This window comes from Psychrobacter sp. APC 3279 (genome assembly GCF_030407795.1).
Classification (GTDB): domain Bacteria; phylum Pseudomonadota; class Gammaproteobacteria; order Pseudomonadales; family Moraxellaceae; genus Psychrobacter.
In genome coordinates, this window is record NZ_JASDCR010000001.1 from 1 (window position 1) to 57,671 (window position 57,671).

At 40.8% G+C, this 57,671-nt stretch carries 14 protein-coding genes and 1 pseudogene (1 of these 15 running past the window's edge); 4 read left to right on the plus strand and 11 right to left on the minus strand.

The genetic code is table 11. The features are described 5' to 3' along the window. Positions 1-663, minus strand: a pseudogene (locus tag QL898_RS00005) (transposase); the annotation flags it as partial. A 248-nt stretch (positions 664-911) separates the two neighbouring features. Between QL898_RS00005 and QL898_RS00010 the strand changes: the two are divergent. Further along, a complete protein-coding gene (locus QL898_RS00010) occupies positions 912-1,124 on the plus strand; it encodes a hypothetical protein (protein ID WP_290175359.1) in 213 nt (70 codons plus the stop codon). Between the two features lie 348 nt (positions 1,125-1,472). On the opposite strand, the gene QL898_RS00015 is transcribed toward QL898_RS00010, so the two are convergent. The 9 genes from QL898_RS00015 to QL898_RS00055 form a co-directional block, all read right to left on the minus strand. Beyond that, on the minus strand, positions 1,473-2,291 hold the full coding sequence (locus QL898_RS00015) for an efflux RND transporter periplasmic adaptor subunit (protein WP_290175361.1): 819 nt from the start codon (positions 2,289-2,291) through the stop codon (positions 1,473-1,475). Further along, positions 2,288-4,303: a hypothetical protein gene (locus tag QL898_RS00020; protein ID WP_290175362.1), complete on the minus strand. Its 2,016-nt coding sequence runs from the start codon at positions 4,301-4,303 to the stop codon at positions 2,288-2,290. Before QL898_RS00020 ends, QL898_RS00015 begins: the two co-directional genes overlap by 4 nt. Then, positions 4,296-6,491 carry a hypothetical protein gene (locus QL898_RS00025; RefSeq protein WP_290175364.1) on the minus strand — a complete coding sequence of 732 codons (2,196 nt, stop codon included), beginning with the start codon at positions 6,489-6,491 and terminating at the stop codon, positions 4,296-4,298. The genes QL898_RS00020 and QL898_RS00025 overlap by 8 nt, the downstream gene beginning before the upstream one ends. A 15-nt stretch (positions 6,492-6,506) precedes the next feature. After that, positions 6,507-8,339 (minus strand): efflux RND transporter periplasmic adaptor subunit, encoded by a 1,833-nt coding sequence (locus QL898_RS00030; protein ID WP_290175366.1) that lies wholly within the window; start codon positions 8,337-8,339, stop codon positions 6,507-6,509. Then, positions 8,332-9,738: a TolC family protein gene (locus tag QL898_RS00035; protein WP_290175368.1), complete on the minus strand. Its 1,407-nt coding sequence runs from the start codon at positions 9,736-9,738 to the stop codon at positions 8,332-8,334. The genes QL898_RS00030 and QL898_RS00035 overlap by 8 nt, the downstream gene beginning before the upstream one ends. A 659-nt stretch (positions 9,739-10,397) precedes the next feature. Beyond that, positions 10,398-48,026, minus strand: a complete 37,629-nt coding sequence (locus QL898_RS00040; RefSeq protein WP_290175369.1) for a tandem-95 repeat protein — start codon at positions 48,024-48,026, stop codon at positions 10,398-10,400. 424 nt (positions 48,027-48,450) lie between these two features. Then, entirely contained in the window at positions 48,451-51,654 is a 3,204-nt protein-coding gene (locus QL898_RS00045) for a tyrosine-type recombinase/integrase (RefSeq protein ID WP_290175370.1), read from the minus strand. Further along, positions 51,647-54,070: a hypothetical protein gene (locus tag QL898_RS00050; protein ID WP_290175371.1), complete on the minus strand. Its 2,424-nt coding sequence runs from the start codon at positions 54,068-54,070 to the stop codon at positions 51,647-51,649. The genes QL898_RS00045 and QL898_RS00050 overlap by 8 nt, the downstream gene beginning before the upstream one ends. Beyond that, positions 54,063-54,614: a hypothetical protein gene (locus tag QL898_RS00055; RefSeq protein ID WP_290175373.1), complete on the minus strand. Its 552-nt coding sequence runs from the start codon at positions 54,612-54,614 to the stop codon at positions 54,063-54,065. Before QL898_RS00055 ends, QL898_RS00050 begins: the two co-directional genes overlap by 8 nt. 576 nt (positions 54,615-55,190) lie before the next feature. Here QL898_RS00055 and QL898_RS00060 point away from each other — a divergent pair. The 3 genes from QL898_RS00060 to QL898_RS00070 all read left to right on the plus strand — a co-directional run bounded on the left by QL898_RS00060 (position 55,191) and on the right by QL898_RS00070 (position 57,351). Then, entirely contained in the window at positions 55,191-56,264 is a 1,074-nt protein-coding gene (locus tag QL898_RS00060; protein WP_290175374.1) for an HNH endonuclease domain-containing protein, read from the plus strand. A 23-nt stretch (positions 56,265-56,287) separates the two neighbouring features. Continuing rightward, a complete protein-coding gene (locus tag QL898_RS00065; protein ID WP_290175375.1) occupies positions 56,288-56,908 on the plus strand; it encodes a class I SAM-dependent methyltransferase in 621 nt (206 codons plus the stop codon). Between the two features lie 131 nt (positions 56,909-57,039). Next, entirely contained in the window at positions 57,040-57,351 is a 312-nt protein-coding gene (locus QL898_RS00070; RefSeq protein WP_201570191.1) for a DUF1244 domain-containing protein, read from the plus strand. A 75-nt stretch (positions 57,352-57,426) separates the two neighbouring features. Here the strand turns inward: QL898_RS00070 and QL898_RS00075 are convergent, their stop codons facing one another. Continuing rightward, a protein-coding gene (locus QL898_RS00075) for an SRPBCC family protein (protein WP_290175376.1) crosses the window boundary here: on the minus strand, positions 57,427-57,671 show its 3' portion. 199 nt of this gene lie beyond the right edge of the window; only the last 245 of its 444 coding nucleotides appear in the window; the start codon falls outside the window, past its right edge; its stop codon occupies positions 57,427-57,429.

Genomic DNA, 57,671 nt, shown 5'->3' on the forward strand with positions numbered 1-57,671 from the left:
CATCAAACTTCTGATCCAGCACGTTTGGATAAACCAGCTTGTTATGATCAGAGTCAGTGGTGACTTTAAAGCGCTTGTGACGACGGCATTTAATGCCGTATTCTTCTTTGATGCTTCTAACCATATACAGGCTAATGTTGTGGCCTTGTTTGCTTAGATGAGCATGCAATCGATCTACGCCATAACGTTCTTTCATTTCACTGTGAGCGGCTTTAACTAGTAGCTCGCACTGATTGCGGTGTACCTGCTGTTCGCTGATGTCACGACTTAGCCAATCGTAGTAGCTTGAGGGCTTAACGCTTAATACACGGCACATAGTAGTGGTGCTAAATATCTGACGATTGTCTTTGATAAAAGCGTACTTTACGGGCTGTTTTTCGCGAAGTACGCGGTCGCCTTTTTTAGAATCTCGCGCTCCTCTTCAGCCACTTTGAGCTGACGCTTGAGCTGCTTTATTTCTTGAAGAGCACTCATAAGGTCAGGATCATATTGTTCTGTGCCAATAAGCTTGCCTTGATTGGCTTTGTTCTGCCAGTTCGATAACGTTTGCATCGCTATGCCAAGTTGCTTGGCTGTGGCTGAAACATTACCGTTATTGTCTGCTATTTTCTTAACGGCTTCTGCTTTAAATTCGTCACTGTAGGTTCTTACTTTCTTGGTCATGGTAAACTCCAGTTAATACGCTTAGTTTACCAAGTTTAGTTGTACGGTTTCGTCAGCATAGCTCAGATATGTGCGGCTTTAGTTTGGTTGCCAACACAGAGTTCATTTATATAGTTAAAGGTAACGCCTATGATATAGGCAAAACTGAAATTGCAATGAAAGCATATTGTTTGCTATTGATTATAGGTAAGTACGTCACCTCACATAATTATAAGATTGATAAACTCAGTTCCGCTTCAGGTGGATTAATGATTTCTGATATTGATAAGATTGGATTACTACCAGATACTGTAGAAATACTACAACGAGCTGGTATGAATGAAGATCTCTTCAAAAGCATTAAATCGACTCTAATTGAGCGCCAAATCATGTTTGAAAACCCTATCACTCAGCACTTTGTACTGTCTGATTCAGGTATGGCCTTTTATGAAGAACTCACAGCAGACTTCATCACTGATTGAGAAGTATGTAGCAAGCAAGCTGCCGATAGCGCTTTGAATGCATCTTGGCCACTGGAAATATAAGCTTTTAAAAATTAGTACCAGTTTGGTAGAACTGAATAAGCCAATCAAATTTTCTATAATGAAATCATCATGAATCAAAAACTTATATGATATTGCAAGCATAAAAACGCCTCAAACAAACTAATGCTTGAGGTTAAAGCAGACTAGGCTTGTTACATTTCCTCAGATGATATTAATATCTAAATCAGTATTGTTTTACAATAAGTTAATCATAAGCTGGCTAGCTTTGGCTTATGTACTTAGAATATTACCTTTTAATGCTTTGCTATACCTAATGGCAAACGCTTAATACTTCACTGAGCACAATATACCGCTTGGTATTTTATTTCCTGGATTATTTATATAAGATATCATGCTAAAAGTACCGGAAGCCGCATCAACGGCTGAATCCTTAACAGCAATTTTCGCCTTTATTTGACGATTAAAAGGTGCCTCAGGAGAGATGGTTATAAGGCCACCTTTTTTAAATCGATTAAAATATTTGACTGGTGCAATGATTTGAACTTTTAATCTATCAGTCTGTGCAAGGGTCAGGATAGGATGCTCACCATCAGTAGGACTAACTATCGATCCAGCATCTAAGTACCTTGCTGTCACTACACCACTCAACGGGCTATTTATAGTACGCCGATTCAACTCTGATAGTGAAGTTTTATACTCATACTTTGCTAGGGTCTGACTTTCAATACTGGCATCTAGTTCAGACTCAGCGACTTTCAATTCGTTATTTGCATCATCTAAGGCCTGTGTAGACATAAATTTTGCATCGGATAAGATTTTCATTCTTTCCATTTTTTGCCTAGCAGCATTTACTCGATTTTGGGCAGCAATGATTTGAGCTTGAGTCTGTGAGCGATACTTTGCCGAGTTTGTAGAAGCTTGCTCAACGCTATTGTCTAGCCGTGCAAGCACTTGCCCCTTTTTAACGTAATTGCCCCGCTCTACTTGCACACTACTTAATCTGCCTACTACAGGACTGCGAATGTCTACAGTTTTTATGGGCTTTAACATGCACCCAAATCCTGAAGCTTGCGCAAATTGAGGAGTAAACAGAAGAAAAATAATAGCAGCAGTACTATTTCGAAACTTATCATTGTTGATCATTTTAACTTTCCAATAAACCCAATTTGTTTTTGACGAGTGCGGTCTTGTTTTAACGTATTCATTCTAATTTCATATTGTCTTTGCTGTGCACGATTTTGAGCAGTTTTCATTGCTCGTGAATATAGATATGTTCTCAATATCGGGAAAGATATGTTACTGCCTATGACTTGCCAAATATTTTTATGAGCAAATAACAATGTATCATTGAAACAAACAATCTCTTGGTAAGAACCTTGATTCCCTTGTCTAGCTGAGCGCCCAATCAGCTGTCTATCAATACGCTTAGAATCATGATGTTCCGTGAGAATAACGTGCAATCCCCCACTATTTTTAGCTGTCTCATCCAATTTGATATCTGTTCCACGTCCCGCCATATTGGTAGCTATTGTAATTGTTTTGCTTAATCCTGCTCGAGCAACAATATCGGCCTCTTGCTCATTTTGTCTTGCATTAAGAAGATGGATGGTTAATCCTTCGTTATTATTATTCTTATTGATAAAATCCAGTACTTTTTCTGAAGACTCTACACTACGTGTACCTATGAGTACTGGTTGACCATTTTTCGCCACTTTGACAGCTTCATCTGCCACAGACTTCCATTTATCATCCTGCGTTAAATGACAGTTTGTGCTCATTTTCTTTCTAAGGTTTTTTCTATTAGGGGGTATAATACATACCTTGAGCTCGTAGACGTTCCACATCTCGCGGCTTACTTCAGCAGCAGTTCCTGTCAATCCTGCCAAAAGTATGTACCGCTTAAAAAAACGCTGGAATGTAATTTGGGCGATAGTTTGTCTTGTATTAGAAATATCCAACCCTTCTTTAAGTTCAATCAACTGATGTAGACCTTGTTCCCAACTTCTATCTGGCATTGGTCTACCAGTCGCTTCATCAACGATAACTATTTTTTCTTCCGCGATAATATAATGTTCATCTAAGTGAAATAGATGCAATGCATTTAAAGCTTTTTTGAGGATTAACTTCTGCCAAGCTTTTGTATGCCACATAGGCCTTACACTTTCAGAAGGCAATGATATATTGCGCTCAAAATTCTTTAATAGCTCAATATCATTGTTCACTAAATCAACAATAAAATCTTTACTTTCTATTAATTTTCTTGCTTCATCTAAAGCCCATCGCAAGACAAGTTCTTCCATAATAGATTCAGATTCTTGCGAAATAATTAAAGGCGTGCTTGCTTCATCTATCAGCACGCTGTCTGCTTCATCCACAATGCAAAAATGTAATGCTGGAACGATATGCTGATCGCTATTACTTGAGATATTATGAATGAATTTATTCAAGCTCGCTTTTACTCTTGTTTCTCCATTCGTTATATTGAGCTCATCTTTTAAAACATCAAACACAAGCTCACTAGCACTGACATAGCATATTTGGAGAGCATACTGCTTTTGACGTTCTTCAATTTCCATCTCAGAAGAAATGGACCCACTAGAGATAGAAAAAAAATCAAACAGAGGCGTCATCTCTTCACAGTCTCTAGTAGCTAGGTATTCGTTTGTACTTAACACATGTACTGCTGCACCAGAAGCTGCCGCTATAGTAGCGGCTATGGCAGCGACTACAGTCTTGCCTTCACCTGTCTGCATCTCTGCAAGTTGCCCACTTAAGAGTACACGAGCGCCTAAGTACTGAACATCATGAGGATAAAAGCCGAATGTCCGATAGATAGCTTCACCCACACATGCTTGAGCTATATTTAATTGAGGCGTCATATCTTTGTTTATGATTAAGCTCTTTATTGCTAATTCAAAACATTGTCGTAGCTTGAAGTCGTCATAAGTCGCATATTGTTGCGTTAGTTTCCTAATAGCTTTAGCGCTTGAAGTAGCTTGTGATCGTCTATAACTTTTTACTGCATAAAATGACTGTAAATTAGAAAAAGTCCTAATGAGTTTATTAGGATGATTGGGATTGCTCTCCTCCCTTCCTCCTTCTGAAAGGACTAAAGGGTTTTGACGTAACTTGCGTAATAATACTGAATTAAACATTGAATTTCTTAAGGAAAAGTTGACGGCCTTTAATCATCCACTGCCAGCCTAAGGGCATATAGCCCATATCAAAACGAACGTAAACTCGATCGTTAAAGCCTAAAGGTTGCTCTTGTTTTAGAAGCTGATCTTGATTTACCAATAACTCTAAATCAAACACTCGATCTACTGATTTTTTGCCACTAGTATCACTAGGGTCTACAATAATATTACCACCTGCATTGATTCCCAAAGCAGCTGATGGAAGCTCAAATGCAGCTTTAGGAGTTCGACGTACAATTATTGCATCATAACTTTTCTCTAAGTCAGTAGTAGATTTGATTTCAATATTTTTTAAACGTTCTTGTACAAGGTTCATGACATCTTGCTCAACGACCATCCTGATAGTTTGAGTTTGCTTAGGTGCTACATATCCTAAAATATCGCCTTTCTTAACATACGTTCCAATCATTTTATCAATAGACTTTGGATACCACACCCCCTTACTAGGAGACAATACTTCTAAAGCATTTACCTCTTGTTTTAAGATCAATTCTTGTTTTCCCAATGCATCATACTTAGATTTTAGAGCGTAAAATCTTTGAATATCAGTAGATTGTGCTTGCCTCATCTTTAAAGTTAGTGCCAACATTTCTTGCTGAACGTTTTCAAATTGTTGTTTAAGTTCACGATTACTCAACAATACAATTCGTTCTGATTTATTGATATGGCTACTGGCTGATACATCGGCAGATTCTATCGTTCCATTAGTATTTGCTCTTATGATGTTGCTTTCAGGCAACCAAGCGATACCTTGTTGAACACTATAAAAGGGGAAAGGAACAACGGTCAGTAAAAGAATTATTAATATTAAAAAAAGATAAAAACGTTGTTTTGCTTGCACCCTTTTTTTAATAAGAGAGTTACCTTTATAGATGTGCTTAACTCCCTTATATATGGGCAAACCAAAAGACATCCAAGCAGATACAGCTGCCATAAGAATGCCAACAAAGAAATACTTTTGAGCGACGAACCATATCAACGTAAATATGATGAACACCCTATAAATTGGAGCGATAAAGCCATATACAAACAACCATAAACGCTCTTTGTCATAGCCCATAGGAGGCTTGGCATCCTTTGCGCCAAACATATAGCGATCTGATAGGTAAATCCAGTAATTTTTAGCCCTTTGTGATAAGTTGGGGATCTCAACTAAATCTGTCAAAACATAGTATCCATCGTAACGCATCAATGGATTGCCATTGACCAGTAGACTTGAAACACCTGCAATGAAAATAACATTAAAAGCAAAGGCTCTTACCAATCCTGACTCGACGTTTAACCACACAAATAAGGCGAGGGCTCCTAAAAACAACTCCGCCATTACACCCGTCGCCGCAACTAATGCTCTGACCCATTTAGAGGTAAATCGATAAGAATAGGTTGCGTCTACATAAGGCACTGGCATAAAAATGATTAGCATAAGCCCTATTTCGCGTACTACCCCGCCCCATGCCTTGACTGCCATTCCATGTGCCCATTCATGAACCGCTTTAACTATAGGATAGGTGCACCATAAAATAAACAAATTCGATGTGGATAAAATTCTATCGGACAGATTGGCAGTAAGTGCTTCCCAATGTGAGGTTACCAAAAACATAGCAGGTACAATAACCGCCAACCAGCAAACGAAAAAGGTCCAAGTATAAATGCGCAAGGCGGTCGCAGTTTGACGACTGAACCATTGATCTGGATACCATAGAGGTATTTTGATACTTATTGGATTTAAAAAAGATTGTTTAAATGCCTGAAATTTTTGTTTACGATATCGCTTCACAATTTCAGTAGAGTCTGCTGACATCTGGGTTTGTAGCATGTCATTGCTATATAACTGCCCTAGTAAACCCACTAGATCATTCTGACTGATGACTTCTGAGCTATCATTATAAAATCGCTGATTTTGCTGCAATTGTTGCTGCTCCAGACAGCTCTCTTCCCAGATAGCCTCTAGGTCCTTTCGGCCATTCATGAGCTTAATGATCATCCACGCTTCAGGAGTTAGTCTCAAAAACTTTTGAGTGGCTTGGTCATGTAAAAATATCCATGACCTACCTCGAAGGCGTCGAGGAAAGACATCTACGGCTTCTCTTAGTTTTGGTTTTACGTGTTTGACCAGATGCCAATGTTCTGAAAATAAGGTTTGCATAAGTAAGCGGCTATCCTACCAGATTGACCAAGCTTTCAGTCGTATCCAATCTATTAATGACTTAGTCCAGCTACTAATCAAATTGGTTTCACCCACTATAACTTTACCAACCCCTTGCATGCCTGGATTGATCTGGATAGGCGTCTTATTCAATCTTGCTTCGACTACAAAACCATTTTCTCCATCTTTAACTTCTGCAACTGCTGTCAATCTAGTAACAGTAAATTCATAAGTCTGCTCAGGTAAGCTGGTCAGTTTCATTTTCCCTGTTTGCCCTACCTTTAACTCACTCATATCTTTATCTGGTATATGCATAATTACCCGATAACTTGAGACATCTGCCACCTGAAAAAGCTCTGAACCGACTTCTACTGGTGTACCTACTTTTTGTTGCCAGTCTCCACTCACTACCACGCCTGAAATAGGAGATTTTATACTGGTTCGCGCGATTTTTTCATTAACCAAATCAAGCTTTGACTGGACTTGCTGTTTTTGGTTCACAGCAAGTCCACTAGCAGCCGCATCTAGCGCTGCCATAGATTGTCGAAACTGACCTTCAGCCTGCTCTAGCTGACTAGCCAGCTCCGCTGTTTCTATCTTGAGGTCCTTGTCTTCAAGCTTTGCTAATGTCTGACCGACTCTTACTGTATCACCAGGGCGAGCTAACACCTCAGTAATGTAGCCTTGTTGAGGCGTTGTAATGGTATAACGCTGTTCACCTTCTAAATATAATGGTGCATTGATAATTTTCTCAACAGGAATCAACGTTACTGCTAGTATCCATAGGATTAGTATAAAACCTAAAAACTTATACGCCAAATAGCCTTTTCCGACGAGCTTCTCTAACAAACCCGAGGATGTTCGATAGCTGTGAGCGACTAAATTTTGCTCAGACTGTTGCCATCGTCTAAAAACCGGTTCGATAAAATCAGCATTGGCTTGTAACATCGTTTTTAGGTTGTCATTCAAGGGGTCAGCATGATCGCTTTGCTGTACCACCAATACTGCCGATACATGACCACGGTAGTGCATCGGATATGCCCACCATAGTTTATTTTGTTGTACCTGACACTCGGTAATAGCAATGGAAGCAAGTTCAAGTGCAGCTTGCATCATTGGCGATCCTTTTACTGCCCAAGATACGTTAGCAGATACCCACCATTTAGGACTATAATTCTTTACTTTAAATAGGCTAAATCCTAAGCCATCATCTCCTAAATCAGTTGCCCATTGTTTGGTAAGGTTCACCCACTCTTGAGCCGCTGACTGAGCATCTGACTGAGACAATACATCACTCGTTATTTCAAGTAACCGCTTAGCACGCTCTCCTTCACCAAATTGACTGCGTATAAAGCCAAAGAATAACCATCCTAAGCTTAGCTGTAGTGTATCTAACATATGATCGTTAAATGGTGGTGCCACCACACAACCTATACACGCTATTCCTTCTGATGATTGTGTTACCAAACAGCTTATTAATACTAACTCATCTATACGTTGTACTTTGAGAGGTTGATCATTACTAATAATCTCAATGTGAGATTTCCACGCTTGCCGTAGTGTTGAATTTAGATCATCCAACGTACTTTCTACTTTCGTATCACTGCTACTCTCTTCCTCCAAAGGTACTTTGGATTTCAATGATGCTAATAATGCTGATGTTCTTTTAGGGCGTTGAGAGAATATTGATGCACTCATTGTCGACACATCAATGAAATCCAAACTACCTGCTTGCGGTAGTTTATGAGTCGCTACCGCTACAATATCTAGTCCTGAGACTTGAGTACGTTTGAGCCAATTTGATAAGAGATCTGGTAAAGGTACGGCTGATTCTTGATTACTATTCATTTATTTTCTCAAGCTCGCTACTATTTTCTACAGTTTGGCGCAATATGTCATCCATTTGAGTCAATTGATCCACTGTCAGTGTACCTGCCAATTGATTCAGCTTAATATAGTTACGCCAGCTGTTAGACCATGCTACTAGTCGATCTCTATTGACTTCATATATCTTTGATTGGGCATCCAATACATCGGCATTAATACGCATACCAACTTGATAACCCAGCATGTTTGCTAGCAATGCTGTCTCTGCTGATTCACTGGCTTTGTTTAGCCCTTGGTATTCAGCAATAGACGCTAATATTTGGTAAAAAGTTTGTTGCATCTCTATATTCAAACGCTCTTGAGATGCGCGTATAGTCTCAAAACGCTGATTTTGAGTTGCTAGCACTTTAGTCGTTTGGGCATTGCTAGTGTTCGTGTTGAATAAGCCAAACTGAACCTGCACGCCTGCGCTCCAGTCCCACTTACTATTGGTGTAATCCTCTTGCCCTTCACTAGACCAAGCACCTAGGTTACGGTTGTTTTCTACAACCAACTGCACTTTTGGATAGTGCTTATATTGCAATTTGTTTTTTTCGAGTGTAGCGATTTGATAATCAATAACAGACTGTTTCAATAAGCTATTTTGACTACCCATAGCAGCAAGCCATAAGGTAAGATCTTCTTCAGCAACATCTGGTAGTGCCTGAATACTTGATGCATACGCACTAGGCTCAATTTTAGCCCCGCTCAAGGTTGTAAGCTCTGCTTGTTTTGCTTGCATTTGCCATTTCAATGCGAATAGTTGCGCAGCAATGCGATCATGCTTAGCCTCGGCTTCACGTACATCAGTGATAGACACTGTCCCTACTTCAAAGCTTAGCTGTGCTTGTTTTCTTTGCTCATTGACAGCAACTTGCTGACCTTCCAAAAGAACCATCTCAGATTGTGTGGCAAGAATGTCTAAAAATAGTGAGACTATACGATTGGTCAGCTCATCATACGTTTGGTCAATAGCAAAATCAGTTGACTGTGCATTCAGATTCGCCTGTTCTATATTGATGTTCAAGATGGGATTGTATAAGCTTTGGGAGACACTAAATCCAACTTTTCCAGCATCATTGACGCGTCGATTGGATACTCTGGTATCAGAAAAGCTACCAGACCCTCTACCATAAGATTTGTCAATATTAGCAGAAACAGAGGGTAACCATTCTCTCTTAGCAATGTCTACTTCCGCTCCCGCCACTTCTTGTGCAGCTCTTTGCACTGCTAATTCAGGATTGCGCTGAACTGCTGCTTGTTGAAGCTGCGCTAGAGTGGGTGATGATTCGCCAGTAGAAGTATGTGCGGGCACTGCCATACAACAAGCCAGTAATAAGAGTATGGCCTTTGCCTGCGGTGATTTAGTTTTGACGTTCATAGTTATTCATACAACTTTTGTTGATGGCGACATTCTAATATAAATTAACTATTGGTTGCAGTAAATTTAATCCCTTATTCCTGGCACCTAGTAAAATCTATCAATCGGATCATAAATCTCCTGTAAAAAAAGTACCAAATCATTGGTTAGCTTTGTGAGCAAAGCTTGAATGCTTAGCAACGTCTTATGTAGAAGGTTTAATATATTCACTTAGATACGTGCCTAATATAGGATATATTTAATCAAAACGCACTTAATTAAATAACTAGAATAGGATTATTATCTTTCTTGCTAAAATAGCATTAATATCTAAAGTCGCTAAGTACTCTATTATTTGATCATAAGAGTCAGCAAAGGCCTTTTGATAAGTATCAGGTAAAGTCTAAGACCAAAACTCAATGTTCTCTTTCTAACCTTCTATAAAAGCAAGATTGATCTCTTGTGGCACATTATGTTATATATGCTTTTCCATGTTCTGCGCGTCACTATAGCTGGTCGGTTTGCCGTTCTTGGCATCCCATACGAATATTCCGTTAAAGCTCATGTGTTGTCCTTTATATGTTTATTTTACGTATCGTACTACTGGACAGCTTTGTTGTCTCAGAAAACAAACTCAAAGCTGCCGCATAGCGTCTTCAATGTTAAGCATTATCTTCGTTTTAAACGCGCCACTTCTTCTGTGCCTTTGACTCCATGTTCGTAAGCCAGTCGTCTGTGGCATCGAAGCCATCAACACGTACAGGCTGAGCTGCGACAGTGATGTCTATTTTACCTGATCGCTCATTACATACTGGCGCACTGGAATGAGGAGAGGTTTGCTTGTTCCTAACGTTCAGTACTGGAGTAGCTACTTTATTATTGATATCAGCCTCGTGTTGTACGCTTGATGAGGACAGCGTATTTGTGACGTAAGCGTTATTAACAATAGCAGACTCCCCTTGTAGTACCATGACCTTGATATCATAGCTACTCATAGCTTCACTACCGTTATTGATTTCGCGGCTTTTCGCTATCAGAGTTAGCGACATGTCACCACAGTAATGATTTGGAGTTTGAAGTGTCAACTTACTTAAATCCATGCCCGTCAAGTCCATAGTGATAGAATTACGGTATGGATTAGTAATGCTATACGTACCATCACTGATGGTCACGCCATAAGGCACAACGATTTGTAATGAATACGCTTCACTACCATCTTTATCGCTACTACTGATATTTATAAGCGGTAATGGTGTTGATACACCTGCTAGAGCATACAAGTGAGCACCTTGATCATCGATGCGCGCTGTCAACGTCTCTACTACTGATAGATTGTCTATCATAGCCATACGGCCCTTAAGCGCCTTATCTCCTAGTGCAACACCATCTAATACAATGCTAATCGTGGTGGTATGACCCGTACCCACGAAGTCATAGCTTAGATGCGTCCAGTCTAAGTTATCATGGCTAACCCCTTGATGACTGGCAAGTAACTTATCTCCTGCGTAGATTTCGATACGGCTGAGCTCATCAGCGCTAAGATCAAGCATAGCAGCATAATCGAAGCTTAAGGTATAGACCACATCCTCTATAGTCGCTATGTCCTTATGGATACCTAGCAATTGATGATATTTGGCCTGACCAGTGACGGCTCGACCATCATGTAGCATCAGCCAATGATCGCCTTGCGGTGACGCATTTAAACGAACCGTATTTCCAGCACCGGTCATCATCGTATCACCGCGACTAAAGAACTCAAAGCCTATCTTTTTACCAAATCTCGGATAACTACCCTGCCAGACATCGCCACCTGCCGCACCACTATTAAACCAGTAGCGCTTATCACTACCACGATGCCAGTTGATGACGTTTTCAAAATCGGTATGAACGACTTGGCGAGTTGGGATATCACGCTCCACCAGCTCAATGATTGGTTTATTCGCTACTGCATCTACTGATATTGGTAACATCAACGTCTGCGTGGCTGAAGCGCTGGTACTCAGCTCTGTGCTGGTAGCAACCACAGTAGCCACCATGTCGCCACTGAACCCAGATGGCGGCGTAAGCTGTAAGTTATCCAACTGCCATGTTGTAATATCAATAGGCGAGTCTGCTGTCACTGACCAGCTATGAGTGCCATCGCTCAAGTGCGTGCCGATAGGCAGACCTGCTAACGTCAATGTCAGCACCTCTGAACCATCCGTATCCATCAGAGCCGCTTGGATACTGCTTAGGGCAATAGGCTGATCTTCTTTATAAGTATTGACCACTTTATCCAGCGCAATATTGTCTATCATCGCGCCTCTACCGTGCGGGTGATTGACATCACTGTCTATGACAATACGTAGCATCTCGGCACGACCAGATCCAACAAAATCGACATCAACAGTATGCCAATCTAATGCGTCTCTAGCACTCGTGGCACTATATTGCTTAAGCAGTGTCGTACCCAGATAGACACTTATCCCTGTGTAGCGCTCATCAAATCCGTTGCGACCTGCATAGTCAAAGCTAAGCTGATACTCAGCGCCCTCTACCGTTTGGATCTCACGCTCTAAGCCTAACGTTTGGCTACTGTGTTTGGTCGCGTCATTTAGCTCTAGCCAACTGGTATTACTTACTCCAGTTGCCTCGCCATTGTCGCTCGCACTCACACGATGTCCGACATTCCATTTGTCAACCATGACATCGCCGTTATGCCATATCTCAAAGCCATCATTACCATAAGGCAACTTGCCTTGCTTAAATAGCTCTTTCCACTGCTGCCAGTATCTAGGGTTTTGCTTAATCAACTGCCAACCATCTAGCATGTCTTGTACCAATAAGGTGGAGCTGGTATTGTTATTAGCAATTCCCTCAAAGTCGGTGGCAAATACATTCGATGTCGACGGTTTCGGTGTGGCACTTAGTATAGGCGCATCCGTAAGCGCATCAATATCAATAGTTACCGTTCCCATTTGACTGTCTAACTGACCGTCATTCACAACGAAGCCTATAGCCGTATAGTGCTGCTGCTGATCACCGTAACCCGCTGCGGTGTAGCCTGCACCACCTGACTGATTATGTAATGGAACAAAGCGCAGTATTCCTGCATCGATGTCACGCTGGTCGAATATAGCGCCTGCTAGTACTGCACTCCAGCTTCCATCAGCCAATCGCTGCTGAATCGCACCTAAGTGTGGTAGCTCAACAATGCGTAACGTCAGACGGTCACCCTCTACATCGCTCATGGCAAAGTCTGACCAGTCAAATAGATAACTCGTGTCTTCAATACCAGTTACTAAGCTATCACTCGCTACTGGCGAATCATTCACTGGCGTAATGGCTAGTTCAATAACTTGCTCTGCTGATTGTAGCTCACCATCAGTCACGTAATAGCTAATACTGTCTGTGCCATGATAGTTCTCATCAGCGCGGTAGATATAGCTGCCATCTGCTTGTGCACTGACACTGCCATGACTTGGCTGTGCGGTGATGACGACTGTTAGGGCGTCACCGTCCACGTCGCTTGCTGTGAGCAGTGGGTTGATCACTAGATCGGTGTCTTCAGCGATGGTCAGCTGTTGACCGGTCAGCTCTGGTGCGTCATTCACTGGCGTAATCGTTAGATCAATGACCCGCTCGGCAGATTGTAATTCACCATCGGTGACGTAGTAGCTAATACTGTCTGTGCCATGATAGTTCTCATCAGCGCGGTAGATATAGCTGCCATCTGCTTGTGCGCTTAGGCTGCCATGACTTGGCTTTGCGGTGATGACGACTGTTAGGGCGTCACCGTCCACGTCGCTTGCTGTGAGCAGTGGGTTGATCACTAGATCGGTGTCTTCAGCGATGGTCAGCTGTTGACCGGTCAGCTCTGGTGCGTCATTCACTGGCGTAATCGTTAGATCAATGACCCGCTCGGCAGATTGTAATTCACCATCGGTGACGTAGTAGCTAATACTGTCTGTGCCATGATAGTTCTCATCAGCACGGTAGACATAGCTACCGTCATCTTGTTTATTAAGCGTGCCATGACTTGGCTGTGTGGTGATCACGACCGTTAGGGCATCACCGTCCACGTCGCTTGCTGTGAGCAGTGGGTTGATCACTAGGTTTGTGTCTTCAGCGATGGTCAACTGTTGACCGGTCAGCTCTGGCGCGTCATTCACAGGCGTAATCGTTAGATCAATTACCCGCTCGGCAGATTGTAGCTCGCCGTCAGTGACGTAGTAGCTGATACTGTCTGTACCATGATAGTTCTCATCAGCACGATAAATGTAGCTACCATCAGCCTGTTTAACTAAGGTGCCATGTTCGGGCTGCTTGGTAATGACAGTGGTTAAGTTATCACTATCGATATCACTAGCTGTCGCTAAAGGATTAATAATTAGTGCAGTATCTTCTGCAATAATCAGCTGCTGACCTATTAGCACTGGCGCATCATTCACTGGTGTGATCGTCAATTCAATCATACGCTCGGCAGATTGCAACTCGCCATCAGTGACGTAGTAGCTGATACTGTCTGTGCCATGATAGTTCTCATCAGCACGGTAGATATAGCTGCCATCTGCTTGTGCACTTAGACTGCCATGACTTGGCTGTGCGGTGATGACGACTGTTAGAGCGTCACCGTCCACGTCGCTTGCTGTGAGCAGTGGGTTGATCACTAGGTTTGTGTCTTCAGCGATGGTCAGCTGTTGACCGGTCAGCTCTGGTGCGTCATTGACTGGGGTGATGGTAATACGAACGGTCGCGGTGTTACTAATGGCTTCACCATCGTTTAGGACATAGCTAAAGCTGTCTTCACCATGATAGTCGTCATTTGGCGTGTAAGTGACACTACCATCATCGTTAATAGCAATAACACCATGCTGAGCGGTAGTGACGATCTGAGTCGTCAATAACGCACTATCTATATCGTTATCATTGCTTTGAACACTGATCGTCACTGCTTTGTCTTCATCAGTAGATGCGATATCATCCTGCGTCACTGGCGCATCGTTGACTGCGGATATGGTTAAGGTAGCCGTCGCCTCATTAGAGCTGACTTTGTCATCGGCTAAGGTATAGCTAAAGCTATCCATACCAAAGTAATCAGCCACCGGCGTATACACAAGCTCAAGCACACCAGCAGCATTAACTTGCTGTACTAAAGACCCATGTACTGGCGACTGGGTAATACTGATCGTCAGCGCATCGCCATCTTCATCACTACCTAAGGTGCTTAATGGAATAATGACACTGCCATCCTCTAGCAACGTCAGAGTGCTATCGGTGGCTAATGGTGGCTTGTTTGACGGTAATACAGTCAATAGTACCTGTACTGGCTCTGATATGTCTGCACCATCAGTGATGACGTAACTAAAGCTGCCAGCGCCTTCGTACTCCTCATCGAACAACAGTACATAGCTACCATCTTCTTGTAGCGTCAACGAGCCGTGTTCAGGTTGCTGGGTGATCAGCACACTGAGCGCATCGCCTTCTACATCTGTACCAGTTGCACTAAGTGATAGCGTGACCGCCTTACCAGCAACAACATCCTGTCCATCAATCAAGCCTTGTAGTACGTCCATATCAATGACAGGCGCGTCATTAACAGGATCAATCGTTAGCTCAACGCTCGCGATATTACTGACGTTGCCTTCACTATCGGTAAATTGATAACTAAAGCTGTCCGTACCGAAGTAGTTGGCATCTGGTGTATAGCTAAAGCTACCATCATCTGCTAGTGTCACGCTGCCATGCTGTGGCTGAGTAACCACTGATACTGTCTGAACGCCACTACTTAACAAGATATCATTGGCAAGGACACTGTCCGTCAATACCGTATCTTCTTCTAATACATAACTATCATTAGAGGCAATAGGATCGCTGCTTAATTTGATATCTCGGATCGTGATTTTGCTATCAGCATCTCCAAAACCAAGCAAATCAAAGCTCAGTAATACGTCCGTGCTAGCGCCATGAGTTACTTGGTCTTGATACCAGTTGGTAAGGTCGATGTAATAAGTAGAGGTACCATCCGCATTTAAGACTTTTTGTACACCACCTGCAACCTGCTCGCTGCCGTCAGCTTGAACGTTAAGTAAGCTATCGGTACGAGTTAGATCAGTAATTTTCGTTACTGCCTCGCCTGTTTTGGCGCTCAATAGTGCGGCTTCAAATGCATCGCCAGCTTGCTTAGTCGCCTTATTAAGATCACTGTCGGCTATAGTAAAGCTAAGTAGACGGTTGTCTGCATTTAGGCTAAAGGCTTGGCGCAGGCTAGTGTTAACATTATCAGACTCAACTAACGTGGCACTATGATTAACATTGTTAAAACGAATGTCACCTGAGAGGAGCCAGTTTTCGCCAGCATTGGCAAAATTGCTGTTGCTTAACTGCTCTAAGGTCGTTGGTGCTTGCCATGCTTTGGCTTGTAATACTCGCTCACCAGTGCGGGCTACTTGATCACTAGCATTACGCTGTAACCACAAGGCATCAAGCTCGCTTGGTAAACGGCGCTTGCCTGGGTCTAGTAGCTGAGTCATAACGTCGTCATCTAGCTTAGGCTCCATACCGAGGGCATGACCCATCTCGTGAATGAGCACGGTAAGTAAGTCAAGCTTACCTGCGGCTTCGCTACCCGCCACAGCATCCAATCCATGACTACTACCCTGCAAGAACTCTTCATTAAGATCAGGCGTACTGTCTACAAACCAGCCCCATCCTGCACCTGACGCATCAAGGGTGATTTGAGCCGCTTCTGTGATGGCAGCGACATTGGTATCAAGGTCTGCAATGTTAAACCGCAAACTATCAAGAACTTGCTGCGATGCCCCAGCCTGTAGCCAATAATCTTTCGCTACTGGTAATAGCTTAGTGATATCAGTTTGGTTGAGCGCTGTAGTTGAAGACCCCTCTAAGTCTACTAACTGATAGTTAAACGTATCAAAAACTCCTTTAATCTTACCCGACAAGATAGCATTCTGAACATCCTCAAGCATTTTTTGTCCACTAACTAATACATTTCCTTTATCATCCAACCAATCTTTAGGAGGTTTTATGCCACCAAAATCAGGCTGAATAATTTTATCTCTAAGAGCTGTATCGAATACTTCAACTGAATTTTTTGTATGAAATGAATATATAACTGAATCAATAGTATCTACGTTTCTACTCATAGCTAACACATCACGATACATCCCTTCTACTAGGTTAGTTGATGTCAATGAAACTGGGTAAGGCTTAACCTTAGGATCATCTAAATCAACAACAAACTTTCTGTCTTCGTTAGCCCATGTATACCTTTTTCTATCAATTACTTGAACTTTACCATTATCTAATTTTTTAATTCCTTCGTACATTCTATGATTTTTAACGTTTGCATAAGGAGATCGAGGGTGATCAAACACTACTCCATATTCAATATGACTATTCGATCTACCAAGATCATTATCAAATCTAGCTCCCCACACACCTCTTTCAAAAGATCCTGCTGAAGAATTTCGATATGTATCAGGTACAGCAAAAATTCCGCCTTTTTCGGGAGATTTACCAAACATTTCATCAATATTGTTATTAGTAGGTGTCCAGTTAACATAATCAGGTAAAGTATCTACTCTTGAAACATTTGTAGTTCTTGGTAGTATGTTTTTCGGTAATGGAGATTGATTACGTACTAAGTTAGGTAAATACTCATAAAAACAATTATCATTATGAACCCAAATTGCTTGCTCACCAATAAAATAAGTATGAAAACCTTCAACTTCTAAGTTGTAAACAGGTACCTTAATAGGTTTACGGTTTCCTGCCCATGATCTATTTTCATAGTTATTGAAAACTTCTTTTGAGTATTTCAAATCAAATTTGGTAGCTTTAGCATCTGAGATATAATAGTCGGATACGAATTTGTCAGAGTGAACTTTATATCCTTGATTATTGAAATTCACCATAAAATCGACTTCGCTCTCGTCGCTATAAATGGGATAAGTAATGCCTATACCTTTGGTATAACTGTCCCAAACTACATCGACTTCTAAAACTCTTAAATTATCTTCGTTTTCTATACTAGATAGCAATGTACCTATTTCAATCTTAGAGGCAGGAATCCAATCATTTAATGTCTGATCCCAAATTGGATGGTTAGGAGTCATGAATTCAAAATACCTTAGAGCATCTGGATCGCCGTACTCACTATCCTTTTGACAGCTTAATCTTATAATTTCGTCTTCACCTGAACAAAATGATCTAATCACGCGTTTGTATTCAGTTGGCGCATTATTACTGCCCCACTCAGGACGTGACAGCACCATATCACCTACTTTAATATCTTGGATCGGCACTAAGCCTTTATCAGTGTGAACTAAAGTTCCCGCTGGAAAACATTGTACATGCTTCGTTTCTAGCTTAAGTGCTTTAGGGTCGATAGCATCATCTATAAGTTTGTTGTATAGAGCATCTCCACTATAGCCAAGCTTAGCGAGCTCCTGTTCTTTGGATTTTAAACTCCATATCGGTCTATTTTTCTCTAACTGAGTAAATACTCGTTTATCAGCAATTGAAGCTCTTGCAGAGTTTACAAATGCATTACGAATATTAATCACGGCTATCGCTAAATCTTCTTTAGCCATGTTCGGATTGGTTTTAAGTATTTTATTCTTGATCGCTTCGATTTCTTTTGCTTGTTTTTCTATCCACTCTGTAGCGCCTTTAGAGGTAACGCTTCCAAACTTAGGTATCTCAATATACTCACCCGAGATTGCTGACTGAAATCTACCACCATCACCCAGTATCATACTTCTACCTGTGGTATCGGCTTTGGTATATAAATACTTAGCATCGACATCTGCTCGAATAGTCGGTTGTACTATTTTATAGTTAAGAGGATTACCCTCTGTCGGTGCTTTAGAGATGACTTTGGCACCAGAACCCAGTCTCGTTAACAAATGCAGTCCAGAACCAATCAGCATATCTAATGACACACTTTGAGCGAACCCTAGTTGATTGCCACCTGTTTTGCCATCTGAGATATTGTATATAAGCGACTGAGCAAATTGATCAGTAGCCGTAAATGCTAGAGACTCAGCCAACAATGCCCTGTAGCCAGCACCGTAACGTGCTTCAGCGAGAATACCAGCCTGACCGCCTATCGCTAGACTTCCTACAGTACCAAACGCATCAATAAATCCAGCTTGCACGAATTGCGAGTAGTCGATTTTGCCAGATTCAAAATCGTTAATGCGATCGCCCTGCCTGCCTACAAACCCTAGCGTTGCAAAGTCCCACGTATTGTATATCCCCGACTTTAGATAATACGTAAATGGATTGAAAGTACCCTCTGCGATTTGCTTAGCGACCTCCTCTTTAGAGATACCAAATCCAAGTGTATCACCAGAAGTATAGACATTATCTGTAGCGCCTTTACCATAATAAGGGTCAGTTACTAATTTGAAATACTCAGACGCTCCAGTTGCTTGTAAATGTGCTACTTGAGTGTTGGAGGCGTACCTTCCTATACCAAGTATCCAACCAAAATAATCGGTCTTATCGCTATCGCCTATACGAGTTCCTTCTATTTTTTGTGGTGCAACAGATTGTTCCTGAACATACTTTCCACTTGCTCCACGTATCACATCGAATGGTAAGCCCGTATTGCCGTCACGAGACAAGTAGCTAGCCTCTGCAATTTCAATGAGTTTAGCAGCATCCCATATAAATAGATTCTTGTTAAAGAAGGTTCCCCCTATTTCACCATTATCGTTATAAAAATGGTTATCCGTCCATACATTGCCGTATAGCATGCCATCTGCACCAATTTCTAAATCCCATACCATACCCGGTACTAGGAAACTACCTGGTGGTACTGCAATAGGCGTAGTAGAACCTAGAAAGACTGGTCCTTCTTTTTTATTGAATGGGTCTTTAACGATACCTAGTTTGCCGCCAAACTGCTTACCAGCACCGAAACCATCATCAAAATTCCAAAATGGTGCATCATTTACTCTAAAATCGTCGCCAACGATAGCGTATTCGTTGCTTACTCCTTTTTCATCCGTATACGTGATGACAACCACTCCAGAAGCGGATTGAATTCTTTGAATATACTGTCTTTGTAAAAAGGTTTTCTCTTCAAGTAATGATTGATTTTTGACTATTGCATCACCTTTTAATTTACCCTTGTCATCAGTGTTCAATGTGATAGTCGTCAAGCCGTTATATTTGTCCTTTTTGCTAGACAAAATGAACTCACCATTACCAGACCCTGAAGCAATGTATTGAGGTAGCTTACCTCTTGGCACACTACTTTCTGATAAGTCATCACCAGTAAGCTCCACAGCTTTACCAGAGTAATCACCTTTATTGTCTATATCGTTGAGATCTATAACATAGACATTACCTCCAAGCATGTTGAAACCTGAACCATATCGATTTGTAGAATTTGGAGAGGTTAATGCAAGATAACTACCATTATTAATGGCCATATCCCAATAACCGTTAGGAGGTGTGACACCTAAGTCTATGACTTGTTTTTCAGTCATAAAATCATAATCTAATTGATCAATGTTAATACGCATTAAACGACCAGCTGTACCTGAATGATAACCACCAGTAGAAACATATAACCAATCATTATCCACAACTAGTGAGGTCAAACCACTTTCAAAATTATCGGTTTGTATTTCATGAATAATTTCTAGTGTTTGAGTGTCTAACACTAAGATTTTATCTTTATTGTTTACAGCGTTAGGAGAGAGAATAAATGCTAATGTGCCATCATTAGTATAAACAATTTGATCAGAAACTATGCCTCTCATATATACGGCTTTCTTATCTAATTTATCGCCTAACTGGTATTCTTTAATAGTTTTGACAAGTTTAGTTGATGTTGTTACTCCTTGTTCATTCTTTTCATGATTGTATATGTGTATGGCATTATTCGTCGTGACAATGACTTCCTCTGCACCTAGTTTCCATGCTTGAACAGGATTGCTATCTATAGGTAAACCAATTAACTCATTACCGCCATCAGAGGATGCCTTAACTATGCGTTCTATGTATACAGAATGCATGGATAGTGAAACCCCTTGAGGCAGATCTATGGTGAGCGTTTGCTCATCTGAAGTAGATTTTGCAGTAACTTTAAATCCTTGCCAGATTAGCCCTCTATCTGGATCTATATCGTTACCAGTTGGATTTTCAATCTGGTTACCACGAGGCACTAGCCAAACTTTTACATCAAAGTTTTCAGCAGACTGCTCGTTTGGAATGACATCTTTTGCAGTAACACTAAGCTTCCTATCCTCTGAAAGATATTTCAACTTAGTAATTACTGGTGTGAATGACTGAGAAGAAGGAATATCAGGGAATGTGATTTCTGAATCTACGATATCAAATGCGTTAGATGGTAATACGCGTTTATAAGCCCCAGTAATTGTATAAGAAACAACTGTTGAAGACGTTGCCATCGAAGCAAAGATTCCAATCGCTGAAATACCTGCCATTGCTCCAGAAAGTCCTCCGCCTGCAAAGCGCATTGCAATACCTGCGGCAGCTCCTGCATGCCATATGGCAGAGTTAATATCAACTCCCTTAACTTCTACTTCACCAGTATCATACTGTTCTTGACTCTGACGATAACTAGTCATGTAAGTACCAGAGAAACCACTGCCTTTGTATGGCGGGCTTGCCGTCCGTGCCATACCATCAGCATCAATAAAGCCGTTATCGACTAGCCACCAAGTATCATGCTCAGTACCATCTACGTCACGGATAGTACCTTTTTTCCAGAACATGACTTCAGTACCAGCAACTAGCTCTTCAAGCTCCCCTGTTTCCGCATTGATAGCTTGTTTAGGTACTTTAATTGCTAACTGTAATGGTAGATCAGATTTATCGTCGCCAATATTTATCTCAAAAGCTGTCAGCGAGGTGATCACATCTGGAGCAGGAAGTGGCATCCCCACATCATCTAACGCCACCTCATTGATAGATACCTCAGTACCATCAGCAAGTGACCCAGGTGCTATCATCAACTGATTGCCATTGGTATCTTGCACTACTGTACCATCGCCTTGCGTGATGGTGGCCGTACCAGTGATTGGCTCTTTTATCTTGAGTAGCAGATCATACTGTCTACCATCGTTGATGACGGATACTTTAGCAGTACCAGTCTGCTTCGCATGTATCATACCGTCAGCGGTAATGGTCGCTATACTGTCATCACTGATATAATAAGTTGTACCCTTATCAGCAGCATCAATACGATTGCCATCGATATCCGTTACTTTTAGCTGCCTTTGTCCTTGCAATGGCAGTGTGACTGCTAATGGATAGACATCGACTTCGATATCGTCATAGCTATTTGGTATATAACCATCTAAGCTCACACTAAAGGCATTGACCCCTTCGATGCCGCGAGCGATGACCTTAACCACCGCTTGCCCTGCGCCCACTGCCTGCACATTACCTAACACATCAACAGAAATCACACTGTCATCACTAGACACAAAACGTACATAATCAGCAGGTAAGTAAACACCTGATTCATCTTCAAAGTCACCAGTGAGCTGTAGCCTATCGCCACTGCCTATACCTAGGCCTGTTATACGCTCAATATTGATCATAACTAAACGGGCATCACTGATATTAACCGTCAGCTCTATCGGTTGACTGGTACTAAAGCCATCATCAGCCTGTAGTGCTATTGTCGCCTTGCCTGTATAACCTGTCTCAGGTGTAAATACCAAAGTATTACCATCTGCAAGCAGCTTACCAGCCCCATGAGTACCACCTATCACTTGCCAGAAAACAGCATCGCCTTCTAGGTCTTGAGCGATATCATTAAGACTTGCCTGCGTACCCAAATCGACATGAGTACGATCAAATGCTTGGCGTTCCTCTTCACTAAGCACACCCACGGGCGCGCGATTGGCTTTAAAACCGTAATTGGCAAACAATATCTGCCGATCACTGGCATCAATATTACCATCACCATTGAAGTCTGCTGTAGCATTTGTTGCTGCAAAAGCGGCATCCCACCGTGCAGAGTCGAGACTGTCAACATTACCATCTTGGTTTATATCACCAGCAAGTTGGATACTTACTTTAGTAGTACCTTGCCCTGTCACTTCTAACTGCTTAAAGCCTGCTTGAGTTATCCGAATTAAAGACGTAGTAACCCCGTTAGCACCCGTTTTGCTACTTAATAATTGCGTTCCTGAACCAATGCTACTGATGGTACTACCTGTCGTATGAGTTACCGCAATGATAATACTGCCTGTCGCGCCTGCAACCTTTTGTGTGCTGGTAAGCTCAGACTCACGGATACCATAGCTCAGTGCGACTGCCTCATTGGTGAGATCACCGGTCCAAGTGTTAGTCGTGTCATCACTCCAGTCGATAGCCGCACCAAGATAGGCTGAAGCATCTGCGCCAAGCAGTTGCCCGTCATCGGTATAGCCATAGCGATCTCCTGCGTCACCTGTCATCAATGGACGAGCAATGATTAGGTTACCTTGCGCGTCATAACGGTAGACGATACTGGTTAGATCGTCTTGTGCATTCATACCAACGACACGCTCAATTCTACCTTCAGTATCGCGGATGAACTGCACGCGAGATTGATGACTGCTATCACCGACCAGTGCAATGCCACTATTTGTCACTAACCATTGGCTACCATCGGCAAAACGAATTTGCTCGATACTGCCTGTTTGGCTGACTTGATAGCTGTCCCCTTTTGTATTAGTCAATACAAAACTGGTGGGTATCCATGCCAGCCCAGTATCTGCATTGTATAAGCGATCGCCTTGCGTCGCTAACGTCACGCTACTTTGGCTATCGAGTGTACCAACTCGTAAACCCCAACCTTCACTCTCGTTAAATACTGGCTGATACTGTCCATCTGTCTGCTCGTCAAGCTGGAGCGTAAAGCGCAGGTTGCTAACGACACTGGCATCCAAGCCTGCTGCTGTATTGTCTATGACATTTGGTAGTTGCATCCATAATCTTGTACCGTCCCGCCAAGGCGCGGTCGCACCTAAGGCGTCCCTGTCTGCTTGATCATGAGTAAGATGAGTATCTAGTAGTGGTAGCGTCCAGTTGCCAAAGTCTTGAGTACCAGATTGGCGAATATCGGTATTCTCTAAGCTACGCAGTAAAGAAATAGTATGATTACCAAGCTGATAGATAGCATCCGAATGGGTAGTCGCTGCTACTTTATCTTGGCTATCGATCAACACGTTCGCAAGCTTAGTGCTCACGCGACCTGCCAGATCCCATGCGGTTAGTCGTAGCTGATAGACACCATTGACAAACTGAGCAGGGTCTAATGTCTTAAGCTCAATAGCATCGTTAAGATTCTCTGCGCGGTAATTTTGCTCTGATAATGTGAGCCAGTTCAAGCTTTGAGTGGCTTGACCGACACGCATTGGTGCAATTTCAAGTGTATACCCCATCATTTGCGCATCTTGTAAGATGGCAGCGATGGCAGTTGTGTTGTTGATAGTAATAGGCTGCGTAGAAGTATTTGCTGTACTTAGCACCTCAGACCACGTCAATGCCGGAGCGGTACTATCAGAAGAGTCTTTGACTCGAACCTGACTAATACTATTATGGCTAAAGCCATCAATATCGGTAGCCGTTACTTTTATCTCTATAAGGCCATGCATACTTGGCTTTAGTTTGAGACGACCAACGTTATCTAGCGTGACGTCTTGCCATACCTCAGGATTACTACCACCCAGTGCCTGCCCGCGCATCTGTACTTGGATGTCAGCTATCGCAGCATAGCTGTCTGCACGTACCGTTGCTGTGACTAATTGCCCTGGCATAATAGGCGTGCTTGGTGTTAGGTTAACTGTGATATCAGGACGGATGCTGGTCTTATCAGCCACCACTCTCAAGGTAAAAATGTAGGAAGCCGTATTGTGTCCATCATTTACCGTCGCGGTTACTTGATAATCGCCCACTTGTCCAGGGCCTGGTATCCATTCGATGACACCGCCCTGCTGATTGTAAGAGGCACCTTCAGGTAAGTTTGCAAAGCTGACCGTTAGATTGTTTGTTTGTGCCTCGCCATCGGCATCATAAATACTAATGCCTTGGCTTTGATTACTATCTTCACGGATGATGGGCAAACTAAACTCACTTCCCACTACTAACGCATGGTTACTGGCATTGATAGTCGGTGTTTTATTGACATCTAAGACGCGTACTTGTACCGTTTTTAGAACACGTATTTGTCCATCAGTCGCTGCAAAGGCGAACTCATAAGCCTCATCAGCTTGTACTGCATTATCAACCGTTTGCAGCGATGGCGTCCATTCAAAATAACCTGTGGTTGCATTAAACAGCACGCCATCAGGGGTATTATCATCATAGACAAGGCTATAACGGATTGCGTCATTATCGCCATCTTGCGCTAAGAGGTTAAAACTTAAGGTCTGACCTTCATAGACCAGTTGCATCGGCATAGACAATAGCACTGGTGACTGGTTGGTATTGGCAACCTTGATGGATATCTTTTGGCTCGCAACTGCCATACCATCTGACGCTGTGACCACCAGATCATATACTCCTGCATTTGTTTGTGCGGCAAACTTGCCTGGCAACCAAGAAAGTAGCAGTTTGCTTTGGCCATTACTCATAGGCTGCGTTGTCATGGTCATGCCTTTGGGCAGCCCTGACACATTCCAATGAGCTGCATCCAAATCATTATCTCGAGCAAATAGCTCAATGCCAAAGACTTGTCCTTCATGAGCATCAATACTGATAGTATCGGTATTTGCCGTAACTTGGCCTAGTAAATGCGCTTCTCCTGTTAAGACAGCGTCAAGTATTTCTGGAGACTGGTTCTCAGACTTAACGATAATGGTAATGTCTTTTGTAGCGACATTTGGTACCGGCGTGGTTCCTTCTGGTAAGGTATAGCCGGCATTCTCAGGTGGTAACCCACTATCAGATACTGCAAAGGTTAAGTTATATTTACCGATTTGTGCAGATGTCGGTGTCCATACCAATCTCGCCTTACCATATTGCGCTTCTTGAATGATTCTAGCGCCTGCAGGCAGGCTGTCTTTCATAAAGCTTAAGGCATCTTGATCTAAATCAGTCACCTCTATAGGGATAGATAGCTGCTGACCAGCTACTGCTACCACTTGTGAGGGTATATTAATGACTGGAGCTTCTGTCAGACTGGTCACAGTCACCACAAAAGAGGTATTGGTAATCATTGCCTGATTGGCATCGCCATCGCCATCATCTTGAGCGGTGAGCTGAATAGTATAGCTACCACGATCGCCTGTCGTAGGCGCAAAACGAATGACTCCTGATACTATGCGACCTTCTGTTAAAAGTGTCTCACCTGTTTGCTCATAAGTTGCAAAATCTGGCAAGCCATTTAACATCAAGGACAACGCATTACCTTCAACATCTAGCACACTGACAGGTACTTCAAGAATACTGTCTTTTGGTACGGTAATGCTATCAAGCTCACTGAATATCGGTGCTCGATTGGCATTATTTACAATAACAGGAACAGTCATCGTACTCACCGCCGGTATGCCAGTACCATCACCATCATCAGTGGCAGTTACAGTAATGTAGTAAGTACCCGCTTGTTCGTAGTTTGGTCTCCAACTAATCTCTAAAGTCTCCTCATCGAAGACCGCACCTTCTGGTAACCCTTCAACCTGATAAGTGACTGTGGAGGCTATATCAGAACCATCTTCACTGATGGCATCTGCGCCCTCACGCAGACGGATCTTGGGTGTGAAGTTTGGATTGTCAGGATCAAAGGCAAACGTACTGATACGTAATGGCTGTCCCTCAATGATCTGCCACGACTGTACAGGCTCAAATATAGGTGCAGCGTTAGCATTAGCAACATCTAAGCTAAGTGTTTGTGTTGCAACCGTAGTGACGGCGCGCGCGCCATCTGCAGGATGATAAGTCGCAATCAGACGAATAGGAACCTCGGTCAAGCCAGCTTGAGTAAAACCAGGTGTCCAACTGAGCCATCCTGTTTTGCCATCTAACTTGGCACCTGCTGGTAATACGCTAGCATAATACTCAAGCTCTACACGCGTACCATCTGCTTGATTGAGCCCACCTGGCATACTACCTGCAAGCTGAATACCAAAGGCTTCACCTTCACGCAGTTGCTGTGTCTCAATCATCTCAAATTTAGGTTTGGCGTAGCCCTGTACCACTTCAATATTAAAATCGTAATACTGAGTGTGTTTTCCATCAGTGGCAATAACCCTAATATTGTCATAGATCCCAGCTTGATCATAACTTGGTAACCAGCTTAATGTTTGAGTAGCGGCATCATACTGTGCGCCATTCGGCAAGTTTTTAAACGCTACCGTAACAGCATCACCGTCAGCATCCACTATATTGATTGGTAACTGTAACGACTGACCTTCTGTCAATCGGAGGTTACGGACTTGGCCAATCACGGGGGCATGATTACCGCCTTCTACGCTAATATTGAAGCGTTTTAAAGCAACACCCCCTCGGCTGTCAACAACACGCACTAGAATACTAGTGTCTGCCAAATCTAGAGCTGTCGGTGTCCAACGCAAAGTAACTTGGTTTTGATAGTTACCATCGGTATCTTCTACTACCTGCTCCTGCGTAGTAATAGTCATGCCTTTTGGCGCATCTACCAATGACCAAGCAAATACTTGACCATCCTTATCAAGACCCATAATACTAGCCTGCCAAGCTTCTCCTGCCGTAGCATTTAGCAGATCATCTGTGTCTGATAGTTGAGTGGCATCTACGTCTGTATCGTCTACCACAACTGCTTTTATGCTAGGAGGTAAATTGTCGTAAGGTAGGGCATAAACATGATGAGACAGCTGAGCTTTAACCAACTCACCTGCTGTTTGTGTCGTCGTAAAGTCAGACGCAGGTCTGATCGTAACTGTGATGTTTTTTAGAGTTTCACCTTGTGAAAGTCGACCACCCATGTCAGCTAGTGCTTGGGTGGCATCTATCACCCATAGTCCTTGCTGGGCACCGCCCAGTTTTTCTGCATCGCTAATAGAATCAGCGAAGTACTGACCTGGATCTAGCAGCAGCATTAGTGCATTTTTGATATCATCAACACCAGTATTAGTAATACTCACATCATAACTTACCGAACCTGTGAGTCGATCTGCTCGAGTATTTGTAAACTGAATATCGATCCGATTGCTAAAGTCACTTACAGCGGTAAATCCAACCACATAGACGCCATCTAGCCTAATCTGAGCACGGCTCAGGACATTGGACGATACTTCTAAACGCCACTGATCAGGGGTAAGATTAGGAACGGTCAAAATGACTGATTGCGATGCCGCATCCCACATCACTTGCTCAGGTAACAAAGACTGCTTACTACCATCGCTTACAGACACTAGTCTATAATTATTAGGATTGATAACACTACCAACGTCCTGTGTATCCTGCCCTGAATGTCCTAGCCACATGCCTTGATCAAACGTAACCGTGATCTGATTTAATGGTAGTGGCAATAGAGCACCATCATCGATAGATGACCGTACAACCTTTGGCGCTTTGATTGGCGCTATTTCATCAATAAAATTTGTCTGCGCTAGCAGGATTCTGCCATCACTTGTAGTCATCACTGCTTCAGAACGTGTACCGCCTTTTGCAATTTCAGTAATTTCTCGAGTTTTTAGATGCACTATCCATAGCGAGGCACTGTGAGACACATCTGCACTTTGCTCCAACTGACTGCCAGCAATAAGCAAACCTGCAAGCGCAGTGTTTGCCTGTCCAAAAGCAATATTGTCAATTTGACCTGAAAGTGTATATTCGATCTCTGCTCGGCCCTTGTAGCGACCTGACATTGGGAAGCTAACGATATCTGTTGTGCCATGCGTTGCTGAGGTTATCTCTTTGCCTGTCCAAGTGACACCCCATAGACGGCCATCAGGGCCAAAAGCCAAGTCTCTAACTTTATTATTAGAAAAATGTGACCATGCTTTTTTGTTGTCTTCTATAGTAATGTCTAATACTTCAACACCATCACCACTACTTACATAAATCTTACCTGTCGTAGGATCAATAGCTAGAGCGTGAGTTAATGGCTCATTTGAAGGCAGATTATAGTTTTCAATAATATCGCCTGTCTTAGCATCAATCAGCCATAGATCATTGCCTGTCATTACCCATAACTGACCCAACTTATCTACAGCCATATCTAAAATTGGACTGTCAATGCTAAACAGAGGTGAAGTATCGTAACCACCATCCTTGCCATCGAAACTATATACTTCGTTGCGCAGCTCGCCTGCACTGACTAACAACTGACCATTGGTCAGCTGCACCATTGCCGTAGCGCCGATATCAGCACTACTAGATGAGTAGCCTGACGCAAAACCTCTCAAAGCAAAGGGTGCCAATACTGACTGTAAGTCACTGGTCTGAGTAATTTCGCCTACTGGTGCTTGATTGGCAACATATCCTGGCATTCCCTTTTTAACAACCTCATATAAGGCGTTGTCTTGGTAGGCCCGGTCGTGTTTTGCTTGCGGCATCTGCTTGGTTTGTTCAAGTTGCTGTTGAATCCCTAGCTGCTCTAACAGGCTTGCTGTGCTGCCATCGTCAGGTAGTACCGCATTACTGATTGAAGCCGTTTCAGTATTACCTGCCAAATCAGTCGCCATTGTCAAGAACTCATAGCTACTGCCTACTTCTCCAGTAAATATAGCACTGCCTTCACTACCGACAGCTTGCTTTTTCCATATTCTAAAATCACCGCCGTCTTTTGCTACATATACGGTCACGTGCTTAACACCAGCACCTTCGTCAGTTGCTTGCCAGTTCACTTGGTAAGTTGGCAAGTCAGTACTACTAATACTTTTTGCGCTGATCGCACTGATAGGCGCTAGCTTATCCAACTTATAGCTCAGTGACTCACTATCAAAGGGTTCTATACCGTTGAAAAATATTCTAGCGCTAGCTGTTATGTCATCATTGTGCTCTGATTCCACACTATTAGTGACGGTATAACTGACATAGCCTTTATCATTGATTGATAACAGCTCTCTAACGTCATCTGTGATAACCAGTCCAGTCTCTGGGTCGATTGCCTGCAGTAGCCATGTTGCTACGCTACTCTCTGCATCAATGCCTGCACTAACCCTCAGCACGAACCCCTTGGTTGCTGTAAAGTCAAAATCACCTTGGAAACTTGCTTTATCTCCAGGCACACGAATATTAATATCGCCAATTTTGATATCTTTTATTCTGATACGATAAGGATCTAGGCTGTCATCCAATTCAGAGACAATTCTAATTTCGTTAACGACTTGTTCTGTTTGATTGTCGAAGTTGATGGTGAAAGGCAATGCAATATCAGCTGGCAAGTAGCTCACACCCTCTGCATTCGATAATGCTTTAGGACCTTTGACAGATAAAACACTTTGGTCATTTTGTTCAGAGATTTGTGATAAGTACTGGGTCAAGTTTAATGCTTGCGGCCCAATCGGTCTAAAATCCTCGTCTAACATACCAATATGACGCAAATACTCAAGCTCTGCTCTACCACCCGCATAGACATTGAAGTTTAAGAAATGTGTATCTGTACTAGCACCTAAATCAAATTGCTCAAAGTCAGGAGACACTGGTGCGGGCACAAAGACACCTTCACCTTTCGGATTCTCTCTAAAATCATAATAATCATAATCAATTACTTTGGCATCGGGGTCGCCTGACCATTTGGCCGTATCACCATACCACTGCTGAATCTTGGCAAAGAAACTTACCAAGTCGGCTTGAGATACAAACTCATCGCCCGCTTTTCCAACTAAAATCCCTGTTGCTAAGGTTGCATTTAAACTAACCACTTTAACGTCTTCACGGATTGGTGGGGCGTCGTCAATGGGACGCAATAGACCAGCATCTTCTAGCGCTGCCAGCCAGCTTTTTTCCCACTGATCTTTGTCAGAGGCTAATAACTGTAAAGTTTCACTAGCTTCGATATCAATCAATATCGCTTGTCTTATTTTGTCAGCATGTTTTATTTGATCGGCAATGAACTCTTCGCGCGTAATCGGAGTCGCACTACCAAAAATATTAAACCTAAATGGTAGTGATAGGCTCTCGTCTAAAGTAACGTGTACTTCTGGATCTTGACTTAAGAACTTTGCAGCTAGGCCTTCACTAATTTTATTAAGATCTTGGATACCACCATCCAGCAAGCCCTGCTCTTTCCAGTCAGGTCTAATCATATACATCTGATTGCGAAAGCCTTCAAAATCATAGGCCAGCCATTCGTTCAGTCCAGGATACGTTTTGATATTGAAGGTGCTACCTACGAATCCACCAGCCCCTACATCAAAAGCATATCCAGGAGCGAGGTTCAAACCATTAGTGTTTAAAGCACTGTCCAAAACAGCCCATGGTACATCTTTGCGCATGCTACCATCAGCTGGGGTTTCACCATACTGTTGGTTATTGGCAATATCAACATATCGACCATCTGGCTGTCCCCCAATATTAGAGGAGAATATGATGTAAGGTATAGGCAAACCTTCAAACAAGTTGTCACTATAACCCATCTCACTTGTCCCAACATCAAAGCGCACGTAAGGTGTGTCTACGTTGGTTAAGCTCTGTAAAGAGACGCTATAGTCATTCTTACCACCTGGCTCAATATCACGACTTCCGCCGATACCGATAGTGACGTCAGGCTCAATGAAGCGCTCAACCAAATAGCGATACGCTTCAGTGACGCTCTCGCCATTAGTGTTGATCACTTTAATATCGTACAATCCGTAAGGTACTTGCCGTAAGTCAAATATGGCACGGATATGGGTAGCATCAATGACTTGCCAGCGTTCTGGCTCAACTTCGAACACCCCTGGTCGTACAAGCTTCACTAAGGCACCAGCGGCAAACTGACTGCCTTTGATATCTACTGTCACCCAACGATGGTCATCAGTACCGCGGCCACCTTGATCCGGTGTGACTTCAGTAATAGACAATGGCATTGCTTCTGCTAGTAAGCTAACTTTAGGCTGCTCACCAGAGACGGCACGAGACTTGACCAAGATATAGTAATCACCTGCCTTAGAAGTGGGTATCATAACTTGTTGATTGGCTGACATTGCATCGGTATATGCCGCATCATAGTTATAACCACTTGGGATGTCGCCATAACGGACATAGACCTCATTGACCGCTTTATCATTATCAGATTTCAGTAAAACTCGTAGTGTCTCGCCATCTGATACATTTACTTTATATAACTTAGTATCATCACCATTTAGTGACAGCAATTCCTTAACACCTAACTCAATCTCTGGAACTGTCACCGCAACACTGGCTGCCGATGCATTGAAGTTGTTCGCTTCTCCGGGCGCAAATACCAGTCCATCGCTGGTATAACGAATACTACCTTCGTACACTTCATTGTAGGCATCAGGACGAACAATCACTCGCCAATTACCGTCTTTTACAGGTGGCATCGTAATTTTTACCAAATCACCTTTAGCGTTTTTGTAACTCTTTAAGGTAGCTGTATAGCTCTCTTTAGCAGTTAGACCATTCGTATGGTATACATGACCCAATAAAATATCATCTTTATCCCAAGCATTATCAGAGGACAGATAAATAGCATCCGCCCAGCTTCCATAGGCTCGATTATCAGACTGATTTTCTACTGAGTAAGTCACCTCAATCTCGTCACCAACTGCTACTGACGCCAGTACTGTCGTATCAGTCACTACTAAATCTGACGCATCAGGAATGGTAATTAATATAGGCTGTAACGCCGCACCATCATTATTGCCTTCGTTGTCAAACTCAACGACACGACCTGTATCAGCTACATTATGGTCTGCATCAGTTAATACAAAGACGTAATAAGCCCCATCATAGTCTATCGGCGCTTTAAGACTTAGACTGGCATCATAAGTACTGTCTTTATCTAGACCACCCTTGTGACTGACGTAGCCTAAATAAGTATCTTTTTGCGTGTCTAAGAAACGGTCTTTGGAGAGATAAATACGATCATTCCAACCATATTGATTGTCAGGTACAGCACCGCCTTTATTGATAACTTGATAATCTACTGAGAACTGCTGGCCTGCAATAACATTGGTTGGTGTGGCGACAGAGGTAACTTGCAAATCTGGTGGTGCAACAAAAGTAATCGGTAGATCAATGGCGGTAACATTATTACCCTCATCGCCGAACTCCTGAACAAAGCCCGTATTTCGGCTGCCATCGATAGTTTGTAGTCCTTGTCTAATGCTGCTCGTTGCATCTCCACCTTTATAAAACTCAGTATCAGCCTTTACAATTAACTTAAAATCGCCACCGATATTGGTCGGTAGTCTAAAGGTTGCTGAATTGGTATAACGCTCACCAGGCTTCAAATACCAGATATTACCATCGGCATCTCTATTGACGACTGAAGTTATTTTGGTTCGCGTATCTGTTTCAATTTTTTCGCCTCTATCGACTAGTGGGTGGTCAGATTTATCAAGATCATCGTCATTCGATAAATAAATACCATCTAACCAAAAGCCACTGCGAGTCTCTCGTGTACCTTGATTAATTACGGTCCATTTAACAGTGATTTCCTCACCAGCCTTAGGATTAGGCTTCGATACCTCTATCTTTTCTATAGCGAGATCAGGTTCACGATATTCAATATTAAGTGTGGCACGCTTAATGTTGTTATTATTTAGATCACCTTCAAATACTGATCCTGTTGTCGCATCTGGGTTATATTTCTTACCACCATATAATGAAAGTGCTTCTATGTTTGTGCTACCCATTGGTTTTTCTATTTGAGCACTTACTGCCGATGTCCTATACCCTATTCTGCCATCAGTGATAACGAATATATAATATTCACCATCAGCACCTACCGGTAGTGATGCTTTTACGTTAGCAGTATAACTTGCCCCATTCTTGAGACCAGCCATGTTTTTATGAGTATAAGTGGTTAAAACCTCATATTCACCCTGTATCATCTCAGGGTATTTACTGATAACCACAATATCTTGCCAATCTTTACTATCACTCCAAACATCAGCGCCATGGTTGGTAACTGTCCAAGATATATCAGTCAGCTCACCTGAAAAATTATCAGGTTGAGTGATAATTTTAGTGACTTGTAAATCTGAAGGCTGACTATTGACCTCAGTATCTGTCAATAGCTCGTTATTCGCTTTCGTAAGTTCTTGAATTGAATCTTTATAGCTTGCAGACGTATTGGTTCTCACAATAAGATACTTAGCATCTATTGATGGTGCCAATGTCACTGTTTGTGAGTTGGTATACTTCTCTAGATTACCCAGCCCTCGGCTTTGCTTATAGCTACCCAGTAACCACTTTTCTTTAGCAGTAGTTAAGTCTGTGCTATCGGATAACCATACCTCATCGACCCAATTATTAATTTGGTCAGCCATTTTTTCTTCGAACGCATCGGCAATATTTTGTACCGTATAGCTAAAGCTAAACTCACTACCTGCCTTGACCTGTTGATCAGCGGTCACTTCTATGATCTTTAGGTCAGGAGGCGTATATCCTAATACGTCTATTTTTCTAGACGAATAGTTATTGTTATCCAGCTCCGCTGGGTCATTTGGGTTGACGTTTGAGGCTAATGTATCTTCTAAAATAACATCGTACGTATCACTCCATACGGTGATATACCAAGTACCTGATAGAGTGCCCTCAGGGATAGTCGCACGAATATCACCTAAATAATCTTCACCAACTTTCAGATTACCTGTATGAGTAACTTTACCCAGTAAAATATCGCCACGGACAGAACGCGGGCGTGTTGGGTCTTTTGTTAGCCAAACTGTGTCTGTCCAACTATCTGTTTTAGCCTCTATTCCTTGCGTAGGCGCAGAGCCTTTATTACTAACTTTATATCGCACATCAATCGTTGAACCGTGTGCAACTTGATCTGGGGCGACTACTTCTTCAGTCACCAAGTCAGAAAAAGGTACCGCATTGACATGTAGCTTTTTAACAAGATGATTATTAACTTCATTAGGATACTCATCTAGTTTGTAAGTATCATCAGCAACTACAATGACATAAACATCACCGCGATATTGAATGGGTATATCAATATCTGTCGATTCAGAAGTATAGCTTTCTGTTGGTGCCAATGCAGACGGGTTACTGATACGACCGATCAAAGTATCGTCAGCACTTAATTTACCGTCCAATGATAAATAAACCGCATCTTGCCATTGCTTATTGGTCGATTTTGAACCTAAGTTACTTACGGTAAATTTAACAGCAGTTTTAGTACCTGCTGTTACCTCTTCTGGAACCACAGCATCTGTAACGCGTAAATCAGGGCGAGCGTATAAGCTTACCGCTAAAGCATCCTCTGACACTTTTTTATTATTTTGACTAAAGTTACCATGCTCGTAGATACTGTTATTTTTATTGGTAACAACCTCTAACCGCCAAACCCCTTGCATTTTTTGCGGTAGTCTAATTTGTTCCTGACGAGTATATGTTTTTCCAATTTCTAAGGGCTCTACATAGTTATATTGACCTAGTGATATGATGTTGGTTTCATCTGATGTAGATATAAGCCTTACTTCGTCTACCCATTGTCCTTGTGCAATAGCATTGCCTTGGTTTTTTACTTGCCATGACAGCTCAATTAAATCACCCTCTTTCGCTTCTGCAGGAAGAGAGATATTGCTAACAACCAAATCCGCTGACGGTGACAAGCTAATTGGTATGGAGACGGATGTAGTATTGTTCTTATCATGAGTAAACTCGAATACACCACCAGTCTTAATATGTAATGTATAGTCACCCTCTAACCCATTAGGAAGGACAACCTGAATCGTACTATTATATGTGTCACCAGCACTCAAGACGCCCAAGTGACTTAGGTATCCTAGATTCCATATTTTGCCACTACCATCAGGGTTCTCAGAAAGCCATACCTTATCTGTCCACTGATTTTTATCAGTGATACCAATTCCTTGATTACTCACTTGCCAAGAGACATCAATGGTATTGCCGCTGGTTGCAGTACTAGGTATCGACACTGAATCAACCACTAAATCAGCATATTTAGTCGGCATGACATCTACAGCATCACTGCTCATCATGACATTGTTATTGTCTAAATCATTTTCCCAAACTGAACCAGCACTATCAGTTTGTACAAATATACGCCCATGACGCGTAAAGTCAGGACCAAACTGATAGCTGATACTGTCGCTATAACTTTCACCAACTGCTAACTCACCATGGTGCTCTTTAGTGGCTAAGATAATATCATCACTATCACCTAGTACATCATTGGCAGAATAGATGATACTGTCTGTCCAGCTTAACGTTTTACCACTACCAATACCTTGGTTGGTTACAGTCCAATCCACTTGGATGGTTGCAGGAGCAGCAATAGTCTGCTTTGGCGCTTGTACCGAAGTGACCGCAAGATCAGCATAATCATTTATGGCAATTTGTTGTAACTTTTGCGCGCTATTATTACCCTCACTACCATTTTCGGTGTTACGGTTAGTCGCATCGGTTACAACGATGAAGTACCATGAGCCTTCTAAACTGACAGGAATGTCGTAATTGATACTACTAAGGACTTTATCACCAGCTGCAATCGAGCTGTGAATGGTTTCTTTTAATAAAATATCGTCACGATCAATACTATCGTTTTTTGACAGATAAATACGGTCAACGACATTTTCTGCTATAGCTTCACCTGCATTGACTGTCTCCCAATCTATCTGGATAGGCTCCCCACCTTGAAGTTTACCTATCGTACTAATTTGACCTACAGTCAAGTCTGGTGACACGACACCCATGGTAGTGGTTGCGGTATTGTCATTCTCTTCTGACTCTACAATATAACCAGAATAATCAACTTCTAATCTAACCGTCCAGTCACCATTTACTAGTTGCGGAACTCTAATTGAAGCAGTCTTTGCGGTAGTGCTATTGGGCATCAAAACGATTGCGTCTAGCGGTAATGTGATAGTAGCGGTTTGACTTGGATCATTGGTATTGGTAAATACCATTCTATGGTAAGTGTTGGCATTGATAATATCTGTGCCAGTGTTTGACAAATCAAAGGTAACTTCAATTGGTTGACCAACTTGCACCTTGTTATCAATTGATAAATTATTAACGGTTAAGTTTGGTACTGGCTCTTCACCAACGAATATAGCACCTGTATAGATTGCTATATTATTCCCTGTCTTATTCGGCTCGTAGGTATTACCAGAGGCGTCTGTTTTGATGATAACGTAGTAGTCACCCAGTAAATTTTTGGGCACTTGAATCTTCATAGAGGATTCATAAGTTGCATCAATAGCTAAGGTGCCCGTATGAGATTTGGAGGCAATCTTTATCGCATCTCCATTGAGGACTGCTGTTTTAGAGAGGTAAATGTCATCAACCCAGTAGTTAGCACTGGTTGAAATCGTGCCCTGATTTAGCACACTCCATGATATCTCCAAATCGCGCCCAGCCTTCGCCGCTTCTGGGAGAGAAACAATTGAAGGTATTAAATCTACATACGTTTGTAAGATATCAAAATCTGCAGAATTTTTCTGATTGTTGCTAACAGTCTCGGGCTCTAGCTGACTTTGGTTGACATCTGTTATTACAATAAGGTGATACTGCCCTGCAAGGTTACGAGGTATATCAATTGACTGCTGAACAGTATAGGACTCACCTATTTTTAGTGGCTCAGTTCTGGCTACTTGCGCTAGTACCGTACCATACTGCGCATTACTTCCATTTTTTATCAGAACAACCCGATCCACCCAGCCATTGCCTTGAGTATCTGACTCTCCATTATTTGTAACAGTCCAACTGACTTGGGCAGCATAACCAGACTTGACGGAACTGGGGGTTGTGACGGTAGACACAGATAAATCAGCATATTTTTTCTCAGATACAGACAAGTCTTTGCTTAAGGTATTGTTGTCTTCCCCACTACTATCTGAGTTAACTTCGAATATCAGTCCGTATCCTGACAAATTGGAATCTGCTGTGACTGATAATACAAAGTCACCACTACCTTTGAGTCCTTCAGGTAATTTAAAGCTGTACTGACGTTGTCTACTCTCATTAGGTAGCAAATTTTCGCTATCATCAAAGGACACCGACGTATCTAGTATCTTTTCTCCTACCGACCCATCTGCATTCTTTTTATAAAGTGTTACTCTATCCTGATAGCTAATAGGAACTGGCATATTTCCTTGGTTGGTTTCAGACCAACCCAAGGTCACCGTGTCACCTGCCTGCAACTCATCATTGTCAATGACTAGGTCACCAATCACAATATCTGGCCCTGCCGACACCACAATTTGAGAGGTATTATCTGCTTTATTAACTGATTGGTCGCCTTCTTCTATTTGTAGATAGGCATCTGTCATAACACTAATGGCAAACTGACCGAGACCATCAATACCTGCAGGCCATATGAAGCTCGCTTGACTATTTTGCACCTCACCTGGTGCAATGAGGGCATCGCTAACGACAACATCGACGGTCGCCACCACTTTATTGGTGGTGGTATTGACAATACTTAGTTTTTCTATCCAGTTTCCTAAAGCAGGCACTGTACCGGTATTTCTAGTACCCCAATTCACTGTGATGGTCTGGCCAGACTGCCAACTATCAGCAGGTGTTAATTGAATGTCGGTCACTACTAAATTGGGGTACTCAGCCAATTTCGACTCAAAGGTAACCTTGATGATATTATTTTCTTCATCACTGCCAGTTTCAGCTTGCGTGTTGGTCATATCGGTCTCGACAATGACTTCAAACTGACCTGTGCCTGCTGCGCCCTCTGGCAATCGGATCTTCGTTTGACGTTGTCTAGACTCGGTAGCAAGAATAGATCCTTGCGTAACCTCATCGTAAGTCACTAGCTTTTGCGCAATGATATTACCCGTTGCAATTTCTTTAATGATAATACGCTCGGCGAAGTTACCTAGCGTAGGCTTAGTGCCTTGGTTTGTGGTTGTCCAGCCAATCAGGACATCACTACTAGAAGTGATGTCACTATTTGGTATTGCTGAAGACACTTGCACATTATCTACTACAAGATCCATCTCACGTGATATTGTTTCCAGCTCAATAGGTCTTGGTTGATAAGTATCGTTGACGAACGTAATAAAGCGATAGGGCAAGTCGATATTCTTATTACCATATTGCTCAATGACGACGGTGTAGTCACCATCAACAGTCGCTACAAACTCATTATCACCTAACGTTTGAACTGACTGATGACGGCCATAAGGATCAATCACACTAATGCGTGCGTTGTAGTTATAAGTCCAACCCTCATGATGATAACCATATTGTCGTTCGAGAAGATTCTGGAAGTCCATATAGATGCGCTGCCCAGCTTCAACATTCAGTTTGAACTGCTCAGCACTACCGTCTTTATTGAGGCGACCTTGTACCAGTTGACCTGACTCAAGCGTCTGTGACGGCTCTAGGTGTAGTAGTTTAAATTTATAATCCTGATTAGATTCATAGTCTGTCTTGACAATCAGTTTATAGTCGCCTTTTGCTACAAGATAGCTCTCGCTACTTTCATATACCTGACGATTTGATATAGCATCTTGACCAGTATGAATATCTACCAGTCGCCAATTAACGTTACTATTTGAGTCGATTCCATCAAAATATATACGGCTTGCATCTGTAATGGTTAGCTGGTACTCATGCTGCTGAACAGCGGGGGTTAGCTTGCCCGAAACGATTTGATTAAGTTCAATATGATTGTTGACTGGTGACTGAACTTTATCAATTTGGAAGTCGACCCAGCTTAGATTATTGTAGTAACTGCGACTATCAAATAACAAATAATAACGCCCGTCCGACATAATTGTTGCAGATGTAGAGTCCTCGTATCCGATACCTGATAGGATTTGTTGACCTTGTTCGTTATATAGGGTCCAATCTCCTCTTGCATAGTAATTCGTCGAGTTATTACCTAGCGTATTGAAATAAATCTCGTTCCCTGCTGTTGCGTCAAACACGAAGCTGACTGCTTCATTATTAGGACGTGATGATACGCGATTGGTTTCAGCCAAATTGATAGCGGTAGACTGAGCATCAAGGTTTGTCCATTCAAAGCTTGTAGAAGATTCTGATGATCTTTGCCATAGTGTCAGCTGATAAGAACCTTTAGTCAGATACACAGGAGTGTCGTAACCGGTGATTATTACCTTACCTGTGTCATCAGTAATCAATACTCGCTGATAATCATTGTAAGTTCGCGAATCGTTAGATAAATTATCTAAATACCATAAACCATCACTATCTACATTCAGACTGAAAGTTTTAATTTCATTTTGCTTAATACTACCTTGCCAGTTATTGATTGGCGTTTCATAATCAGCAGTCGTAAAATCAGATACTGGATTGTTTACTTGTACTGAAGCTTGACGTTCAATCGTTAACTTCATAGAACCTGTATAGCTCGATTCTACACTACCATCATCTACAATTTGAGGGTTATAATTACGATTATAATAACCACTAACGCCCAGATAATAGATACCTGTGGTTGTAATTTTATAATTAATACTGTTAGTAGTTGACGTTATCTTATTACCATTTGCATCGAATAAATTTATCCATGGGGTAAAGTTGCTGTCAGTACTTATATATAGCGTTTCACCTGCCGCAGCCATGAAGCGATACATATCTACATCTTTATTAGCTTGTTCACCGTTTCCAATTACAGAAATAACTTGCGCGCTCTGCTGCAGCGTAGTCACTACCTCAGTAGCTGTCAGTAGCGTGTCACCGGTATCCTCTTCTTCACTATTAGCAGATTGACGATTAAACACTAGCTCACTTGTATTTTTGCCATTGAAGCTTGAGCTTGCAGATACTGTTAAGTAATAGATCCCATTAGTCATTGCAAGATGCGTCACACCTTCTTGTGTGGCACTAGCAAGAGTATTACCCTCGTTATCTAATATATCGAACTCAACTTGTGCTGATGCAGCAGCAATAGAGATGACATCATCTGCCGCTAACATAAAACGGTAATACGTCGGGCTTTCTATGCTAGATGATCGTGTTAACTTATAAGGTTGGTTAGATTTTAGTGGTACATCAATGGCAGACTCCAAAGTACTACCTTGAGCAGATAAAATGTCTGAGAGTGTGTTTGTAGCAGCAGTAAAGCTATAGCGATGTTCACCATTAACATTACTAGATATCTTAAGTACGTAATCGCCTTGCTTTAAAAAAGTGATGTCACTATTAATACCGTTAAGACTATTCTTCGTACGTATTTCACTACCGTTTGGATTTAAGAGGTGCAATGTGATGTTGGTATTGGAGGAAGTAATATCTGATAGGTTCAAATAGCCATCTTTAGTCATATGGAATGAATAGCTGTCTTGATCCTGCGAAGTATTGAACGCTCCGTTAGTTAGTGTATCGAGCTGAAGCGCTTTGCTCTGGCGCAGTACGTGATTTTTATTGACCGTAAACGTTACTGGCGTATCAGTAGGTGCATAGAACTTATTAACGATAAGATAAGCGTCGCCTGATATACTTGGGGTAAAGGTTTGCGTCTGATAATCGTAAGCATCAGAGGCTAACATTTTTCCTTGCTCATCAACAATTTTATAACGTAGCTGATTGCTGGAAATACCACCTAAATTCACTTGATATTGTTGCCCAGCTTGTACGTCTAGTTTGTATATAGCCTCACGTTCGTTGGCTGCAATTTCTCCTGTCAAGCTGTCATTATTAATAGTCAGACTCTTTGCTTGATCAGCAACATCAATAATCTCAAACTCATAGTTCGGCGTGGTCATATCTGATGCAGTGACTTCTACAACATACTGGCCAGGTTGCAAGTAATAATGATTGATATATCTGCTATCTAAGTTAATCCAGCTACTTTCGACATCACCATAAGGGCCAAGCAAACGCGCAGAATAACTTCCTGAAAGCGCATTAATAGCAATATTTTTTGCAGTATCTACGTTAATGACATAACGATGTACATCACCACCTTGCTGTATTTTCCCAACGATCTTTTCATTGGTTGATAGCGTCGTCTCAATGGTATCGTATTCACGTACGAAGAGACTGCGATTGCTTAGTCGATCATAACTAGATGAGCTTGCATAAGAGATGACATAGTATTCGGTGGTTTTGGGTAATACTGCTTTAACCGTGTCGCTGCTTGTATTGACCAGAGTGTTGCCATCACTATCTACTACCAATAGTGAATTACTATACCCTAAATCCTCAAAAATGACGGTTTGACCTTGTTTGCCTTGGAATTTCTTAATAATCGGCGTACGGTAGTTGATGTTAGCTGCAGTAGACTTTTGATTGAAAGTCAACTCATCAAGATCGGCAGTGTTGGCGAGCGTAAAACCATAAGCGTAATCCTTATAGTAATCTCTTGTCTTACTAACCTGTATGGTATAGCTACCAGCTTCTAATATGCGAGTAGCATTACTGGAAAAATCGACGATTTGGCCGCGACTATCCAATAGTCTAATATCTGTATAGCTTTGCTGATACTTAGAGAATATATATTGACCCGACTCAGCAAGAGTAAATCTATGGTTAACAACATTTGCAGCAATAAAGTCTTTAGCTTCAAAAGCGGTTCCAATTTCATAAGCTACAGTTGAGATCTCACCTTTGCTGAGAGTAATATCTGTGGCTGTACTATAGCTGTATTCCGTATCTATTTCTAAATAATACTCACCAGTGTGCCTGGCAGTAAACAATATTGATTTCTGTTCAGAATAATAAGGTCGAAAAGTGTTAGTAGAAACAGTGTCGTTATTAAACCGTAAGGTCGTTCTGACATCATCATAGTAGTTAAAACTACCATTGAAAGTGATCTGATAGCGCTCTCCTGCGACCAAGTCCATCTTGATAGTCTTTGGCTCAGAAGCATCGTCAAAAACAATACTCAAAGGTTCTGCATCAGCTTCTGTCAGCTGACCTGCCACAATGGGACTAATCAAGTCAGCAGTGAAAGAAAGGGGTGTTGGTATAGCATAGTCTCTCTCTGCAGAGGCACGTAACTGGTAACGACCTGACTCTAAACGGATAGTCTGCTTGTCATAATCATTAAATGTACGAATATGATTGCCATAGATATCATACAGTTCAATATCTAGTTCTGAGTTTGGTGTAATGACCAAACGGGTGCTATCATTTTCGCTTATTTCAAAACTGTAGTAATATGTCTGATTGTTACCGTTTAAACCAAGGAACTCAGATGATGTTTCTGTGCCTAATACCAAAGGTTGAAGTACACTTCTAGGTTTTTGAGCGATTTCAAAGTTTAGTGATGTTGCTGCATTGGTATTATTACTGTACGCGATATAATATTCACCGCTATAAGGTGCTTTGAGTGAATAATATGCAGCTTGTTGAGCATTGATGCTGGTTACATAGTCACCATGCTTGTTATAAACTATGAATGTACTGTTATAACTTGCGTCCTCAAATAGATGCAGGTAATTGTCCTTCTCACTATCCAATACTACTTTAAGCAGTAAGCTATCTTGCTCTTCTGTTAGATTGGCTGCGAAAGGTACATCTATAGCAAGCTGGCTAGCTGATTGACCATCAATTATCTCGAACACTGCTGGCTCTCCAGCACTATAGCTAAACGCTAGCTTATAGTTACCTGCGGGCAACCATAAGCTTCGATTGAAATCATATAAGTTCCCACTGTATAACTCTTCACCACGCTCTCCTAATAACGTCACACGCTGGTTGTAGCCGCCTTCGTCTATGGTAATCATGACAAAGTCAGCTTGTGACAGAGTAAAGCTATATTCCTTGGTAGGTGCAGTCCATTGGGTTTGCTCGTTGACCACCACCATGGTAGGTTGTACAGCGTGTACAGACGTATCTGATTTTATTTCAAAGGTAGCTTGTGCTGGTGAGGCATTTTCAGTATCAATTTTAATATATAGCTTAGTTGGTAGTCTTTCTAACACAAAGAGATCATCAGCGGCTACTTCATGTAACCACACACGTCCACTTTGATCGTACACAGTAATGTTAAAGCCAGTGTCGTCTTGAGCCTTTAAACTGAAATTTATAGGGAAGTTACTGGTGTTATCATATACGAACCATTGTGCAGCTTGACTTTCAGACAATACAATGTCTTGTGGCTCATTGTCCACAATAGGTGTTGCTAGTGTATCTACTGACACAGCTACAAACTGCAATGTAGCTGCACTTTGGTTATCGATGATTAAAGTGTATTGCCCTTTTTGTAAATACACGGCTTCAGAATATTGCTTATTGTCTTCAAATACAGATTCTACCTCAACAATCTGAGGGAGAATTTGTGGTACTTCATCAGTTGATGTTTCCCATGTTTCTAAATAGATAGGCCCCTCAATAGGTCCTCTAACGGGGCCACTATTAAACATAGGGTAGCTAGATAATACTAAAGACCCATCTTCACTACTACCCTGAAAAAGATCAAACTCAAAACCAGTCTCCGCTAACAAATTAATCTGCCAAAATCCATCATCTTCAATAGTGAAACTCAGCTTACTAAACTGCTCAGCTTGCATATCAATAGAATGTGCATTACTCGTATTTTCGATATCTAGCGTGCCTAGATCATAGCTCTTTTGCGGATAGGCGATGATCTCCAATGTTAAAGCCACAACAGCGTTTGATGAAACGTCTTCGAATGTAGAAGACTCGTTTTGAGAAGGGACTTCATTCAGCTCAGAAGTACTCTCTAAAACCACACCTTCTGGAAATGCCTCAACGAACCCATCACCATCTATATTTTTTTGCAAAGATAAGGTGTATGTACCTGCTTCAGTGAAAAAAACATCACCAAAAGTATTGAATCGGGAATTGTCATATACCAATTGTGCATTTTGATCATATATTTGATAGGTGTAACCATCTGCACCTTCAAGCTCATTGAGTGTGACTACTTGATCTTGAGTAACCTCAAAGTTATATAGCCCTATATTCTGATTATCAGGGATGGTTAGGTTATTAGTTTCACCAACTGCTAAAGCCTCAGCATCTGCCGAACTTAGGAAACGAACGGTGTTTGTGTTTGCCACTTCAGAATAACTATAATAGTCTAGAAGTAATGAATACTCTTGATTGGCAAAGACAAACCTAGGATCAGTCCAACTCTTAAGTTCTTGCGGCAACATACTTGGAGACTCATTCACCCCCCAACCTTCAAACAAGACAAATAAGTTACTATCTGATTCTCTATCTTTACTCACTGAGTCAATGAACAACAAGCCTTGTTGCTCTGGGTTAAATCTAGCAACTACTGGTTGATTGCTTTCTAAAACTAAGTCTTCTGTAAGATCAATCTCGTTTAGGTTTTTTGAATTTTCAGGAAAGAAGTGCTCGATATTTAAGACAGCATTATCCCAATATTTTATACTCTCTTCTGACTTAATGTAAAAATAACCATTAGCGTTACTCAGTCTTATATTTTGCGTACCATCAGTTATCACATTGTCCGGCCACGTCGTTGCCTCACGTGAAACATCCTCGAAATAATATTCGTATACGCCTATTGGCGCGTCTGCAGCTTTAAAAAAATAGTAGTCTTTAGAAACATCAATACTTATAGACTCATCAACAAGGACATCACTAGCAAGGATCTCATTTAAAAATGTTAGGCTAAAACCATCAAGGATTAAGTCATTATCTGAAGGTAATATGCTATCACTTTCAATGCTGCTCACAGCATATACTTCCAACTCATTACCAGGCCTTTGTGAAGGTACTGTATATTCTATTTCGTTTATAACAATACTATATTCACCTGGCACAAGATCTATAATCTTGCCATCGACGCCTGTATAGATAACTTGACCATCTTTAATCAGCATCCATTCCCTATCTAGGCTTGAGCTCATATCTATGACCCAATGAGCCTGACTATCAACTGAGAAATCTATTTTTGCAGAATCACCATAAGAGCTAAAAGTATGAGATATTTGTGTTGGCTCAGATATCTCTAATATGCCAATTGAGACATCATGTATCAGTGGAGGTAATGTAGATATAGGTAACGTTTGTATAGTAAAATCAAAGTCTTGAATGCTACTATTAACATCAAACTCTAGGTAGTAAACTCCTTTTTGTGCCCTATCAGCTAAAACTAATGTATCTGTTGCAAAACTAGATTCATTGTAAATATACTCATCGAATATTTCACCTGTAGGGCCAAAGAGAGTGACTCTAGAGCCATTGTTGTTAAAAAGATTGGTGTCAAGGATGATTGATCCAGCTTCTTTTAACTCAAATTGGTATTTATTCTGGAGATTATTAAAATCTACATCACTGAAGCTAACCGTTTGCTCATTATTAATCTCAATAGGCGTTACTATTGTAGATTCAGCGCTTAGTGTCACCTTGCTCAGAGTCATATCAGCTTTAGTACTGATAATATCGTCCACGTTCACTCGTTCGACGATAAGATATAAAGCACCTTGAGTCTGATTTGAGTGAAAAAATAACTTGCTATATGAGGTATTCTCATTACTAAAATGATTATAATTAATTTGTTTTTCTTGACCAAAAGCATCAACAACGGTGAACCTAAATGACTCAGCAACTGAATCTTGAAGATCAAGACTGAACTGATCATATAGTGTAGAGGAGATGGAATATGACTTGCTTTCTCCTTGTTCAATACTACTTATGTCTATAGTATCATCTGGTTTTAAGGTGGTAGTTACTGATTTTTCCAAGGTTTGGACGAAAACTTTAGCATTTACCGTATTATTTGACATGCTAGGGTTATCAACTGTTAACTGATAAGTGTCTGGCTTCAGGTAATATAGTTGGCTAAATTTATTACTAAAATCCTCAAAATTTATACTTTCGAACACAGTCCCAGCTATCACCCCTTTCAAGCTAAATCTTAGCTCACTACTGCCTTCTGTTGCGTAAGTAGTAAGCGCAACAGGATTTTCTACTATGAAGCGGTATTTAAGCTGCTCTCCTGCCTTGGTAAGTTCTAGGTTTAAATTGAAGCCTTCTCCAGTAAAAATACCTAAGTCACTGATGGTGGACTTTTTCTGAGAAATATTGATTTCTTGATTTGTAGTTATTTCTGACTTGCTATCAATCCATACATAATAGTCACCCTCTATTAAATCAATATCAGCTGAAGTACCTGTGAGTTCTCCTTTAGATACTAAATGATAGTTACGATCCAAAATAAGATAGCGATAATCTATGATATTTGAAGTCTCAGTATCAACACTCACTACTAACTTCTCACTTTCATTCGCTGTAAAAGTAACTACTTGAGCCTTGAATGATTCTTCAGGTGTATACGATACAGTGAGAGGAATGGCTTGTCCTGCGGTCAAAACATCCAGTGCTCTGATATTGAAATCTATGGCACCAGAAAACCTATCTTTATTTGTTATTTTTAGCTTGTAGCGCCCTTCATCTAGCATGTCAAAATATTGCGTGGAAGAACTTAATACTTGTGTATTATCAATAGTATCAATGATTGTCCAGTCAACGCTATTTTCGTCAAATGTGTTTAAGAAATCTATACCAACTAACTGCTTAGAATTCACAGAAAAATCGTATTCATGTACTGAGCCTGGAATAACAGTTAGGCGGTTTTTTTCATTAACTTTTATGGAAGAAACATCTTCAGTATGCTGATGAAGTGTAAAATTATATGTTGCACTTTCTATAGAAGTTCTGCTTTCAACTGATAACCAATAATTGCCATTTCTTACGACTGCTATGCCTGAAACATCATTAATCAATGAAGACCCTGAAACAATTTTATTGCCTTGATCATCAAATAAAGACCATATCCCTTGATCCAGTTCAGTATTTGATTGGAAATACAAACTATCGCCTTTCGTGACAGGAATACGATATAGCTGTGCTTGAGTAGAAGATGTCAGCTCTCCCGAAATAGGTACGTTTGTTTCTAATAATAGAGCAGATTCTTCACCAAGGATTCTAAATTTATAGTCAGAAACTTGACTGCTATTTGCATCAACAGTCAACTCGTACTTGCCAACACTCAGTTCTGCAAACTTATCTTTGTTAGTGTTTATGTCTTTAGATGTAAAAGAATGGTTATTATCTAAGTTATTTAGGGACCAGTTAACATTGTCGCCTGAACTTCCATCAAATAGGAAACGACTTGTCTCAGTTATTACTAGTTCATATACGTCTCTCTCCCCTGGCTGTTCAATACTTCCTTCAATCTCATGAATACCAGGCATTAAATCCGCCGATAAAAGTATCTTAGGTTCTAATTGTTCAATCTGCCAAAGGTTTGTTTTATAGTTGTTTGAATGAGAAGACATATAATCGACCTATATTTATAATTGTTACAGTAATGTATGATATTAGAAACTTAATGTAAGACTATACTTTAATTCAAAGAACTTTTGTACAACAAGACCAGTTTTTCCACAAAATTTGTTGACTTAGGCGGTCAAAATGTAGAGTTACTAAGGTCAACTCTATGTGCATAATGTCAGCATCTGGAGATTAATCTTAAACTGAAGAATAATGTGATAAGTAGGATCTTTAGATAAGACTTCTAATAACACAAGGAAAAAGCACAAAAGGTATCAACCCTTTGTGCTTATATATCTCTAAAAAACTCATTTAACAATATTAATTTATAGCACTAAATGACTGAGCTGTGTTCGAGAAACTGTAGAACCAAACTTAGGTAATTTCAATAAATTATATTGATTGAGTTATATTAAACTAAATCTACCTTTAACTTGACTCAATCAGTATTACTAACATCTCTCCCAAAAACTTCAATACTCCAGAAGATTCGTAAGCTTTTGAATTAGCAGATGAGTTTTTCATTTTTCTCACAACCCTAACTTCAAACCTTACACAGTTTTGGTTGCTCTCTACCCTAATTGCACTATCTAGTTTATACTTTTTCTTAAAGTCCCTAACCTCTTTTATACTACTAGAAGTCAGTTGCCAATGTTGAGGGGCAATAATTTCACAGCCTATCTTCAAAAATTCAGCCAATAGTTCATGTTGAGATTTTTTAGTACCAAACTGTAAGTAAGATCTAGAGGTGATATGCTTTTGCTTATAGATAGTGACAAACTGGCGCAACTTATCAGGGTTATGTACTGACATCTGATATGCTTTATCTAATGCTGTTGTAATAATCGCTTGAGCAGTTTGACCTTTGACTTGGGTAACGAGTTTGTCGTTATTATTTAAGCTACTCGCATTTTGATAAAATTTTTGCGCATTGAGTAGGTAAATACCGTGTTTTATCGCTATATGCTCCAATTCTTTTTCACGTAGCTCAGGTTTAAGGTTATCTACCTCTCTTATAAAGCTAATGACAGCATCATACCTGGCATCAATAAAAATAGAACGATCTACCCACTCATCTTTAGTATTCTGCTGGATAAGCGGTTGATTTACATCGAGTCCTGAAAATAAAGGCGTGTGGTGTGCTTTTAGCTTTTTTGCAAAGTAAGGCCTTAATTTCTTCAACGCTACCGTTTTAGCAGATCTGTCATAGGCCGTTTTATCGTGATAATTGACTGTCTGGTAATCTATACCACTTATATTATGTAGTACGGTAAAAGGTATTTCAATTTTAGCGTTGCTCAGCTGCGACCCTGCTAATAGATGTACGGTATGGATGTAATGTTCAAAGGTTGTGTCACAAGTCAGATGACCTACGAAGCTCGCTAACCCAAACCAAGCACCTTGATTTTGATGATAACCTGCAAGACTGTCAGCAATTTTTTGACACTCCTCGATAGTATAGTCAGTCATCACCTGTGCTAATGCCGAACCATTGATAGCTAGCGTTAACTGGCTGATTGCCGTATGCCTGAAGCTATGAAAAGTATAATTGTGGTTGTCTTGCCCAAGCGCTCCATCCCATAGCACTCTCATCAAATTGCTAAAAAAATACGTTGGTAATGGCTGCTTACTCACGCCTTGTGAGAACAAATAGGACGCCCCCATTCTTTCTTGCTGAGCAATAAATGACGTAACTATTCTTAGCTCATCTTTCTTTAAAAGTGCCGCCAATAACACTCTTCTTTTAGCACTACTACTTTTTAGACGTAGATAAGGGTTTGGCGTCAGCAAAACACTAATATCCGAGTTACCTTTTACGTTCTTGAGTTTTATACCTGCAATCTCATTAATACGCATGCCAGTACGATACGCTAGAATCAATATCGTCTGGCATAACAGCTTTTGACTCTTGTTTAATTCAGATGTTTGTATCGTGTCATGCATGGTCTTATACACCCGAGGGGATACCATACTCGCTTTGACGACCTGCTTGTTTTCTCCCCATGCAAAAACCACGTCAGGAGCATCGAAATACTGCATCTGATATCGATGAAAAGCGCGTAATCGCCCATAGGTATAAGCTTGAGTATTTTTGAACTCATCTAGGCTAGTGGATTGTTTGCCTTCATCTTTTGAGTCGATATTTTGGTCTAGCGCTTGCTCTAAATCAGATATTGGTTCTTCTAAATCGTCACCTCCACTATTCTTGACATCGTCATCATCAAGTTCAATATCATCTCGATCATCGATCGGGTCTTTCTGCAAAACATCTTTCCTACGAGCATCTTTGACTTTACTTAAGATAATTTGCTCATATATTTCTTCATAATCATTGGTACCCCATTCCTCTAATTCTTCATCCATCGTCAACATAAGCCATTCACGTCCAATACAACCAACGTATTTACTGACTGAGTTCAGATTGGTTTGATTGCTTTCTAATAGAGACAGTACCCAACCGAGCAGACGTACGGCATTAGGCTGAGAAAAGTCATTTCTTAGGTGGTTAATTTTTTCTTTGGCAGATACCCGAGTTCCTTTTAAACATTCCTGAATGATCTGAATGACATTTTTACTAAAAGCAGGATAGCTATTACTAGATTTAGGACTATCATTCGATGATATGCTTTGAACAAACAGCTGTTGCCAACTAATAGCGGATTGAGTGTATTGAATGTCTTCTTGATTATAAGTGAGTAACTGCTCTGTAGGCAGTGACGTGCTTTTAAGCTGTCCTTGCATGACCAAACTATCAGCCCCACCGATAGCGCTACCAGGCCATTGGCGCCAGTGAAAATTAGCGTATTTGATAAGATGCGATAAATGGATTTTTTTTGGATCTCGGCAAGTAAGTTCAAACGTATTGTTCAATCCTTTGATAATCGTCTCAAACTGCTGTATTTTACGCTTATTTATATCAGTATCACCTAAAGCGTATAGAAACATAAGACTTAGGTCATCAGGAACATAAGATACATAGCGAGTTAATGCATCATCGTTGCCATCAACTCTGCAACCATATTTGTCATCTCTGATCTCTAAAGGGATCACGAGCAAAATTTTATTAGCATTTAACTTCTGATGAGGTTCAGACTGTTTTTTTATATTCACAAGATATAGTTTTCGCTCGCTAAACAGCCATTGATATAGCGCTCTTAATGCATCGATATCATTTAAACCACCGAACATGATACTACTATACAAAAAATAAGAGACATAATCATTAGCACTGAACTTAAGCTTACGTTGCCAAGTTAGTTGCATGGCTTTCCACGTCTCTGAAACTTTTGAGCCTTCAACAAACCACTCATAGCTAATGGTGAGTTTATCTCGTTCAGCCACAATAGGAACAACAGGTTCATCTAGCCAGCAATTGTTATCTTTGTTATAAGTCCTGACGGCTTGTAAGAAGCCTATTCTTGCACAGCGGTATTGATTGAATGTTTTGAAAGTGTTTGATAACTCATTATCGATATCAAAATAATGCTCTTTCATATCAGATTCATTAAAGGGCTGATGTTTATATAAATATTTAATGACGATTTCTTCAGCTTTACTGATTAATACCTTTTTTTGCTGCTGTAAGTTAGCAGCTCTTTGCTCATGCGACGATAACTCTGATGACTTAGCCATGGTGCTTGATCTCCACTTGCTTAAGATCAAGCTTTTGTGCCACACGATCTAACTGAGGCAATAGCTCTGTTCTATATTGATTGATTGATAATGAGGACATAGGATGAAATATCTCTTGGTCAGCATGTTCATGACCCAATAGAGCGCAAACGTACACCTCATCTACTTCATTGGTCAGCATGGAACGTAACTGATGTCGCAGCCAATTATCTTGATGAGGAAGAGCATCGCCCACTGCACTTCTGATGCGTTTTGGCGTGATAGCTGTAAATTTTTTTGGGTTAAAACTAAATACCTGTAAGAAAGGTATTTTTGATTGCAAAATCTTATCAATATCAAGCGTATGTTCTGGGTATAAAGGATTGTGCTCACTGGCAAAATTTTTGATATAGCTGATGTAATTTTTTAGCGCCGTTTTTAAGAAACTACTCATAGGGATAAGGCGACCATAATCTTTGCCTTGCCGTATGGATTTATCTGAAACCCAATAGATATCATGACTAAAATTGAATTGATTTAGAAATCCAGGTGCGTCATTGACAGGCCTTATACCAGTTTGAATCTGAATGATGTGCCAGAGCCATAAACTATAAGCGTTAAATTGTTTGATATATTCATCTTCACGATCGTTTGCGCCATGATTTAATTGTTGCTTATCGCCATGCACTTGTCCTGCAAGCAGTGCGAAAAAATGACCACATATCTTATCAGTCAGTGCCATTTCACTACCAATGTAGGTTTTATTAATATTACTAGTGACAATTGGCATGTTCACAAAATAAGGATATTTATGAGCTTGCCATAATTTATAATTTTCTGGATTTAGCAAATGTGAGATTTTTTTAGCTTTATTGGTTCTATAGCAGTTAATAGCCCTCAAGCTTTCAAAACATCGATTGCTCAGTATTTTAATTGCAGCTTGATAGGTACTAATTAAATAAGATGTTTCTATGCTGGTATAGTACAGCGGTGATGAATGCTCCACCTCGACGCCTGTAATGATGTCTGAGTGCAATGGTTCGCTGATATGATGAGTAATAATAAATGCTAGCGCTGATTCGACGTGCTGATTTGATAATAAAGATAACGATAGAGATTCTTTAAGCGTTTTTAAGAGTTGATTGACTTCGGTTGGTTCTACTTCAAATTTATACTGTAATACAACGTCTAAAGGTGCTGGCAGCGGTAAACTAAAATGATGACTATGACTTTTGGTAACTGGCTTTACTTTATCGCGCCGATTGACAGTGACATTAATACTATTTCGAATCACTGTGACACCACCCTCTTCTTCCACCAAAAACTGTCTTTGGCTTTTGTTAGTGGCTACCTCCTTGATCACGGTCTGAATTGACCTACCGGTTATCATTGATAGTAACAAGATAGCAGCGACCCGATTAACACGCTGCTCTTGATCAGATATCATGTCCCATAGTTCTCCAAAAACCGACTGATAATCAGATACCGTTAATAATCTGGTATTACTGGGAAACATAAATCGATTACGTTTACTGTGTAGGTAACTGGTTTTGACTTGATACTGCTGTAGTTGCGATGATTTAGCTGTTTTCTTAGTGGGGTTAAACTTATTGTCTAACAGCGCTGGTGGATCATCATCAGCTAGGTTTTCTGATTTAACAACATTGTTGCCTGAGTATTCCTCAGGGAAACGCATTCGTCGAGTTTCTTCATCCGTAAGAAGTACATCTTGGTCTTCTTTTACTTTCTTTATGGTTACAGACTGTCCATTTCCCCTACGTTGCCTTTCGATATAACTCTTATCTTTAATAATAACTTCATAAGCAAGTCTTATCTCACCTATCTTCTTAGCTAGATTGTGAGTTTTAACTAAACCTGTCTCCTCCCTATGCCGCATATCTTGTTCATACGATTCAATATCGGCGAAGTTTTCATAGACATTAGCAGATGAGGTATGTATTTTTATCAGCTCATCAATAATCGCCGTCTGAGATGAGTTCTTTTTTAGCGCCATTCTTATTCGAACGCCAAGCTTGTTAATTTTATTAAAGTGTTTATCCTGGCGTTTTACTATTAGTAATATAAGTTGCAAATACTTACTTAGAAAAAGCCAAGATTGATCAGTAAATGGTTTTTGCCTATAGTAGTCAGTAAACGTAGCTAACATATAAGGAACAGACCAAGTATCAGTATTTCTATGAGAATTTACTGCCTCTATAATAGTATTGCATTCGTCGTCAGTTAGCTCCCGCAAACTCGAATCGGTACTGTGATCATGAGTTGTCATCAAGTAATTTGGAGACAGGTTTATCAACTCAAAAATAAGTCTGTGCACTTGAGTTGACAATGGTGAATCATGCGGCGCAATCTGTCTGATCAAAGCATGAGCCTCTTCGGCCTCCATAGTGCTAACAGGCCATCTCTTTACTTCATCCATTGGTCCAGTCCATGTTCTGTGGTAAATCGAACGCTTGTTTCTCTTGCTTCAAAGACCTTTGTGCGTATGAATACTGGTCGATATTGATGCCGGCGAAGTTACAATAATCTTCATTAAATAAACTATCACACCCCATTAGCTCTTTCAGCGTTGTTTGAGCACAATGCTTCTGAAGATGCTGCCATAAAGAGACATGGTCAACACCACGATAGAAGCATAGTCTCAATACGTCTGCCCAGGCCATCTTAGTAATTTGCTCATCATTACCCGTAATGATTATAAATGGCTGACTTACATCAAACTCGTGATAAAGAATATTCGCCATGCGCTCAAAATTATCAAAATATAGATAACCTTGCTTATCGCAAAAAATAATTCTTGTCGGAGGCTTATAGTACTTATTGATATTAGTAAGATGAATATGTGAGGTTTTAGGACGAAACTTCAGCCAAGTTTTATAGGCTAGTGCCGCTCTGGGATGCACAGTCAACGTAGTATAACTAGGAGTGAAAAAATGATTACGAGCTACAGGTTTTTCTGTCATTGAACACATCTGCTCTCTAGAAAAATTAACCGTCCTAGAAATAATATTGATAGGGTAGGAGTAGTTCTAGCGTATCTTAAAAATAATTAGGTGTCAATATGCGTATTTTTACGGTGACTAAAATATAAATAAATTACTACTAACTGTACTAATATGCTAAAATACAATGACAATATATATAAAAAAAATCATTTAATATCATATAGTTATAATTAAAAACTAGTTTTATAAAATAGTTCTACGTCCTTGCCAAGGTTGGGGTCGAGAGTTCGAATCTCTTTTCCCGCTCCAAATATGGCTTGAAAAAGCACTAAAATCCTCACTTCTTGAATAAGAAGTGAGGATTTTTTTTGTCCAATTTTCAGGGGCTACAGCGTTTCTGTATCTTATTACCCAATCAAATCATTAAGTTAATCTAACCAGATAAAAGTCTCAAAATCAGCACCGTGACCAAAACGTGACCATTTCGAACTAACCCTCTAAAGTGGAAATATCATTTCAATTGTCAAAGTTATAGTACTATTAGAGTTGACTATCACTACAGTCCATTCTAATTAACGACAGATTGAGCCATTCATGAACTTCATAGACGTTGAGCCCACGCTAGAAAATTACTGGCGAGCTATTATTCTGTTTGGTAGAAACACTGCTTCTTATAAATTCGCGCTTGCCAAAACTCTAATCGATGTCAGCTTAGAGAGAGATTCTGACTTGATTTCGCTCGAAGATTTAGCGCTGCCCTACGCCTTTCATCTATGTGAACATCTAAAACATAGCCCTAAACAAAGCACTTTTAATAGTAGTAAGTTTATCAATGCTTGCATTCAATTCAACCATCAACAGATTAGCGAAGATGAACTCATTCATGTCACGAATAAAGAAGGATTTAAATACGTTTTGGACGCATTTCATGTAGTCAATACTAAAGCAGTGCAAGAACGTTTTTATGATGTAATTGATGAAGAGTTTTTTGTTGACGAGCGTAAACACAATAAAGGAATACGTCTAACAGATAACTTATTCAAATTATTTCATGTGTTTGATAATTCGGCTAAAAATCTGAATTTAGAGACAGAGTCACGTTGGAACTTGGTAGAAAAAGCGTGGGAGCTCAATATTAATAAAGGTTTAATTTCGGTTGAATTTGACCAAGATACCAAACAATTATTTACTAAAGATATTAAACATTGCCGCATTGATATTACCAGTTCAAGAGGTGCATTAAACGGGTATCAAAAGAGCAGATGCTTTTACTGCTTTACAGAAATCAGTGTTGCTTCTAATGACGTGATGCTAGCAGACGTTGACCACTTCTTTCCGCATACTTTAAAAGCCCAAGTAGCAACCGCTGGTTGCTGTCGGCCAGTTAATGTCGATGGGGTTTGGAACTTAGTACTTGCTTGCTCTAATTGCAACCGTGGTATAGATGGTAAAGCTGCTAAAGTACCTAATATTGAGTTATTGAAAAGACTGCATACACGCAACGAATATTTGATTGGCAGTCACCACCCATTACGCGAAACCTTAATCAATCAAACGGGTAGAAATGAGAAGACACGTCAGCAGTTTTTGCAGAAGTCCTTCAACTTTTCAAAAGAACATTTGATTCATGTCTGGCAACCTAGACAACAAGGCAATAGTCTCTTCTAATAATGATCAACGATATATAGCCCATGATAAATCAATCAAACACCCTAACCTTTTATAATAGCAATGCAAACTCATTTATTGAGCAAACCATTAGTGTAGATATGCATCAGCTATATCAACCCTTTATAGATAACCTACCTGTTAGACCAGTACACCAGCAACACATACTAGATTTGGGCTGCGGCTCTGGTCGTGACAGTATGTACTTTGCCAAATTAGGCTTCAATGTTACTGCTATTGATGGCAGCCGAGAGCTGATTGAGCGGGCAAAAATCCATCACAATGATATGATTGATTGGCAGTGCGTAACTTTCGAGCAAATTCCATTTCAAAATTGGTATAAACGATTTACGAGTATTTGGGCATGCGCTTCGCTACTTCATGTACCTTCTAAAGAGCTTCCTGAATTAGTAGATAATTTGCTTACTACGCTGACAGATAAAGGTAGTTTTTACGCATCTTTCAAGTATGGCAATAGTGAGTACGTTGATAATGGACGTTTTTTCTGCGATATGAATGAAGAATGCTGGGAAACCTTAAAGCAAAAAATCAATCATAAGTTCAAAGAAGAAACTTGGCTTACGATTGATCAAAGAACGAATAGAAATAAAGCATGGTTTAATATTATGATTAAAAAGGTTTAAACAAATGAGCCGAAGCTATGATGAGTTTCGATGTGCACGTTTTTAATATAGAACGACATAGGTTGCGCAATATTTATATCGTTAGTATCATTTCAGTTTTGAAATGACTCAATTACAATTAGGAAAATATCATGGCAAAATTAGAATCAAACATTGAGCTAGAAGCAGCGGCATTTCGTCGCTTACTAGCTCATTTAGACGAACGTAAAGATGTACAAAATGTTGAGCTAATGAACCTTGCCGACTTTTGTCGTAACTGTTTATCCAAATGGTATAAAGCGGCTGGTGAAGAGCGTGGTATTGAAATCGAATACGAGGATGCGCGCGAGCTTGTTTATGGTATGCCTTATGCCGAGTGGAAAGAGAAATATCAACAAAAAGCAACGCCAGAGCAGTTGGCACGTTTTAACGAGATTGAAGCTGCTAAGAATAAAACGGATTAAAACTGACAGTGATGGCTCAAATAAAATAAGCCACCACTAGAGAGTGATATCAGAAAACCCAACATTGCCGCTAGATTAGCGGCTTTCTATGGATTTGAGTATGCTACTAAACCCTATGGTTCCTTGTTTCTGCATTTGACGGTCTAATAGGCGACCGACTAATGGCAATGGTATTGTCAATCGACCCTCAGATACCCAAGTCACGTGTGTGGTGCCATCGCCCAAGTCTTTTAAGTCAATGATGCCTTTATTATGTTGCATTTTGATAGGTTTAGACTTTTCGATTTGGTATTGCATATGAGTAGGACGCTCAAACGCTG

Coding starts and splice junctions, on each gene's coding strand:
- QL898_RS00025 (WP_290175364.1), bottom strand. CDS start 6,491: ATGCAAACCTTATTTTCAGAACATTGGCATCTGGTCAAACACGTAAAA.
- QL898_RS00015 (WP_290175361.1), bottom strand. CDS start 2,291: ATGATCAACAATGATAAGTTTCGAAATAGTACTGCTGCTATTATTTTT.
- QL898_RS00055 (WP_290175373.1), bottom strand. CDS start 54,614: ATGACAGAAAAACCTGTAGCTCGTAATCATTTTTTCACTCCTAGTTAT.
- QL898_RS00035 (WP_290175368.1), bottom strand. CDS start 9,738: ATGAACGTCAAAACTAAATCACCGCAGGCAAAGGCCATACTCTTATTA.
- QL898_RS00060 (WP_290175374.1), top strand. CDS start 55,191: ATGAACTTCATAGACGTTGAGCCCACGCTAGAAAATTACTGGCGAGCT.
- QL898_RS00010 (WP_290175359.1), top strand. CDS start 912: ATGATTTCTGATATTGATAAGATTGGATTACTACCAGATACTGTAGAA.
- QL898_RS00050 (WP_290175371.1), bottom strand. CDS start 54,070: ATGGATGAAGTAAAGAGATGGCCTGTTAGCACTATGGAGGCCGAAGAG.
- QL898_RS00065 (WP_290175375.1), top strand. CDS start 56,288: ATGATAAATCAATCAAACACCCTAACCTTTTATAATAGCAATGCAAAC.
- QL898_RS00045 (WP_290175370.1), bottom strand. CDS start 51,654: ATGGCTAAGTCATCAGAGTTATCGTCGCATGAGCAAAGAGCTGCTAAC.
- QL898_RS00070 (WP_201570191.1), top strand. CDS start 57,040: ATGGCAAAATTAGAATCAAACATTGAGCTAGAAGCAGCGGCATTTCGT.
- QL898_RS00040 (WP_290175369.1), bottom strand. CDS start 48,026: ATGTCTTCTCATTCAAACAACTATAAAACAAACCTTTGGCAGATTGAA.
- QL898_RS00020 (WP_290175362.1), bottom strand. CDS start 4,303: ATGTTTAATTCAGTATTATTACGCAAGTTACGTCAAAACCCTTTAGTC.
- QL898_RS00030 (WP_290175366.1), bottom strand. CDS start 8,339: ATGAATAGTAATCAAGAATCAGCCGTACCTTTACCAGATCTCTTATCA.